This is a genomic window from Parazoarcus sp. PS-13 R2A, from assembly GCF_057621855.1.
Genome location: NZ_JBYEXN010000002.1, coordinates 112,898 through 170,568, shown reverse-complemented (window position 1 = coordinate 170,568; position 57,671 = coordinate 112,898). Strand labels below are relative to the sequence as shown.

Here is a 57,671-nt window from a genome sequence, read left to right as displayed (position 1 = left end):
AACACCCTACGGTACGCTCCGATTGTAAACGATGAGGCAGGGTTGCGCAGAGCGACTGCGCTTCAGGCCCAAAAAGACCCGTTTGCATCGACGCTGGCTGGCACTTTGCAGGGTAGCTTCCTCGGAGGAGGGGCAAGAACTCTCGGTAATGCGCTAAGTGCCCTTGGTCGGAATGAATGCCCTGATCTCAAAGGGATTAAGACGGAGCACTTGATGCGCATGGCGCGGCGCGGCGAGGTCGGAATGAATGCCCTGATCTCAAAGGGATTAAGACCTTGCGCTACGATGTGCTCGCGCAGAACGTCGGTCGGAATGAATGCCCTGATCTCAAAGGGATTAAGACGTCTTCCAAGACAGTTTTAAGATTTGCTGAGAATCAAATTTTAGACACCCAGATCACCTGTAAATCGGTACGCTGATTCGTTCGCCACTATTGCACTCTGACCGCGCCGCCAGCCACCGGCAGGAACAACCAGTGTTCAATGACCTTGCGCCCGGTAGCCATCTCGACGCCGCGCCCATATGCACGAAGTTGGCCAGCGTGCTCTGTGGCCAGATCGTGCCATCTGTTTTCAGCAAGCGGAGCTGACTTATGGTCAATGACGACCCAGCCGTCGTGGGTATTGAGCAACAGGTCGATTCGGCCAAGCACGACCTGTCCATTCTCGAGCACCTGCTGCACCGGATATTCGGCACAGGCATCCACCATGCCCCAGCGTTGCGCGATCCAGTCGAACAAGGCCTGAACCTGATCGAGAACAGCCGTCGCCGTCAGGAAGGCTTCAACCCCCTGCCCTTTTAGGATACGAACCACATCAGATTCGGTGACTTTATGTCTGCGGTCGGCAAAGGCCATGGCAATGCAGGCATGCACGGCGGAGCCTACAGAAGGCATGTCCGCATCACGCTCAAGTGGAATCCGTTGGCCGATGCGAATCTGTTCTGCAACAACTGCATCCACCGGACCCAATGCGGACGGACTCACCATCAGCGGTAGCCGGGCCGGACATTGAGCGGACTCATTGAACCAGTAAATGGGCGCCTCCTGAACACGGGCGTAAGCCGGTTTCTCAGGGGGCTGAATCTCAAGGTATTCTGCAGCGATGGCAGTGCCGTCAGGCAACGCGATGCGCTCAGGCGTCTCGTCGGAAGGTAGTAGCCAAGGGGCGTCGAGGGTATCGAGCCATTCTCCCGTTGGCTTGCGACTTGAGCGCGCAAAGATGAGAAGGTCTCGCGCTCGCGTCATGCTGACGTAGAGCAAGCGCTTATGCTCATCTACGCTGGCCTCACGTACGATGCCTGCTGCCGCCGTGTTGGCAATTTCGTCAGCCAGCGCGAGCTTTTTCTGTTTGCCGAAGGGCCACGGCCAGTAACGTATGAAACGATTGTCCAGGGGCGCATCAACATTGATCGTATCGTTTGACCGGGTTGAGATCGACCATAGGTCGTCCTTGATGTCGGAAGCGAGATCTATCAGCACGACCACCGGCCACTCGAGGCCCTTGGCCGCATGATGCGTGATGATCTTGACTGCCTCTACGGAGGGATCGGAAAGCCTGTCGGCCTTTTCCAAAGCGATTTCGTTCGCCCATTGAAGCAAGCCCGATACCGACGCGGCCTGACCAGTGCGCTCGCAGAGCCGTTCATAGTCAGCAGCAAGGGATTGAAGCGCGTCGAGGTTTGCCAACCGGACACGCGCAAGGGACACATCCTGCTTCCAGCTCACTACCGTCGTCGCAAGCCTGCATTCAGCGATGACGTTCTTTAGCGTCTCTGCCGGCGAAAGGAGCAAGGCCCAGTTGCGCATCTGCGCAAGTTTTTCCAACAATGGGTGTGCGCGGTGACCCTCGATGTCTTCCTCCAGCCAGTGCGCAGGCGATCCACCAGCAGCGAGATATGCGATCCGGTCGGTAACCCAAACCTCAGGCTCAACCCCTGTCGTCATCGAGACAATCTGCGCGCTGGCGACGGTATCGCTTTCGTCATTAAGCCGACGGAGACAGGCCAGCACCAGCGTGGCCTCCGGCGTAGTGAGCAGGCCGGCTTGGGCGGTGGCAGTAGGTACGCCATGCGCCTTCAGACTGCTAGCGACTTCGTCGACGCGTGCGTTGGATCTGGCAAGGACTGCAATATCGCCGTAACGCACTGGTCGCGAAACCTTGTGTGCTTTATCGAAGATTCGACGCCCCGACTCAACAAGACTGCGGATGCCGCTCGCCAGCGCGGCCTGCTCCTGCCCTGCATTGCGTCCCCCGAGCATCCAGTTGGCGACGGCCGGGCCCTCTAGCCCATCAGCAGCGTCCGACCGCTCGGGCCGCAGAACCACTGTATCGAGCGGTAATACATTGGCAAATGCTCGCCCGAACAGGGCGTTGGCAAGCTGTACCAGGTCGGGCCGGGAGCGCCATGATGAGCCAAGAATGTCAGTGGTTCCACCAAGCGAGGGCAGCGCTTCGATGATTGCATCCATCAAGCGAGCATCACTCCCGCGAAAACCGCAGATGGCTTGCTTGATGTCACCGACCCAGTAAACGTCCTTGGCATGGCGGGCAAGCTTGACAAAGAGTGCAAGCTGTATTGGACTGGTGTCCTGAAACTCATCGACAAGCAGGAGATCGAGTTCGTCATCGAGCACCTCGGTCACCGATGAATCGTCCAGCAAATCAAGCAGCAAGGCCTCCTGATCCACAAAATCGAGAGCACCCATCTCGCGTTTGCGCATCTCGTACCCTTCCAGCACGTTCGCGGACAAGCGGAACATTTGCTGCAGATAGTCACGAACATCCTGCTGCAGCGCTTGATGCTCCCCGACTCGCCTGGCAAGCTGACTGACAGTCTCAACCTGTGGCTTCATCGCGGCTGCAGGCCATTCCTTGCCAAGCTTTACCCATTCGCTCCAGCTCAAGGACTGACTGCGCAGTCCAGCCTGCACTGTATTCAGGAGGGTGAGATAGGTTTCCGTAACTTTCGGACCGCCCGCCTCCACCGCTTTGCGAAGGAGTGGCAGTACACGCCCGATTTCGATCTGCAGCAATTGCGAGAGGTCGTCCTGACTCGCCACCGGAAAGTGGCTGAGTAACTCGTCGGCGTTGCGACAGCCAAATCCGGCCAAGGCGTCAGAAGCGATGTTATTGGCACGAGCATGATGCACAATCGTGGCGACAGATTCGTGCCAATCACCCACTGACTCGAAGCCCATGCGCTCGGTTATCTTCAGAAAACCGGCAATGGCAGGCCCATCGAGCACTGCGTCAATTGCCTGCTTCAACAGCGCTTCGCTCTGACGCTCATCAAGCACCTGTTGATCTGCGCCCAGCCCGGCTTCGAAGGCAAACCGGTTCAGCAACTCGCCGCAGACGGCATTCACCGTGCCAATACGAGCCTGCCCGATCGAGTTTGCAAGGGCGAACTCCCCGACCCCAAGCAGATGAGCACGCGTCCGTTCTCGCAACTCGGCGGCTGCCTTACGGGTAAAGGTCGTTGCAATCACACCTTCCGGCCGTACCTGTTTGCGCACAAGTTGATTGTGCAGGATATGAGTCAACCGAGAGGTTTTGCCGCTTCCAGCTCCCGCACTGACGAACTGCAGCTTTTCGGTCATGACTGGTCCTCCCAGCCTGCAAGCGCCAAATAGTCGTTGTATGCAGGATTGAGATATTCAATGTTCATCCCGTCACATGGCGCAACCGAGTCATCTGTTTCCTCAATCCCCTCTAGCGCCACCTCGTACAGCCCTTGACCGAACTGCGCTTGGCGCCACGCCCACGTCAGCAGGAAGCGCTGCCAAAGCTGCGCCGTATTGCCATCGTGGCGCTGAGGCACGATTTCAGCACCGCAGAAGAAGTCTGCGTCTCGGCACAGCAGTCTCCCCCGATCAAGCAGAAAGTACGCCACGGCGGGCCAAGCGCCGCGTTGCTGACGCAGCAACTCCGCATAAAGAGCCAACTGCAGGTGGCTGTTGTTTGCAAGCTTGGCGGGATACTTCTTGTGCCCGCTCCACTTCATGTCGATAACGCCCAGACGCCCCGTGGGCACTTCGACGACCAGATCAGCAAAACCGGTGAGTTCTCCACCGACAAACAGTCCAGCGAGTTCGACCTCGGCCTTTACGGCGCAGGCGGAAGCACTGGCAAGTTGCTCGCGGAGTAAGCACATTGCGCGGCGCAGTCGGGCGCGAAACGCCTCCAAGTCGCTGCGACGCCCAGACATCAGAAGCACTGCCCCCTGCTCGCGCACTGTACGGTCGAGATTTGCTTCGAACCAATGCTCAAATGAAGACAATTTCATCGACAGCGCGTCAGGTTCCATGAAGTAGGACTCGACCACGGCATGAGCGAGATTGCCCAAAAGCAGGAAATCGCCGGTGATCGTCAGGGCCCGTGACGGACGGAGCCGGGCAGGATATTTCAGTAGCCACTGGTATGGATTGAGCAACTGCATCTCGAGACTTGAAAAAGAAGCTTTCGCAGGCGCAGGTACGGCGAGGTCGGCAGGCAAATGCCAGAAGCGTCTCTTTTGTGGCAGCGGCACGCATTGGATCGCCGTCATACCGGGGCCCGGCTCTGACAGTGCGCTCTCGAGCTCGACAATCGGCACACGATCCACGATCGCCTCGATGTGTTGCCACACCGGATGGATCTCGCTACCCGCAGGCGGCAGCACCAGCACCAAACGTTTGTTGGCCGCGAGAATTGGCCGAAGCCATGTATCGGCATCATATTCGAGCTGCAGTGCCGCATCGGGCAGGTTCACCCCATACGCGGCCAACTGAGCGCGCTCAGCCCTGGACCATGGAGATGACCGAGGCAGAGCCGCCGACTTCAACTGCCACCAGATCACCTGCTCGCACTGCTCGATGACGGCCCCTGGCTGGCTGACTGCACGACCCGCGCCAGCCTCTGCAACGTGCAGCGGATTATTGTTTTTCGCCGTACAGCCCTGGGCAACCAGCTTTTGCAGTTGATTCGGCCGGATTATTGATTCACCCTGAGCCTGCAAGCTGGCGAGGGCGGCAGCTAGCTGACGACATTGTTCATAACCTGCCAGCCACGCGTGGCGTGCCGAATCATCTTCAACCGCCGAGCGGCGCTGGAAATCACACTGCAACGCATTCACCTTGGCAATCACAGCGGGTAAGTCGGCGCCATTTTGCGGGTCATAACCCGGTTGCTCTATCCAGAAGTGAATCTCGTTGCGCACGCTCAGGGCGAGGCCCGGCCCTTGCTCCTCATAGAAGGTTTCAATCCGCTGCAAAACATCATCCCAGTCTGGTCCGCAGATACCGGGCATTGCGACGAGTTTTTCCGCAAGTGCCCGTCTCGCGAAGCTCGGCAAGGGAGAGATCGAATGTGTCAGGAATTGCACCAGCACATGGAAATCCAGCGGTGTCCACAACAGAGCAAGTGCGAGCGGCAATACTTGCAAGGCAGGCGTCAAATCACTCGGGTCACACAATCCGTGTCTGGCATGTCCGGCAGACACCAGCATGCTGTCCAGATCGTCTCCAGCGCTTTGAGCGACCAGAAGCGTCTGCGTGCCCGCTAACCTCGCAGCGACCCATGCACCCGCCACCATCGATGTTTCAGCACGCACAACGACGACGGATCCGTCGTCCTCCCACTGCAGGCGAGGGAGCCCATCCGCGCGTTGCCTCGCCTGCAGGGAGTCCTGCAAGCGACCGAGAAAATTATTACCTGTGGCTCTCGGCAGTACGAGGTGATCCAAAGGCAGATACGAAAGCACCCTGCGCCAGCGCATAGGAAATGCATCAAGGGGATCGACCAGTTTCAGACGCTCGATCGGTACGCTGCGGTTCTCAAGTGATGCTTCGATCCGAGCCAGGCGCTGTCCTACCGAATCAGCAACTTTTTCCGCAGCGAGCTCTTCAACTGCAGCCATATCGCGCAAACGGGGCAGCCTGGAGGCTGCCATTGCGCCATTGCAGACATTCCAGCCATTCAAATGCCAGACGTCCCGCCACTCGAGGAGCGTCTCCGCCACCCCGAGTTCGTCAATCGCGAAACTTCGATGGTAGAACCGCGCAGGCCCGTCGCCCAGTTTCAGACAGTGACGATACTGAACCACACGCTCGGTTCGCCCCACACGTTTGCGAAGCAAACCCAGATGGGTTTCAAGCAGCAGGAGAAGCCCTGACGGACCCAGAACCATCTCGCCAAGTGCAGTCATGGTCTGCCAGCCACGCTGACCGTCGAGATACAAGCCAAAGCGGATGATCATGCGGACATCCTCGACTGACCGTCGACGTCGGAGCAATCTGTCTCTGTTGTCGCACAGTCCCATTGCGAACTGAACGTGCTCCGTCGCCGACTCACGACAAATTCGTCGAGACGCGCACCACGACTGCGCATTTCCGCGGCGGTGAGTTCTCGTCCGCGATCTGCACGTTGCAGATTGATATGAAGATGCAGGCAACGGACCCCGCGCTCGTGCAGCTCGGCAGCCAAGCCCAGCGGCAGAATACCGACGACGGTATCTCCACCCGCAAGGTCTTCGGCTCGCAGATGCGGTACAACCCGATGCGGGCGTACGCCTTCGCTATGCAACCAAGCCAGCGCGCCCGGATGGCGGGTAACAGACCACACCCGATTGCCCGCCGCAGGAACATCCACGCCGGACTCAAAAGCAGCGGTGAATTTGTCGGCAAGAATCAGCCTTGCGCCATGCTGAAGCGCGGGACGACTTTCGCAATGCGGCGCGACGAGCCACGCCGCAAAACCTTCGACTGTCAGTTCGGGCAGTGGCATATCGCCGCATGCAAGGGCGAGCGTCTTGAGGCTTTGGGCGCTCAACTCCAGCCGATGATCAACAATCCGCATATCCACCTCCGCATCACGCCGTTCTAAATCGCTTCAAAAACACGAAGCGCCTGCCGCTCTTATGGCCGACGGTCAAACTTTAGATGCAAGGTTTTCCGTGGGGCAGCATGACAAGCTTGTCGCGGATTCATCAGCACGGGCTGCCGTCGTCTCAACGCGTACTCATCAGTGCCCTCACCCCGACGTTTCGCCCAAACAGGTGAGCGCAGATCATGGCCCTCACGAAACGACCGAGCGGCACACCTGCGACGTTCGCCCTGTGCTGCAGCCCGGCTTTGATCGCGCACGGCAGAAAGATCTTCAGTGCGAAGATGTTCTTGCCCATCTCCGGCACCGGATCGTCGAACTCCGGATCGCCCTCCTCGTCTGGATCACACTGCCACGCATCCTCTTCATCAGCGCGGGGGCATTCGCCGTCACCATACAAACCCAAGCCCCTGTCTCGCATCTTCAGCATTTCGTGGACACCGAAGAGATAAGTCGCGAAAAACTCCGTGAGATAAACCGTCATCGACACGCCCATGCGGGCGCAAACCTCCTCCAGGCCAATGCGAGCCTGATCTGGTAGCCAGAGTCGGATCTGGGCATCCTGACGCTGCAATCCGGCGTAGTCACGCGCGTCGATCAATTCGTCGCTGAGTGAATGCGGTTCGCCTTGGCTCTGCCACTGGGCAAGGAGTTCTCGTGGAATACGCACGCGGATCTTTCCTATTTCATCGCATGGACAGCATGCATTGCTGCGACCAGCGGAGGAGTCGTCTTATAACGAGCAACTGAACTGGCTATCCAGAGGCTGACGGCGACGTGCCTCATCAACGCAGGCTGCCAAGCTTGGGTCACGAGCGACAGCCTCTTCGATCGACCATACGACCGCACAGGCTGCTTCCGCAATAGCGGAGGAAACGTCTGTGTTGCGATATCCGCTCACCTGGTCGACCCGCCAAACGCCGGCGGAGTGCTCGTGGGCGACCATCGAGGCGAGGCGTGCATCGGTTCTGCGACAACGGATCGAGAAAGGACGTGCCAGTTCGGTGGCGAACCATTGCCCATATGAGGCAATGCAATGCTCCATGACATTGCCCTCTTCGACAAGGTCGTGCTGATTCAGAATTGCGACGATGCGGTATGGACCGATCTCGACCCTTCGCACGATGGGAAACCAATCCGTGTCGAGAGGGCAGTCCTCGCTTTCGTCGTCATGCGCGTCGGCACAAGCCTTGAGCAGACTCGACCAGCCCGCCTTGAGCAGATTCTGATTGTCATGCAGGTAACTTGCATCGTTGATGAACCAGCGCGCGACCGGAGTGATCTCCTCGGTCATCACATCGGCCGCATTGCCCTGCAACTCCGCTAGCGTGTATCGCTTCCAAGCTGCTTTAAAGAAACGTGGCGGTACGGATTCGATGCGCTTTCCGGGTATATCCCAATCGAGCAGCGCCCGGACAAACCCCGCCTGAGGCGGCAGGTCCGACTCGAGCACCTGTAACAAGGCCAGATAGCTCGCGGCACGCTCAGGCGTCGACAGCGGCTTGTCGTCGCCAAGCCAATCGGGCTTGAGCGGGTCGAACAGAGCATCTCCGTAGTCAAGGTACAGACGCCATGCTCGGCGACCCAGATCGCGCCGACTGAAGGCTTCCTTCAAGGCCGGGAAGTACCGGTCGCCGCTGGCAGGCACGCCCCACCAACGAGCCAGGTCGCAATGCCGCGCAGCCGTGTTCATGTCGAGTTCTCCTTGTCGTGCGCCACGTGCACAAACCTAACAAGCGACCGACAACCGGGCAATCGAAACCGTAGGGGAAAAACACATCGGCATCGCCCGTATCGGGGTGGTACGCGGCCAACGCTCCGCGATTCTTGCGCAATTTTCCCCTGCAAAAGGGTTTGCGATTCCGCGCGGTGCTCACTATCGTGATGCCAGATGACGTGCAGATGATGCCGTTTTCAACGAGCACTCATCGTCAAAAATCAGAACGAGGAAAAATCGCCATGGCTTCACTCAACAAGGTCATTCTCATCGGGCATCTCGGGCGTAACCCGGAGTTTCGGGCAACCGCCCGGGGAGACCCGATCTGCACCCTCAGCATTGCCACATCTGAACACATCAAGGACAAGACCGGAGAGCGGCGCGAGCTGACCGAATGGCACCGGGTGGTGCTCTATCGCCGGCTTGCAGAGGTGGCGCGGGACCACCTGAGGAAAGGCGAATTGGTCTATCTGGAAGGCAGCCTCAAGACACGCAAGTGGCAGGACAAGAACGGCCATGACCGCTACACGACAGAGATCGAGGGACGTGAGATGAAGATGCTGGGTGGGCGTCAGGACGGAGGCATCTCGGCACCTTGGGACATGGAACCTCGCGGTCTGGCGAAGAAACAGAGTCACGACGTTCCCGCACGTCAGATTGACGAAGACGCAGAAGACTTTCCGTTCTGATTTTGGCTTGTCGTACAGCGCCCCAACTTTAGTGGCGGCTACCTCGGCACAGCCTCAACACTCAACTCTTCTGCCAGATAGATCGTCAGCATCGCCCTCGCCTCCTCTTCGGACTTGGCCCGCAGCCAGTCGCCCCAACACTCATCCGGCAGAATCACCACCGAGCGCTTTTCGTCCTCGGGCTTGTGAAAGCGCTGCATGACGGGATCGCCATCTGCGTTGATGGTGAGCATCGACATTGACCACGTCGGCAGCCCGCCTTCCGCCTCACGATGCGCCCAGATCCCCGCGATGCCCATGGGCTTGCCGTCGGCTCTGGCAATTCGCCAGCGGACAGCCTTGCCCGATTCGTAGCACGGCTCAAAGATCTCGCTTGCCGGAACAATGCACAACTGCCCGCGTCGCCACGCGTCTCTGAACGAGGGCTTGTCGCCGACGGTCTCGGATCGAGCGTTGTAGGTGGACCGGACGATCTTGGCGTCTTTCGCCCAGTTTGGCACTAGGCCAAAGGAGGCTGGCACCCACAGCCGCGGTGCGAAGTTGGTGACGATGGGCACGACCGAACCGGGGTACGCCTCTCCGTACTCAAAGTCGGGTGGCGGCAGCGGATAGGCGGTCAGTGCTTCCCGGCTGGCGGGGCGGTAATTGGCACACATGGGCCAAGATTACGCCCACAGCGCGTCACCGTGCCAGTGCTACCGGCAGCGCGCTCCAGTCGGTTGTCCACGCAGGCGACAACTGGTTTCTGCGCATCTGCCAGCGTTGATTCAGCCCGGTAACCAGGGTTTTAATGTCCCCCGCCCCCACCGGGTGTTGATCCGATCCATGACGAGCATCAGCGCCTCTGAACGCTCCGTCGTGTCCGACGCGTCGCCGACGAGGAGGCGCTGAAGTCGGTCACCGCGATGCCCCGCCTGACATGGTTGGGCTACGAGCTCATCCGCCACGCGGTGCGCGGCAAAACGTCGTGGACGTGGCGCCGCCCGAAAACCGACATGCGTGAATGGCATGCCCTGCTGTCCGCCCAGTTGGCCACCCACAAGACCACCGCCGTGGCACAGACGCTGACCATCCTCGCGCGCCAGCCGGGCTTCTCCGGGATACGCAGTCAGACCCTGAGTTTGTTCGCGTTCGCACGCCAGCACGGTTACCGAGCCGAGTTGCCTGAGGTCTTCTTCGTGCAGAAGCAAGTAGCGGGACATAGGGTGCTTGTATGAGAACGGCCTGCATCCACCGTCGTCCGCTTACAGGGCGGATCGGCAAGCAGTCGCGGCCTGCCCCAAACTTACCCGTTGGTCGTCGGCGTCAGCAGCGCTGCCGGGCTGACATCCAAGGCCATCGCGAGACGCTCGACGTTGTCGAGGGAGATGTTGCGCACCTCACGCTCCACGTGCGCCACAAAGGTGCGATGCAAGCCCGCTTCGAATGCGAGCTGCTCCTGCGACCAGCCACGCGCAGCTCGCAGACGTTTGAGGTTCTGGGCGAGCACCTGGCGGGCACTGCCTGTTGTTCCAGTAGCGGGGGCGGTTTCCATCGCACAGATGGTCTGACGTTGACGCGTTTGCGTCAGCTGCGTATAAGTCACAATTCATCAATGTGACTTATACGCGGCACTCAAATGACGGACTTCACACACAGGGCGCAAGCACGGCATGACGCAGCCATCGAGGCAAACCCTTGGCTGGAACCGAAGAAGCTCCAACGACTGACAAGCCGAATCCAGGTCGAGAATGCGAGCCTGAAGACCCGCAGGCAAAAGCTTGTGTTGGTCGCCGACCGCTTCAACGCCGCCCTCGCCCCCTATGTCGCGTGCAAACCGGGCTGCGCTGGCTGCTGCAGCATGACCACGATGATTTACGCTCACGAGGCTGAAGCGATGGCGCAAGCATCCGGTCGAGCAATGGCAAGCGTTCCGGTCAGGCCGTTCAATGTTGCGCTCAATGAGGCCCGGCGGTTTCACGGCATCCCCTGCCCTTTCCTGCATGAGAACCGTTGTTCCATCTACACAGCGAGGCCCCTCATCTGCCGCATCCATCACTCACTGAATGACGACGCATCAGCTTGCGACACCAGCGTCCCGTTCGAGGAGCGCAAACCGGTTGCGAGCTACGATGTGGATCGCATCGAACTCCCGTATCACTGCTTGATGACTGAGAACGGGACCAAGGAAGCTTGGGGAGCGATTCAGGAGTTTTTCCCGGGGTGAAAGGGGGGTGAGGAATTGCCGGTGTGCCAGACTTGGTGATAGCGGACCTCACCCACGCACTTTCAGGCAGTCGGGAAACCGACTGTGTGACGAAGATAACCCGCATTAGCCAACTGCTGCTCCCGACCCAAAGGCGTCAGTCGCCACGGAAGTAAGCTGCCGCTGAACGCCGCCATAAACCGCTCTATGAACAATGCAACTGAAGCTTGCTATTTTGAAGTTGCCAATCTTCATAACTACTATCGTGGCATTCCCATTGAATCTAATGTTGCAGGCAATAAAGCATAAGATTATTATGCAGCTTGCACTCTGTTAGTCATGGAATCAAACTGCGTAATATACTCAACTAAGTAGAGCTATATTTTTGCATTAAACGGCTAGTTATTTTTGTAAAAACTCATGGACGATTTTTATCGCTGCAAGGGCAAGCATAATAAGCGCGTACCTAGCAACTCCACTATCGATAATCTTCCCTTTTGGCCCGAAGCTCCGTGTAACTTCTTTAGCTATTTCACCTGACAAGTCAAACTCGCTAGAATTCTTTTCTGGTTTTCTTATAATTAATCTATACTCCTTCGACGAGCAATCAATCCTGTCAGTTAAAAGTATTTCGTAGGCATCATCCTTTTCGACAATGGACCCCACAAGATCAAAATCATAATTTTCTATTTTGTGTTTGATTGTGATGTTCTTGTTATCGATTGATATATGAGGCATTTTGATACTCCCTGACTAATAATTATGATCCCTAAAATATGGCTGGACAGTATGCCAGCAAACGCAGACGTGATGGAGAAAGCGCTGCGCAGGTATTCGCGCTATTGCGTATCACTTTCCTCATCCGACTAAGGCAGACTGCGGCTACGCGTATTCGCGTTTTTCGGTCTAAGATGCTGAGATGCGTTTGATGTAATCGACCGGAAAATTGGAGCCGTCAAATAGATGGACCTGCCACAAATGGCGAGTTTAGCCCGAACGTCAGTCAAACAAGTCCAGATTCCTGCACAAACGCAACGTACTGGTGCATGGCAGATCTGTAGTTGCAAATCGTTCTTGGCTTTCGATGTCCTTTCATCTGCTCACAAATTCGCTCGACATCAGATTTCGAGCAAAGCAACCGTGGTGTGACGTCTTCATCTAGTATTTTTGAGACAGATCGTAAGTACGAAACGTAAGAGTCTACCGATGATGCGACGCGGTCATTTTTACCAACGCCGCGACTCTTAATGAAACCTCGATACAGCTGCTCATGAGCGATCATGGCTATCACTTTGAGTACATGGATACCGAATTGTGAGGCCCAATGCTTGAAATATCTAGAACAGTGAACATGTCGAGGGTAGAACTTGACTTGAAAGGGGGGAAGACACGGCGCGGCCTCGCCGCTTCGTAGCAATGTGCTGAGGTTAGGGGCTCACTGTCGCAGATTCTGATACACCACCCTATGCATAATGATCACTCACTACAGCGTGAGGCGATGATGGATCATAGAGACACGGAGCCTTGGACAGGCGGTAGCAGCCTTGCAGCTTCGGCAAGCATTCAAGAGGGTGACAGCATTAATACCGTGCCGTCGCTTACCCGGCACGTTGCTCATCAAGCTGATGAAGCACAACTTGATGATGCCGTATGGAATGTGCTGCTGACCAGCACCTGCCGCGATGATTTCCGAACCTATCTCCGCCAGTTTCAGGCGGGCAAGTACCGGTTGGCCGCCATCGAGCGCGCCATTACGCTGGACGACAACCCGAATGACGACGATGCGCACTATCCAGACGTGATCTCACTACTGCGAAGCGAAGCGAGCTCCGGCAACCCAAGTGCGCAGATCCACATCGGCAAGGCGCTGAGCGAAGGCATCGGCGTCGACTGCGATCAAGGGGCGGGAGAACGCTGGTATCGGCTGGCGATCAGCCAGGGCGAGACAAGAGCAAAGATCAACCTCAGCACCTCGATTCTTGCTGCCCAGCACACTGAAACCAAGGAGCGCATTGCCGAAGCACTGCAATTCGCACAGGAGGCTGCGGACAGCGGCGATCAGGAGGGCTTGATCGTGCTTGCCATCGAGAAACTGAGAGGCAACACCGTCACATGCGACATCCCAGGGGCGGTCGAACTGCTGCAGGCGGCCCTTGACGCAGGATGGGGGCGGGCAGGACTGGTACTTGCCAGGATCTTCATGCAGGACCAGCTCGTTGGTTCGAACCCAGCGTTTGCAGATGAATGTGCTCGTAGAGGGCTTGCTGCCGGCTGCGCGGAGGCCGCATTTCAACTTGGAATCGTCGCCGAGCGTAATGCGATGGACGCCACTACGATGGCTGTTGCTAAACACTGGTATGAACTGGGCGCGGCTGCCCTGGAAGTCAATTCGATGCGCCAACTCGGGTTGCTCTATCTGCGTGGAGAACACGTTTCAAAGGATGGCGCCTTGGGGGTGATGTGGCTCAAGCGCGCCGCGGCGCTCGGCGACGTCACCGCCATGCGGGACCTTGGAATTACTTACTATCACGGCGTCGACGTGGTTCCCAACGGGACAGTCGCCTTCGCGTGGTTCAGTCGGGCACTGGCTGCCGGCGATAAACGGTCTGCGGAAAACCTGGGTGACTGTTTTAAACTCGGCATTGGAACTTCGCCTGACCGTGAAGCGGCGATACATCACTACGAGCTCGCTGCGCGCGAAGGCAGCGTCTCCGCCCAGCGCGCTTTGGGCATTGCACTTCTCATGTCGGAGCCGCCGCTCAGGGATCCGGTGCGGGCGGCGCGCTGGCTGCAGCTGGCATGCCTTCAGCGAGATGGCCGCGCAATGGCGATCCTCGGAAAAATGCTGGAGGTCGGCGATGGCGTCCCCATCGATCTGGGCCAGGCCATTAATTGGTATCGCGCCTCCGCAGAAGCTGACGACGCAGTTGGGCAGGAGTCACTGGGCGCCTGCTATCTCCGCGGTACGGGCGTCGAATTCGATCCGGCTTGGGCTGCCCACTGGCTAGGCCTCGCTACTCGGAACGGCAGAAAGCATGCCCCCTTCCTTCTCGGTTCGATGTTTCACCACGGACTAGGGGTCGAGCGAAATCTGGGCGAAGCTGCCAAATGGTTTCGCTTGGCGGCCCAGCGTGGTGACCCCGACGCGCAGCTGGAACTCGGGCGCATTCTCGTTGCTGGGGGAGCCGAAGCAGATTTCACCGAAGCGGAAAAATGGCTGAGTGAAGCACTTCAGGCCGGTTTGGATGATGCGAAGCCCTTGCTCGACAAGTTGCACGATCACCTGCAACCAGGCGACTCGTCGTCGCGCCCGCCATCTGCAGAGAGCAAAGGCGCAGTCATCCGCCAGATTCGCCCGCAACCCGGCTCGGAGTTCGCCGTGGAGCCCAGCGAATGAACCACATCCCCGTCTATTATTCGCCGCGGCAGGTTGCGTACCCGAACGCCTTTTCACCGAGCGCGAGCAAACCCGCCGAAGTGGTCGCAGACTGGCTGAAAACAGGGCTGCCCATCGAAGTGCGCGAACCGGAACCGGCGACACGCGAGACACTCGCGCTCGCCCATACGCGCGAATATGTCGATGCAATCCTGGAGTGCCGCGCACGTAACGGCTTTGGCGAGTCCAGCCATGCTGTGGCCGATTCACTACCATGGACTAGCGGCTCGTTTCTGTCTGCTGCGCGCGAAGCACTCGCAAACCAACGTGTTGCCGCCTCCCCGACGTCGGGATTTCATCATGCAGGGCGAGACCGCGCTTCGGGGTTTTGCACGTTCAACGGTCTGACGGTGGCCGCGTTACAGCTCAAAGCGGAAAACCGTGTGCAGCGTGTGGCGATACTTGATTCCGACTACCATTACGGCGACGGGACTGAGGACATCATCGCAGCGTTGAAAATCGACTGGATTCGCCACGTAACCGGGTATTCAGACGAAGCCAACGTGCCCCGCTACCTTGCGAACCTAGCCGATGTGGTTCGTCGCTTTGCCGACTGCGATCTCCTGCTGTATCAGGCTGGGGCCGACCCTCACGTAGACGACCCGCTGGGGGGCTTCCTCACCACTGAACAACTCGCCCAGCGCGACCGCATCGTATTTTCAATGGCGCGCCGAATCGGCCTCCCGGTAGTGTGAAACCTCGCCGGCGGCTATCAGGATCCGTTCGAAAACGTATTGGAGATTCATCGCAACACGATGGCAGCGGCACGGGACGCCTTTGTCGATGTGCAAGCAGCCAGCACGCCAATAAGATTGCACGAAAAGCAACGCTGAGACCGCCGGCCTTCGAACGAACGATTACGCTCATGGATAAACTTTCCCGCCTCTTCAAGCTTCACCAAGTACTGAGTTCGCACCGTCACCCGGTATCGATGACGGTCTTGCAGCAACGGCTGGAATGTTCTCGTGCCACGGTGGCGCGGGCAATCGAGGAGATGCGGCTCTACTTTGGTGCTCCACTCGAATACGTCCGGGAGGGAAACGGCTATGCCTATGTGGGCGAAACTGATATGCACTTGCCCGGATTCTGGTTATCGGAACGCGAGTTGATGGCCCTGCTCACGCTGGAGCAGATCGTCGCAGAGATCGGGCCGGGCATCCTGGCTGACCAGATCAGCCCGATCACGGCGCGCATTCGTACCCTGCTGACTGCAATGGAGATTGGTGTCGACAAGAGCGTGCGGCGCATCGTGCTGGGTACCATCTTTCAGCGCCCCATAAAGGACAAGCACTTCATGCTTGTTGCGCAATCCACCTTGCGACGCAAGCGCATCGAGTTGCGATACCACAACCGATCAAATGACGAGACGCACAACCGTGTGGTTTCGCCGCAGCGCATGGTTTACTACCGGGACAACTGGTATCTCGAAGCCTGGTGCCACACTCGCGAGGATCTCCGCAAGTTCGCACTCGACCGGATCGTCGACCTAACCGCGCTTGATGCTCCAGCCGTCGAGATCGATGCGCCGACGCTGGCAGCGCGGTTCGAGCAAAGCTATGGCATCTACTCCGGCCCACCGACAGCATGGGCGGTGCTGCGGTTCTCAAAATGGCAGTCAAACTGGACATCTGGAGAGAAATGGCATCCGGCACAGAAATCTCGCACCCTGGGTGACGGCCGTTACGAAATCGAGGTGCCGTATGCAGGTGAAGGTGAGTTGATCATGGACATCCTCTCGCACGTGCCCCACGTCGAAGTCGTTTCGCCACCCGAGTTGCGTCAGGAGGTCAGGCGGCGCCTTGAGGAGGCGCTGAGGCTGTATGCCGAAGGAACGCGGATTTGAGCTCGCCCTCTTTTAATGCGACGCCATTCAGAATATTTTCTGGCGTAGTTCTAATCGTAATTGTGATCTCAGCGGCGATCGAAATCGCTATTTCAGATCCGACGAAATATCAGCTGATCCGGAAAATAGTCAGTACTCAGGTCGGTATTGAGACTGTTTTTCCGGTGGGGGATCGCTCAACGGTCTGGCCAGACTTTCCCTCCCTTCATGGACGAATTCGGGCAGCTCATGATCTCAAGAGGGGTGAGGCGAAGTTCTATATCTATGGGCTTATTAGCCACGTCAGTGGAAAGAGAATGTCTGACGCACTCTATAAATATCAACTGAAGGCAGAGTTCGGTGGGTGTCTAACTGGCACGCCTGGGCATCAAGCGGACATGGCATATAACAATATGATTGAGAGAGTACTGAATATATCGGTATCAGGAATGTAGTGACGTGTAGGATGTATTCTGAAAATTATGTCTGTTGCTATGATGAACTCGATTCTTTAGCACCTCAGGAGAGACCGCGATGGGTCGATTTGCCGGGACCACCAATGAGTTCAAGCGCTACATCGGTCCGCACCTGAGAAACCTAATCCAGCGGATCACCCGCAGGCAGAAGGCGGTCATTGGTGCATGCGAGCACTGTGGCGCAGTTGGAGAGCTGGATGCCGCCCATGTACACGGTCGCAACCGAACCGACATCATCAATCTCCTGCTCGGGACGTCAGCGCCGAATGCACTGGTGGATGTTGACCTCGCAGAGTTCGAGCGCGCATTTAAGGGTGAGCACGACCCCGTGGAGAAGGCGATTCTCGTACTCTGCAGAAGCTGTCATCACAAGTACGATAGAGTAGCCAATGGGTCAGCATCGCCGAAAACGGATCAGGTCCCTGCGACGCAACGGACACCGATTGTTGGTGCGCCATTTGAGGTGCTTCCCATCTCATTGAACCCCTGCGACCCGAACGATTTCAAAGTGAAGTTGCTGAAGCGGCGCAAAGCGATCATTGAGGTGGTTTATCAGGACGGCTCAGTCGAACGCAAGCCGTGGGATGCCTCTCAGTTCAGAGAGTCATCCAATCTGTTCGGAAACCTACGGTCTCGGCCAGAGTTCCGTAAGCGCGCTTGGCAAGAAAGCGGCATCGTGAAGGTGAACGTTCGAATCGTCGAGTAATGTACTTAAGAATTTGAATCTATGGGATGGACGCCTCCACCCGAGGAGGCGTTGATGTGCCAGAGTGGAAGTGCTGATCAACCACTCGAAACGAAGGAGGCGTTCACCATGAAGATTACGACAATTGGAATTGAGTCGCCCAAGGTTCTGTGGACGCCGGTTCGATTAAGATATTCGCTACCTAGGCCTCGGGGTCGATGACGCCTTGAAAATCTCTGAACAGATAGAGATTTGACCCAGCCGCGACCGCTCGTAAAACCCCAGCCAAGCGGAAAGCGGCCGCTTTCCGCTGCAGCGTCGAGAGGAATGTATCAGCCGTAAAGAGAAACAGTAGCTGCAAAATTTCGCCCAACGCGAACAGCTGCAAACCGATCCTGGACCGGTCGGCTGCGTGTCTGCGGACTCAGACAAGTCATTGGCCTCAGCCGTCATTCGTCTCGCGCCCGATGTGCAGCCGCAATACGACGGTTACCTGCCGCTCGACCGCCAATCTGCGCCGAGCGGCCGCTTGGCTACCCTGTGAAAGAGAACTAACGACCCACTGCTGTCGTTCAGCTTTGAGGAAAGCAGTCGCTCAACGCACCGGTTCAACGGCGAGCCGCGCCGCGGATCGTCCGCTGGAACCGGTTGTTATGCGGCACATAGCGACTCCAGCTTCTTGACTACGGCCTCGTATTGCGGCGTGACAAGCCCCACGGCAGGGTGGTAGCGGAACCCGGAGTGGTCGCGGCTGGCGGCCTCAAGAGCACGCTCAGCATGACCGCGAACAGAGCCCGCTTCAGCTGTATCGGCGGCGATGAGGGCCTGCGCGGCATGCCAACGGAAACGATCAACGGGGAACATCAAACGCGATTCGTGTAGGTCAAGCAGCTCGCGTGCGCGCCGGTACTGATCGCGAATGCCACGAGTGGCGACGATGTACGGGAGATCGAGATACGCCTGAGTCTTGAGATTGGGGAACACGGCTTCCCGGGTGAGCGCAGCTTCGTAGGCTGCCAGCGCCTCACCTACGCGGCCAAGGGCGAGAAGCGCCGTTGCTCGGTCGACGTGAGCTTGGGCGTGATCGAAGTCGTCCTGGAGCTCGAAGTAGCGATCGAGGAGCTTCAAAGCGACCTCCGGATGGGAGCGGGCCAGGGTGCATGCCTGGATGCGGAGGTACTGTTCCTTCCTTCGCGCACGACGGAGCTTTTCATCGAACGCCCGTTCAATGATGCCGTCCCATGTCGTGTTTCGGAACCAGTCAGCGCTCACCGTATGGCCGCATAACATTCGACGTGAGGGGCCGCCGTAGCGGCGAACCCGCGAAGGGAACACACAAGCGCAGCTTGTGGGCGGTCCCTCTCGACGAAATTGTTAGACATAGAAGCGCTCCAGAAGAGAGGAGCATGCGTTTGCGCTTACTTCACGTGCCCACTTTGTTGCGGAATCGAGTTCTGGCTGATGCTTTGCAAGAGCCTCCGGGGACCAGTGAATACGTGACTTGCCAATTGGCAAGTGATCCGTTTCAGATGCAATAGCGACAAATACCTGAAAGTCTGGGTCGTCATCGGCTACGGCGGCTTCATGGTGCAACGAAGACAGCAGACGTGCCCCTTCAAGAAAACAAACCTCTCCAATAGACATTGCCTGTACAAGCTCGCCAATGCGCTTGCGTACAGAAGCAACATATTTATCGTTTGTGACGACCGTACTCATGGATGTCTAACGTGCTAGCTCAGCCGACGGCAAAAAGCGCATCTTTTTGATGGTCGGCTGGAGCGCCGGGTTATGCCGTATACCTGAGCGGATGAGCTAGACGGGAACATAGAAACCCCAGACTCCGTTGGAGAGCTCCCCTGCCGCAAACCTGACCCGTTTCCCAGAACTTTCAATTTCGTACACCCATGCTTGGTGTCGCTCGTGGTGATGGCTTGGATGCGGAACAATGATTGGCTCCTGGCTGATGCTCTGCCACTTTAGCTTCCATGGTTTGAGGCCATGCAAGGACACGCTGTCGCCTTCAACGCCAACATGTACTGGCTTCCAACCGGGAGTGAACGTATTTAGCGGCATAACGTCCGCTGCAGCAAAAGGTTACCCTTTGACGGCCACATAGGGCGCCTCCCCTGACCAGAACCTGTTGAGTCCTCGCCACCGGCGCTGCGATTCCGGGCCGAGGAACGGAAAGAATGCGTCGGGGCTTGTCGTCGAGTGGCTCCAAACATTCTGAATTCCTTCGAGCACGCCGATGGTGGCGAACTCTCGAACCCAGGGCGTTCCCTCGGTGTGCAACCTTTCGATAGCAGTTCCGACAGAATTGAATGCCTCGGTCGCTCCAGCTTGAAAGCGCTCCAGCAGATGTGCGGCGAGTTCTCCCGCCGCCGGGTACAAGATGTCGTGTCCAAAAGCTTCGACGTGCCGCATCCACTGGTCCTCGAATGAGGGACAGGCGTCTAGGAGGACTTGCATGGCTTCGCTCTGGTCGATCATCGGAAGATAAGGCTAACGTTATAAATCACCGGACGGCAAATGTTCAGCTTTGTCCAACGCCTGCCCACCGACCTGGGTCGGACCTTCATCGCCGCGAGGCAGGGGCAGGCGTCGAACAAAGCTGAACAGAAACTTCGCGAAACACACAATAACAATGCAGGACAAGCAGCAGTCGCCGGCTTTGCGAGGCGATGCGACCAATCTGGCAGACATCTTATAAGCATACCGCCTCGCCCGGACGACCGCTATCCGGATTGGGTGACCAGTGACCGCTTGTGGCCGATATCGGCCGCTCACAGTGTCATTAACTCCGTATCGAGATGCCCCCAAACCTCCCCACCCTCAATGACCCTTATAAATCGCCCTGCACAGAACCCATCAGGGAATAGTGTCGTGTCATCACCCATACGATGGGCGCTCGCTTGCCCTACGCGGCTTTGTCCGGACGCGAGTTCCGCTGGTGCGTTTAGCAGATAGGCGTCGTCCCGCAGTGCAATCAGCACCTCCTCAAGCGACACCTTGAGAAACCCATCGAAGCGCTCGTGATCGCACTCGATTGAGGTGTCGACGATCCACCCGTGAATCAATGGCGCCACGACCATTTCTTCCAAGCCAAGTCTGGTTGCAAGCTCAGATGCTGCTTCTAGCTCCCGCTCGACGGCAGCGACCTTTAGTCGCAGTTGCTTGCCAGCCTTTCGCAGCGTTGTCGTCTCGTGCAACCACGCATCGCGCTGTGATCTGCGCAGATAGCTGGACTTGACTTCCATGACAATCACGACGCCGTCACGGGAACAAATCAGGTCTACTTCGCCCGCATCAACATTACCGGCAGTTGGCGGATGCCAGTTCGCCGCAACCCTGAAACCCTTGTCGCTCAACAACTGTCCGAGTCGTTCCTCGATTCGTCCCGTTTCTGCTCGTGCCTCTGCCCTGCGCGCACCAAGACGACGCAGATTGTTGATCGCCGCGGTGCTGTTGTTCTGCATACCCACGATCCAAGGCAACTGAACCAGTACTTGGCCCTGCTTGATGAAGGGGCGCTCAAATAGCTCCGGCTTAAGGAGCGCCTCGCCACTTCGAAGGCGCTTTCCAGCGGCGACCCAGTCGCTTGTCCAAAAATCAAGGATCGCCCCGGCCATCTGCGGATTACCCCTTGGGGCTTCCGCAGTCACGGTCCAGCCTACGATATTGGCGATCTTCGCTGCCCGGTCTGACCATGTGAGCGGGAAGCGAATCTGAAGCCCCTCAACCAAGCCATTGAAGGCTAACTGGTTGAGAGCCTGAAGCCAATTCCCGGTTTCTCCGAGATGACCAATGAAGGCCGCGAGAAAATCACGCTTAAAGAAGGCTGAGGTCAGTTCAAGGGACAGCAAGGCCTGAAATAAATCGACCCGAGCGCCAGATTCGGCAGTCACCCATGCCTCAAGTCCATACACCTCTGTGAGTCGTAAGCGGGTTCGAATTGCGTGGATATAGGCAAGCTGATTGGCTTCATGGTTTTCAGGGCGTCCCATCCGCCTTTCAGCCAGGCCAGACACAACAAACTCATCCAGCGCACGATGAAACCAGTACTGATGGAGGAGTTCGAGCTTTGCTCCGTCCCGCCACCATGCAGCCCGGCGGTTGGCGTCGACCTCATCGATTTCCAGATGACCGCCTCGCCGGACAAACCTGATGCTGTCGTCGTAGCTGAATGCATCTGCCGAGCGTGAAACGAAGCTGTTCAACTCCACTTGATCCAATAGCAAGCACTCAAATGCTCCGCGCAGATCATGCCTTGCCGCTTTTGGCGAGCGCGACGGGAAGATGAACGGTATCAAGTGCTCGGAGACCGAGGCTTCAATACGCTCGTCGGTCATCGTCAGCGCCCACTCGGGAGCCGTTTCGAGCTTCCAGCACAACAGGTCGTTTATCGCGTCCCAAGTTTCCTGCGTGGAGATGTCCTCGTCAGTCCCCGTACCGACCAACAACCGCGGCACCATGTGCTCGAACGCGTACAAGCTCGCGTAGATCAACATGTCGAACGGTAGAATTTCGTCCAACACACGCTTACCCAATTCAACTGCCTTGAGCCGTTGTTTGTAGGCGAGATCAAAGATGTCGAGGATTCGGCACAGTTCGGCGATAGCCGGTGACGAAGGCGCCACCCCATCGAGTTCTTTGCGTCGCGCCGAATGCTGACGTAGCACAAGGCCAGAATAGCGAACGGCATTACAGACAGCGTCGGGGACCGATACCGCGAGCCGAGCGATCAGTGCGAAGTTGGCTACCCGCTCTTGCGCGAAGTAACGTGCCAATGCCAACGTGAAGACACTGGACCTCCACGATTCGGCCGGTATCGCATCAACGAGGTGGCTGCTCCAGAATGCTTGATGCCGATCAGCGGTCGTAAGTCGCGTTTTCTTGCTCGGCGACCGAGGCTTGCCATCAAGATAGTCTTCAACAACCGCGAGCGCTGCGAGTTCCGGCGCCAGCCCTTGCTCGCACAAGCGCGCATAGCGGTTGTCATACACGCTGGTTGCGTCTTGCCGATTTTTCATGGTCTTCGTCATATCAAGCGCTTGCTTGCACCGTCGATTTTCGCATTGGCAACTTGCCACGACACTTTGGATAGTTGCTACAGCCCCAGAATCGGCCCCGTGCGCTTTCGCGTGCGACCATCTTGACGCCGCAACTGGGGCAGGTCGGCGTCGTCCAATCACCCTCTGTCGCAAACGCAAGTAGCTGCTGACGACTCGCCTCAGGTAGCCGTACAAGCATCGCCAGAAAGAGCTTGCCGTCGAGTAGCGTTATCCGATTTTCGGTGGCAAAGGTGCGGGCCTCGTCAGTGAAGCCGTTCGGCGCCATAAAGAACGCCTTCTCAACTTTCTCGTGCGCCATCACGCCTCGCAGTTCTCGCACGGCTTTGACGCCAACGGCCTCCTTCCATGCCTTGCATTGCACGACTGCGGTGCAGCGGGTCAAATCAGTAGCGTCCTGAAAGAGCCGAATGTCGACACCCCCATCCGGCCCAAGTCGCGTTGTATCGGCGCGGATCCCCTTGACGCGATAGAACTCGCAGCACAGATCCTCGAAACGCTTCCATTCAACTCGGTCGATGACTTCCAGCGACCACACCGTCGGCTTCGCATCCGGTGATGGCGCACTGGGTGATGACCTGACCCGAGCAAGTAATGCTTTATCCCGAGCGGTCAATGGCGGGCTGCTGACGGAACGTGGTTCAACACGTTGCACCGATGCAGCGGTCTTTTTTTCAGACTCGGTCGACGGCGAAGCACGCTGCACCTGAAAGCGAATGAGCGAAATACCCGCGAACACCAATGCCATCCCCCAGGACAGCGTTGTCAGCAAATCCATCAACGGAACGAATACTGACTTCCCACCTAGAAAGGCGGGGATCACGATAACAGCAAAGATAACGCACACGATCGCAGCACAACCTGAAAGCCTCCAGTCAGAGGTCATTGCAAGCTCTATCAATCCGGGGGCGCGACGGGATCTACGGGAACGATGGCTCATGGTCGAATTATGCCCAAGTCAAGTTTGTAAGACAGAGGAATTACTTGTCATCAGAACGGCGATCAGCTGTGCCGACAGAGATAGTCGTCACTGGCAGCAGCCTCGATTTCAGTCAGTGACTTCAGAAATCGGTCCAATTGCGAATGGCAGTCAGGTCCTCGAACCTGTCGCGTTTCTGCGATCCCGAAGTAGACGCAAGCCAACCCTGCGGTGCGAGCAAAATCTGACAGGGCTGCGTCGTATTCACTCGTAAGACCTGTTGGACGGCTGCGGCCAAAGGTCACCAGGCATGTTTCGTGACCGTGCGGATGCCTGCGGAGGAACGCGGTCACACCGAGCAGCTCGTATCGCTGTGGTTCTGGATAAGACTGCGCAACGAAGGCCAGCCGCTTTACGGGATCCTCCGGGATTAGACCAAGAGCGGGATGAAACACCAGCGGCCCCCAATCTCCGCTGGACTGAACATCTTCAATGTTGGCAGAAACCTGCGTGCCCCCGGTGTCCATTCGGGGGGAAAGCCCGCGCTCAGCGGCAGCCATGGCGTACTGCTTTGCCAATGCTGCACTCTCCGCTCGCAGTCTCTGCCTCACGGCCGCTTCATCGGGGTGATAGGCCCATCGCCGAACCCCTGCATCGTTTTTCAATGCTTGCTCGAGGGCTACCAATGTCCATCCGCCCCGCCGATATATCCCTGACAGGTCAAACTCGAGTGTCGATACATCATGAAGCTCAAGTCGTCCGCGCTTCAAATCATCAATCTCGTGCGTCACGGCCACTTCGCACCATACCTGTTCGCTATCCGCATGCAGGACAACATCAGGACGTACCCGTCCGCGCCCCCAATAGCTTGCGCCACCGTGATCATCAGGCAACTCGCTGGACGCGATCGACACGACCCGCCCAGGTATAGAAGCTTGGCGACCAGCCTCTTCGACCAGAAGAGCCGGGAGCTCAATGGTTTGCCAGCCTGCAATAATCTGACGAGCAGCGGCATGCAGCGCACTCTCAACGCCCCCTTCACATACACCCGTCACCCGATCGGCTGCGTAGTGGGCAAAGTGATGTCGATTCTTCCTGCCCTTTTTGGCCTGTAGCGTGGCTCCGCAGTGGGCGCAGACACAGTCACATGCCAAACCTCTTGCGACCGTCGTGATATCAACCATGCGACCCGTCCTGCGAGATAGGGCAAAATCCAGTCCTTCGTCATTTTTCATTTGGATGCTCCATGCGTGTAGAAGACGCACCCATGCTCGACGTCGAGCACCAAACAATCGAGGGAAGACTGCGGGAAGAGTCTGGAAAGACTTCGGAAAACACTGAATCTAAAATGCTTTCTTCCCATGCGGTGCTACTTGCGCAAGCAGCCGAGGTGGGCGCGCAGGCTGCATCAGGAAGCCGCGAAAGTGGCTGGAAAGGCGACTGGCTGGTGCTGCTGCAGGCCCTTTGCCAACTGACTGCAAAGCAAGCTGAAGCGGGAGACCCATCCCCGTCGTTTACGGCCGAGCGACTTCGGGAAGAGATCGCAGAAATACTCAGCGGGCCGGAGGCTCAGTGGTGGACGGGTGACACCGACAACGCGAGAAAGAAATTTACCAACGCCTGGAAGGCACTTGAGAGCGATCTTGCACGTCTTGACCGTAACCTTCGCGGCCGCGCGATCAAGAGTGGAGTACCCGGACAGATCGCATTGAAGCCTCCCGCCCGGCTCGGCACCACCAATGCCATGGGCTACGGCTTAACCGCACTGCCGCTCGAACTGCCGGCGGCACCACCCGCCCCAGCACCCTTGCCGTCGGCGTCCGGTGAGAGAGTGGCCATGTCGACACGACTCGAGATCTCGTATCAAGAGGAAATGGAGGTCTATCCAGTTCCCGGACTGAAGCGACCGCTGAGAATTTCCCTCCCGGGCTGGCGCGGCGCACTCATCGCGACGCCTCTCATCGGAGCCCTCGCCATCGGTGGTCTTCTCGCGTGGTTCCTACTGACAATATGGCTATCAAACGAACCTCCGCGCGTCATCTTTAAATGGACCGTCATCACAACGCTCGTTGCAGGAATGGTGGCGTGGTTGTGCCATCCCTTCTACGCACTCATCAATGACAGAATTGTTCGTGCCCCCACGCTGCTTGAGACCACGCTCCCCTTAGGGCACGTACTCGTGCTGCGCCGAGAGAGCGAGGACCGCGTGCTTCGAATGGTGCGCTACACAGCCCAATGCCCAATCTGCGACGGAGAAGTCACGATTGAAAAGGGCAGGAGACAACACCGCGGACGACTGGTCGGAGAATGCAACCGCAATCCAGTGGAGCACACGTTCTCCTTCGACTTCATAACAGGTAAGGGGTGGCAGCTGTAGCAGGAAGAGTCAGCGCGCAGCCTCAACACTCAACGCATCTGCCGGATAGATCGTCAGCATCGCCCTCGCATCCTCCTCAGACTTGGCTCGCAGCCAATCGCCCCAGCGCTCATCCGGCAGAATCACCACCGAGCGCTTTTCGTCCTCGGGCTTGTGAAAGCGCTGCATGACGGGATCGCCATCCGCGTTGATGGTGAGCATCGACATTGACCACGTCGGAAGCCCAACGGCTTCCTCACGGCGAGCCCAGATCCCGGCGATGCCCATGGGCTTGCCATCGGCTCTGGCAATTCGCCAACGGACAGCCTTGCCCGATTCGTAACACGGTTCAAAGATCTCGCTTGCCGGAACGATGCACAGTTGTCCGCGTCGCCACGCGTCTCTGAACGAGGGCTTGTCGCCAACGGTCTCGGATCGGGCGTTGTAGGTGGACCGGACGATCTTGGCATCTTTCGCCCAGTTTGGCACCAGGCCAAAGGAGGCCGGCACCCACAGCCGCGCTGCGAAGTTGGTGACGATGGGCACGACCGAGCCGGGGTACGCCTCTCCGTACTCGAAGTCGGGTGGCGGCAGCGGATAAGCGGTCAGTGCTTCCGGGCTGGCGGGGCGGTAATTGGCACACATGGGCCAACATTACGCCCACAGCGCGTCACCGTGCCAGTGCCACCGGCAGCGCGTTCCAGTCCGTTGTCCATGCGGGCGACAACTGGTTTCTGCGCATCTGCCAGCGTTGATCCAGCCCGGTGACCAGGGGTTTTAAAGTCCCCCGCCCCCACCGGGTGTTGATCTGATCCATGACCAGCATCAGCGCCTCTGAACGCTCCGTCGTGTCCGACGCGGCAAAGAGGCTGCCCTGAATGCTGTGTTTTGGCCGCAGTTCGGAGAGCATCACGCCGGCTTTCTGATAGTCAAAGCCCGGCCGGTAGATCTCGGTCAGGATCAGGAGTGCCCAGCGGGTGAGCACCCGCGTGTCTGCACTGGGCTCAGGCAGCGGAATCGTGACCGCACGGTGATACTGCGGCTCCTTTGGTTTGAAGGGGTTGGTGCGGATAAAGACCTGCACCGCGCCGGCAACTGAGTGCTGGGCCCGAAGTTTTTCGGCGGCTTTGCTCATGTAGCTCGCGACCGCCTCCTTCAACTCGGGCAGTTCATGGACATACTGACCAAACGAGCGGCTGCTCATGATCTGCTGCTTCGCAGGCACCATCTCCTCCAGCGCGAGGCACGACGTCCCGCGTAGCTCGCGCACGGTGCGTTCAAGCACCACCGAGAACCGGGCGCGAATCGTTTCCGTATTGGCGGACCGAAGATCCTGAACCGTGAGGATTCGCATCTCTTCCAGCCGAGCCGTATTCTTGCGGCCGACACCCCACACCTCGGCAACAGGAATGCGGGCGAAAAGCGCTGCAAGCTCGCACTCGGTCATTACGGTGAAATCACATACCCCGGAAGCGCCCGCGAGATTCTTCTTCGCACAGTGATTGGCGAGCTTTGCCAGTGTTTTGGTGGGGCCGATGCCAACGCATACCGCCAGTCCAAGCCAGTCGTGGATGCGGCGACGGATCTCCTGACCATACACAGCGAGTCCCCCTTCGCGCAGCCCGCTGTAACCCGTGAGGTCGAGGAAGGACTCGTCGATCGAATAGACCTCAAGGCTGGAAGCGAACTGGCCAAGGACCTCGACGACGCGGTTGCTCATGTCGGCGTAGAGCGCATAGTTCGATGAGTACGCGATGATGCCCTCCTTCATCGCAAGCTCGCGCAGCTGGTGCCAGGGCGCCCCCATCGGCACCCCAATCGCCTTCGCCTCAGCCGAGCGCGCGACCACGCAACCATCGTTGTTCGAGAGCACGACAATCGGCTTTCCGGCGAGCGTCGGGTCAAACAGCTTCTCGCAGCTGGCGTAGAAGTTGTTGCAATCGACGAGCGCGAAGACCGGCTGCTCGATTCCACCGAAACCCACGGGCGTACTCACAGCATCCGCTTGAACTTGCCGACAACCACACCCCAGACGACAACCTCCATCTCCTGTGTCACGTCGATCGGCGGATAGGCAGGGTTCTCTGCAATCAGCGCGACGCGTTTGCCGCGTTTGTGGAGCCGCTTCACCAGGCGCTCACCATTCACGAAGGCCACAACGATGTGACCGTGCTGCGCCTCGACACTTTTATCGACCACAAGGATGTCACCATCGAAGATCTCCGCCCCCTGCATCGAATCCCCTTGGACCGGGAAAAAGAAGGTCGAAACGGCGTTACGGATGAGGTAGGTGTTGATGTCCAGACGCGACGCTTCATAGTCGGCGGCCGGCGACGGAAAACCTGCGGAAACTTTGACCGGATCGAGCGGAAGTTCGAGTACGGGCGCGTTCGGCAGCGGTACAAAAACACCGGGGCCGAGGCTGACCGGTGCGTCAAGCATGCGCGGGTTCCTCAGCGCGAATGGGCTGCTCGGCCTCATCTTGCGGTTCGGTCAGCAGCACCATCGAGCACTCGGGACACACGAAGCTGAGATGTCCATCGATGGTGGCTTGCTCAAGCTCGTCGCTACCAAGTGGAGTGTGGCAGGACGGACAGACGATACGGATCATGATGCGCTCCTTCTAATGCTGTATTTTTGTACAGCATCAGAAGTAAAGCAACCGGAACTCGGTAAAACTTGAGGTAACGGGCGCAGCGGCGATCAGATGAGACTTGTCCGCACGACGACTGGGCAGCTGACGGATTATCGGCCTATGCGGTCGTCCACTTTGCGCTGGCTGAGCGGCGGCAATCCTAGCTAAGCCGGCCGCACGTCCCTCAGCGAGGTCGAACAGCAGCTCCTCGAACCTGCGAACTCACCGTTTCGACCCGAAGCGGAAGTAGCGAATCTCGCCGCCTACGACAGCAATGCAGCGTTTGCGGACTGCGTGTAGAATTTTCTGGCGGGCCGGTCCCGGCACGTTACGCATTAGAGGGCTCAGACTCAAGCTATTCCAAATGACTGCTTTTGGCCGGGCGCGTTTTTGACGTTTGTTCGACTCTCAGGTGCGAAAATCCAGCATTGACTATCGCAGCGCGGCTCGGAGATACTCCACGTGGAGTCGTTGAAGTTCCTATCCGTCACGGCCACAGAGGACGACAATATTCTGCAATATGCCTCGGCACTCGAAGGGGCTTGCTCGTGACCGGCCCTCTCGAAATTGCCGCCAACCTGATCACCGCGGTGTCGATCCTGCTTGCTGGACGCAACAGCATTAACACGTGGTGGACCGGCATCATCGGATGCATCCTGTTCGGGTTATTGTTCTACGACGCCAATCTCTATGCCGATGTGGCCTTGCAGGTGTTTTTTCTGGTCACCAGCGCCACCGGTTGGTGGGCATGGCTGCACGGTAATCGCGGCAACCCGCTCCCGATCACTCACAGCGAACCCCGCTTGCTGCTGCTCGTTGTTCCAGCAGGCGCGCTGGTCACGGCCGCCTACGGCGCTCTTCTATTCCATTTCACCGATGCCTATGCGCCCTACGTCGACTCAGCCGTGCTGGTGTTCAGCGTCATCGCGCAGTTGATGCTGATGCGACGCAAGCTGGAAACCTGGATGTTCTGGCTGCTGGTCAATACCATTTCGGTGCCGCTCTTCGCCAGCCGCGAGCTTTACCTCACGGCCTTCCTGTACTCGGTGTATTGGGTCAATGCACTGGTGTCCTGGTTCGTTTGGAGCAAGTGCATGGCCGGTGCCAAGCAATCGCTCGCGAGCGTGCCGGTCCGCGGATGAATTCGCCGTTAAAATCCGGCTTGCTAAGCGACCCGAAACGGTTCCGATGCGGGCTCGTCGTCGGCAAGTTCTCGCCCCTGCATCGGGGCCACCAGTTCCTGATCGAACGTGCGCTGGCTGATTGTGACGAAGTACTGATCATTAGCTACACCGTGCCGGAGTTTTCGCGTTGCGAGGCTGCCGCACGGGAGCGTTGGCTGGCCAGCCTTTACCCGCAAACGCGGCGGCTGGTCATTGATCCGGCTGGCTTGGCCGATTTGTGCGTGCGCAGGGGTTTGGCGTTGCGAGACGTTCCGCATAACGACGCCGGCGACGAAGCGCACCGCCTATTCTGTGCCTGGCTTTGTCACGACGTGCTTAACGAACACCCTGACGCGGTATTCACCAGTGAAGACTACGGCGACGGGTTTGCTGCCGTCTTGAGTTGGTACTTCACGACGGCGACCGGGCGAGCGCAGACGGTTCGCCACGTCTGCGTCGACCGTGCCCGGGGTACCGTACCAGTTTCCGGAAGGGCGATGCGCGTAATGCCGGACGAGCATCACCGGTTTCTTTCGCCGATCGTGAATGCCGATTTCGTCGAACGGATTTGCCTTCTGGGTGGTGAATCGACTGGCAAGTCGGTGCTAGCCGAAGCTCTCGCAGCGGAGTTCAAGACGTCGTGGGTTCCCGAATACGGCCGCGAGCGATGGCTGGAAAAGGAAGGCCGGCTTGACTTCACCGACATGCTAGAGATTGGCCGCCGGCAGGTCGTTACCGAAGATGAGTTGGCCGGCACAGCGCGGCGCTGGCTGTTCTGCGATACCTCACCGCTGACCACCGCTCTTTACAGCAGCGACCTGTTTGGTCGGGTCGATGCAGAACTGCAACGACTGACCGATCGTGCCTACGACCGGATCTGGCTCTGCGCCCCGGATTTTCCGTTCGTTCAGGACGGCACCCGGCGCGACCCGGCCTTCCGCACCCGCCAACACGACTGGTATCTGGCCGAGCTGTCGAGACGTCGCCTGCCATTCTGGATCCTTTCGGGTAATCACCAGGACCGGCTTGGTCAGGCGAAGAAGCTCCTACTCAATGCTGCCGCACCAGAGGCCGACCTTTAACCCTGTAGGGGTGGTGTGGCCGGACTCCACATTCTGGATCTGGCCAGCACCCCTCCCTGCACGCCCTCTCCCTCCGCTTGCGGATCGTACGGCATTGACGTACGTTTCATGAGTGAGAACAGTTGCAGAAACCGCTATCTTCCAACGCTATGCCAGCGAAGTCAGGTCGGAAGTCGAGCGCATTGAGTTCATTAACTGGATTGCCGCCAATCCAGAAGCCGGCGACGTCATCCGGGGCAGTGGAGCCTACTCAAAACCCGGGGCGATTCAGCTCAGGGTCGAGCAGCGACGGACGCGTCCTCGGATTCGTCGCCGCAAAGCTGCCGTTGAAGGTTCGCTTCCCGAAAGCATTCACTGGCCAATGAGTCGTCTCTGCCCTGAAGAGACAGTCGTTTCCGCCGCGTTGCTGCGGCAGTTCATTAAGTAATGCTGCCGTCACGGGCGACTGCTCGATGTACGACCCGCACTTCTACTCCATGACGATTCCGCAGGACGTGCGCAAGTTCGCCGCTCAGCAGGGCATAGCGGCCGAGGCGCTCGCGCGCGCCGTCCACAATTTGCGAAAAATCGCCGGCCCGCCGGCCCGGCTCATTTAGGACCGGGCGGCTCCTTCATGAGCCGCAGCGCGATGCGCAAACCGAGCCAGAGATTAGCCAGCGCGAAGGTGGCGAGCACCAGCATGATCGCAAGGGGAAATTCGCGATTCTGCAGGAGCCAGGAGATCGCGGTGGAAAGCAGGTTGAGCGACACTAGCAGCCAGAACTGCGGGCTTTTCGGTTGGAAGAGTCGCGAGAGCTTCAAGCGGGCACTCCTTGCAGTGGCGAGCATGTCACGCCCGCCCACGCCCCATCAACTCTCGCTCTGCTGCATCCGCACGCTTTCGCTCGTCCTTCATCGCTGCCTTAAGTTCAGCGATTTCCGCACTCTGGCGCTCGAACGCCGATTGGAGCGCCTTCAGCTCGGCACGAACTGCAGCAAGGTCGCGTTCGGCAACACTTGCCTCATTGCGGAAATGTTTGACTTCAGCCTGGGCAGCCTCAAGCTCGGCTTCGAGCCGCGGCAGCACCTCAAGCTTCATTTCTGCGCGTGAAAGCGCCCTCCGTGCCACTTCGTGAGCATCGATTTCACGTGCAAGTGCGGCCTCCGCCTTGTTGACGATCGCGGTTGCGCGATCTTCTGCGGACTGCACGCGCTCAACTGCGTCTGCTTTCACCTGCAGGGCATGGGCTTTCATCTGCTCGATCTGACCTGCCTGCTGCTGGACTTGTGAACGCATGACTTCTAACTCTGCAACAAGTTCGGCTGCACGTTGTTCGGCTGCACGACCAGCTTCTGCGATCAGGTCTGCATCATCCTGCATCTCGGACAGTCTGACTTCGGCGTCGCGGGCGGCTTCAGCCGCGGCGGTTTTCACCTGTTCGGCGATAAGGGCCGCGATTCGTGGATCGATGGCCACTTGAGTCGCATGCATGGCGGGACGCCCCTCCCGCCACTTTTTTAGTAGCGGCGAAATCGAGTTCGGACTGCCACCAAGCAATGCGACGATTTTTCGCACGCTCGGCGTATCTCCTCGCCCCTCAATCTCTTCCGCAGCAGATGACACGGTCTCAAACGTGATGCGAGCGGCTGTCATGGCAGTCCTCCGGGAGTTTGATAACAGTTTAATTGATATCGTTACAAAATAACGTGATCTTTATTACGTTACGTAGCGAAGTCATTCACTGCTTACCAGGGGTGCTAATCACACTTCCGAAGGCCTGCCGCTTCATCGAGCTCCACAGTCAATGCCGGGCAGCGATCCTGCATCGCCCTCCCCCCAAGGCTCGCCCGTTCCGACCTCCGGCAGCAGTGGTGATTGCGCACGACCACAAGATCGACGTTATTGCCCGCAGGGGGCCATTGCACTTGTGAGGCACGGTGACATCGCGGGCGGTTCAGCGAATGACTACGCCGGCAAACCTGCAACCGCCACTCATACACGGACCACTGGGAATCGATTTGAAGGGGGCACGTTGCGATATGCACCAGTGCCTGTCGCAGGGCAGCGGATTAGGCTCATCGACACCGCCTCCATCGGGATTTCTGAGGCGCGTTCTCGCTGCAGATCCCCGCCAGGACCCAAGCTCGATTTGGCAACTGAGTGTAATGGCGTTCGTTCCGACACGAAAGCGTGACTTGCTCAGATCCTAAGCAACTCGCCTGGCTCACATCCAAGAGTGCGCGCTAGTTTCAGGATGTTGAGAACGGCAATGTTGCGTTTGCCGCGCTCGACCCCACCGAGATAGCTCCGTGCCAACCCGCTCTCAAGCGCGAGTTTTTCTTGCGACCAACCGCGTGCCTTTCTGATCTCCGTAAGGCGACGACCGAGATTGTGAAGATCTTCCTGCTGCTCTGGGGTGAGTGTTGACTTCATCCCGAGATACTAAGAATCCGACCTTTTTGCGGCCACGCTCTATGAGTGACATTCTATTATTCCATGACGTATATTTCAGTGTTTTCAAGGAGGTCCAGAAATGCCTTCATCTAATCCCCTCAGCCATCTTGATGACTCGGATCTACTCGAGTTGATGAGCCGCTATTACGCTGGAGAACGGGTCGCTACGCTGCTGCAGGAATTCAGTATTCAGTGCCCGGCCAGCCTGCTTTCGAGCTACTTCCCGCCCGAACCAACTCACGACACTTGCAGGCACTGCGGCGGCCCGATGGTAAGACCGCGACGTTCAAAGTCCTGGGGACGCGCTTCCGAGCTGATCTGCACCAAATGCGCCCACTCTGAGACTGCGCAGTGCAGATGCATCCACTGCCATGACGCCCGTTCTCGAGCCGCTGAAACGGAGTTGCAGCACCAGCAGTCGAAAGTTGTGCAGTTCTGTACGGAACGCTGGTCGTATCATGAAATCTACGTCGAGCCGCGTCAGCTTGCCGCCATTGATGCACTGGGGCTGATGAGTCTAGTGCGTTGCGGAGGATGGCTTGACGAGTGCAGCCTCGGACCAGTAGGAGCCTCTAGCATCCGACTCACTCCTGCAAAACCAGATTTCGACGAAGTTCTCGTCAGTCGACTGATCACCGCAGGCCTTGTGTCTCCCGACGCGCAATCGCCACTGCCGTCGTTCGCAGAAGAGGATGGAAAAATTGTGGGCTGGTATCCCGCGAGGGTACAGTGGCAATTACGGATGCCAGCCCCGGTCGAGTTTCTGAGCCAGCTTGAAGAGTTGGTCGCATCGTCGGCATGGCCTCAGGACTGGCATGTCGAATGCCGGGAAATGTGGCACGAACTGGCAGTAGCGGAGTGCTGGGAGTTCTGCGAATACACTCTCAGCACTCGGAATCTACCGATGCCCGGGGTTACCTCACTGACTAGCTTGCTCGAGAACTTGTTGCGCGACTTCTCGGTATCTCAGTGCTACCAACTCATCTGGACCAGCGCAAGCCGGACAACCGATTACCGAGTACGCAAAGGCATCACCGCCCATCACGCGGCCAACTATTTTGTTGGAGCGTGTCAGCGCCATGCAGACCGTGCGCGCGCGGAAGGATGGTCCATTAAGGGGCTTCGTCGGAATTATCAGATCGAGCGCTCACAAGCCAGTCACGTACTTCATGATGTGTTTCTGAAGCATGGGGAAGACGGATTTTTTTGCTGCCCGAACTCTAACTTTGGCACACACCTACGCCCCGGACTGTCAGGTACGTTTTGATGTTGCCTTTGCGGGCCTCAGAGCAGACCGACAGAGCAAGTGAGCTCAAAGCCAGTCTAGTTCTATTTTGTATCGTTCTGGGACCCTAACGATACAAAATAAGTGCGTTAAAACATAGCAAAAAAACGGCGCCTCACCGAAGGATCGGTGAGGCGCCGGGTAGTAACGCCTAGCTCAGCCGCGCAGGCAGTGAAGCCGCCCCTTCACTGGAACGTCCTGCTGGCGAAACAGCGAGCTCGTCGAGCACTTTCACCCTCCACGGAGAACCTGCACGCACCTTGGAGCGGTCGGGCGCGTAGCGAAGTTCGAAGCGCATTTCACGGCCAGCATCATCAACAGTCCCAGTCAAACTCGCCAGCGCGAGGGCCGCGCCAACGGCGAAACGAATCTTGAAGATGGAGCAATAACGTCCGCGTTTCCCTTCAAAGACGATTTCAGGAAAAAGGCGCGCAAGAACAACTCGAATTCGTTGCGGTGGCAGGTCGACAGTAAACAGGGAGTCAAGCACACGGGTGACATCAACCAGTTCGAGCTGCGCTTCGATGGCGCTCTTATCGACAGTCGCCAAACCCGCCAGCAGCGTGTCGACGCGCAAACGCTGATTTCGGACACGCTCACGCGCCTCTGCGTATCTTGCCGTGAGCAGTGAATCGTCCTCATCAGCCGACGCCAGCATATGCGACAGTCGTTCCTGGCCGCGCTCAAGCCGCGCCAATTCCTTTTTTGCTTCCTGCAATTCAAGCTCGACACCCCCTGACAGCCGCTCGCGAAGCGACGCCTTGAAAGCGTCGACAAACGATGCGGTGAGGAAATAGCGTGCGGCCTCAACCAAGAGCATCTGCACACCGACCGCTGCAACCGTCGAGGTCAGACGCTCGTCCTGACTGGCCGCGGCTTTTGCGACGGTGCAGTTTGCACAGTAAAGCGACCGGCAACTCGACTGCGCGCTCAGCACCAGCGTACTTTGACAATAGCCACACGTCACCAACCCTGCCAGCGCATGCTTTCCTCCGCCGTACCCTGATCGGGTGGCATGCTTGGCATTGCATTGCGACCAGAGCTCCTCGCTCACCAACTGAAGCTCAGGGCGCGGAAACATTTGCGCTTCGAGCGTGCGCCCGGATTTCGCAGCTCTCGAACGCAACGTTGTAGAGTCATTCCAGACAAAGACACCTTTGTAGATTGGATTCGACAACAAGTTCTGAACCGCAGCAGGTCGCCAGAAGCCCCCATCTGACTTGAGTGCTCGACGCCTCGTCGGAACGCCGCGGTCATTCAAGAATCTGGCTATTGAGTGCATTGACTCCCCGCACGCACGCCGTTCAAAAATCTCGCGCACGACTGCAGCCTCACTTTCGACGATAGTCCACCGGGACCCGATACGATTACCCTGCTGGTCAAACTCGCGCTTCAACTCGTAGCCATAGGCCGGCGTAGCAATCATGTAACCGCGCTCCAGTTGACCCAGCATGCCACGCACCACGCGATGGCGCGTGTCGCGCCCGGCTTGCTGACTAACAACACCTTCGAGACCAAGTTGCAGTTGCCAATTTGGGCGCGTCGTATCCACCCCGTTGGACGTCAGCATGCGCACTTTTAGGTTGGTCTCCAGACGCCTGAATAACTGTGCTTGCGTGAGACCGTCACGCGACAGGCGTGAAAACTCATCAACCAACAAAACGGTGAACCTGTGACTGTCCCACGCTTCCAGAAGCTGCTTGAACCCCTCCCGCTTTTCATCACCCTCGGCACGACCGGTAATCGCAGCATCGCTAAACACGAGAACATCGTTCATGTTCAAAGAATGCTGCTTGCCGAGTTCCTGGCAGCGGCGAATCTGGTCTTCAATTGAAGTCTCGCGCTGCTTCTCGTCAGAGTAACGCGCATAAATTGCACAACGTTCCGTCACTTAAAACCCTCCTCATTACTTTGCTTCGAGTCGCGGAGTTGCTGAGCCGCAATTTCGGCAAGCAGCACTGCGAAATCCCGCAACTCGATTGGCAAGTTCTGCTCATGAGGGCGGTTACTCCGTATAGCGACGAGCGGCGGGGATACGGATGTCTTTTTTGACTTTTTTTCCATTGCGTTTGTCCTTGAGGTCTTTCAGCACACGGGGTGACTGATCGCGCTCACCCAGCGGTAATCTGGCAAAGGGATTCAAGTGCGCGCACTGCGTCCTTCCACACGCGCACGGAAGTCGATGACATTCGGCGGCAGCAAGTCGATTTCTACCCCAGGTCCGCTCCGCTCCGTTCGAGAGTCATATGCGAGCGGCGGCTGCGACACCTCACTCATGGTTGATGTCGATGACCTTGGCGCCCGCGAGCCCCCAATCCCAGCGGATTGCCCATCAAGCGACTCGACAGTCACCACCGTCCGGCGTCGCCCCCGGTGCACATACCTGCTCGTTGTGCCCAAAGCCAGCTCATCCATCTTGTCCGCAAGATTGCCGGCACACAGATGCGTGTAACGCTGCAGCATCCGCATGTCTCGGTGACCCGATATCGCCTGCAGTTCGATGAGCTGAAACCGACCGGATTCAGCCAAACGACTGATCGCTTCGTGGCGCAGGTCGTGAAAATGGAAGTCCTTAACGCCACTCTTTGGAATCACGCGGTTGAAGAAGGCTTTCTTGAGCGCGTTTGGTGTGAGTGCGAGCAACGGGCGCGGATCGTCGCATGCCTCATCGCCCTGAGCCGCAATCAGCGCCTTGACGACCTCGATGGCTCGCCGTGAGAGCGGCACACGCCGGTTACGTCCGTTTTTCGTATCACGCGCGAGCGCGCAGCGGCGCTCGAAACACACATCTGCCGCTGTCAACTTCAACAGTTCGCCCCGGCGCATCCCAGTCTCAAGCGCCAAGATGATCGCAGGCTCGACAAAGGGGTTCTCGTCTGCGCGTGCCGCATCAAGAAGTGCGGCCTCCTCGGTCGGAAGCAGACGCCGATCGCGCTCGTTGAAATACTTCGGCCGGCGGAGTCCCTTGAACGGGCTCTCGACAGGCGCAATTTTCCAGACGTCGTCTGCGTAGCGCAGCGCTTGTGAGATGACGTCGAGCTCACGGTCGACGGTCGCGGGCGCGACTTCTGTAAGCCGGTCGCTGATGAAGTCTTGCAGGTCTTCGGTCACCAGCGCCGCGAGCTTCTTGTCGACGAACGCTTCGTCACGAAGAAGACGCCGGATGCGCGTACGCTCAATGTCCGCACCTTTGTGAGTTGGGACAACCTCTTCAAGGTAGCGCTCAAGCAGTTCGCGCAGCGTCGTCCTTGCCGCGATCGCATAGTCGCGCACGATGCTGACCGACAGGTTTGCCTCGACCTGGTGGCGTGCCTGCTCGGCCTCTTCGAACGAATCAAACGTAATGCACTGTAACGGCACGCCCTTGCGACGGATGCGCAGTTGAAACGCTGTTTCAAGTTGCGTGACACGCGCCTTGATGCCGCCTGCACTCAATTGTTCGACGTAGGCCTTGGCCGCCGCCTGCTGCGAAAAACGCCGGTTAAGGCTAGCGTTCGAGCGAACGGTGACGACAAAGGGTGACCGATTACAGATGCTGCTTGAAGAAACACGCGATAACATGCCGTACTCCACGTTGGGAGTACCGTATAGGCAAGATGCAGGGGGATGGCGCGAAAAAGTTTCGCGGCGGAGACTTTGCGTCAAATTTTGACGCAAAAATGGAGCAAACCCTTCCGGATTTTGCTCCATTTTGCCGCAGTTCAAATCATAAGCCTATGATTCGACGGGAATTTTTGGTCGGGGAAAGAGGATTCGAACCTCCGGCCCCTGCGTCCCGAACGCAGTGCTCTACCAGGCTGAGCTATTCCCCGACACTGATTTACAACTTTGCTTCGTGCTCTGCGAAGCCAGAAACTATATCAGTAATTTCTCGCAACTGCAAAGTCCGATAATTGTAGCAACGCATCCTTGAAAATGGAAGGGGGAAGTGTCGAAATAGCGTCGATTGCGCGATTTGCTTCTTCCCGCGCATAGCGCCGGGCCTCGTCCAGGGCCTGGGTGCTCTGAATGGCCTCGAGTACGGCCGCAAAATCGTCGCGTCCGCCGTTCTCGATTGCGCCTCGTACCAGTGCGGCCTGCTCGGGCGTACCGTGCTGCATGACGTGAATCAGCGGCAGGGTGGGCTTGCCTTCGGCGAGGTCGTCGCCGAGGTGCTTGCCGGTTTCCGCTTCGTCAGCGGAGTAGTCGAGCACGTCGTCGATGATCTGGAAAGCCGTGCCGAGATGCATGCCGAAGGCTGCGAGACGGGTCTCGGTGGCTTCATCCGCACCGGCGAGGATGCCGCCAAGCCGGGCGGCCGCTTCGAACAGCTTGGCCGTCTTGTAGCGGATGACGCGCAGGTAGTCGTCGATTTCGACGTCGGCATCATGGCAGTTGAGCAACTGCAGCACTTCCCCTTCGGCGATGACGTTGGTTGCATCCGACAACACGTCCATTACCCGCATGTTGTTGACGCTCACCATCATCTGAAAGGCGCGCGAGTAGAGGAAGTCGCCCACCAGAACCGAGGCGGCGTTGCCGAACAGGGCGTTGGCGGTCTTGTTGCCACGCCGGAGTTCGGATTCGTCGACCACGTCATCGTGCAGCAGGGTGGCGGTATGGATGAACTCCACCACCGCAGCCAGCTCGTGATGATGCGTGCCGCGGTAGCCCATCGCGCCGGCCGCAAACAGGACGAGCGCGGGGCGCAGGCGCTTGCCACCGCTGTGAATAATGTATTCCGCGACCTGCCGGATCAGAACCACATCGGAGTGAAGTCGCTGTCGGATGACGGCATCCACCGCCTGCATATCGGCGGCAATAGGTGCAAATAGCTGCTGGGCGGACAAGACTGGATGCTCGCGGAAAAAACGGGATGGTAGGTGGCTGCTGCAAGGCGCGTCAAGGAAGACTGCGGATTGATCGGTCGAGAAACGAGCCTCTGTTAGGCAGGAAACATATCTAAGGCACGCACCCGGTCGGGGAAATCGGTGATTACGGTCTCAACCCCCATGCGCAGCAAGGCTTTCGCGCGCTCGGCGTCATTTTCGGTGTACACCGCAAGATGATAGCCACTGTCACGGATCGTCCGGGCCTGTGCTGCATCGAGCGCGCTTGCACAGACATGAATCGCGTGCACGCCCAGGGCTGCTGCGCGGCTTGCCCAGTCCGCGGGCAAATCCTCGACCAGCAGACCGTAGATCGCGCCAGGCAGGATCTCCATTGCCGCGGCCAGGGACGCATCTTCAAACGAGGAGATGACCAGCCCCGGCACGCCATTGGCCCGCCCCCGGATAAGATAGTCGGCGACAACGCGCCCGGTCTGATGCTCGAAACCGGCTGCGGGCTTGATCTCCAGATTCACCGCCAGACCAAGGGCCGCACAGCGCGCGAGCGCCTCGTCCAGCGTCGGCAGCCGTTCAGCGGCAAAGCGCGCATCAAACCAGCTGCCGGCATCAAGCTGGCGCAGTTGCGCCAGTGTGTGACGACTCACCTCACCGTGCCCGCTTGTCGTTCGCTCCAGCGTTTCGTCGTGAATCAGCAGCGGAAAGCCGTCTGCGCTGAGCATGACATCGAACTCGACGCCTCGACAGCCATGCTTCACCGCAACCTCAAGCCCGGCCAGCGTGTTCTCCGGCGCAAGCGCGCCGCCGCAGCGATGCGCCAGCACCTGAGGCAGAGGCCACAGCTGCACTTGGATCAGCTCCCGGCAGCGCGCACCACGGCGTTGTCGAGTGCTTCCTTGGCCGCCTTGCGGTCGGCCCAGACGCCTGCCAGCTCTTCGTCGATGATGCGCCTCACCTTCTCGCGCCCCACGACCGGTTGAGCGGCCGAGTCACCCGTCACCGGCTTGTTGGTGAGCTGGCCGACCGCCACCTTGATGTTCTCAAGATCGGTTCCGAGCAGTTCGCTGCGTGAAGCCAGCAGGCCCGCACGATTCAGCGGCAGATAGCCCGTTTCGCGCTGCCAGACGACCTGGTTTTCGGGCTGCAGCCAGAAGCTGACGAACTTCGCGACACCCTTGTACTCAGCCGCTTTCTTGCCTGCCGCAACCCACATGGCCGGACCGTCGGCGAGCGTGTTCTGCGGCGCACCCGGAAAATCGTCGTAGTACGGCAGCTGCGCCACACCGACATCGATCGTGCCCTTGCTGCGGAATCCGGCCCAGCTGTTGGACGGGGCCGCGATGACCGCGCATTCGCCACTGGCAAAATGCTGCCCGGCTTCGTTGCCACGCTCGAACACCTGCAGGTAACGCGCCCGGTGCCAACTCGCCATCATGGCGACGTGCTTGACCTGGAACATGCCGTTGAACGACGGAGCAGACACTTTTCCGCGCATCGCTGCAACCGGTTCGTTGTGCCACGCGCTGAGGTTCTCCACCATCACCCGGCCCGGCTCAGCCACCGTATAGGGGCAGGTATGTCCGGCATCGGCGAGGCGGCCGAGGACAGTCTGAAGATCGAACCACGTTGCCACGCTGGTGGTTTCCGGATTCATCCCGGCACGCCGCAGTGCATCGCGGTTCAGGAACAGCACCGGCGTCGACAGGCCGATCGGAAGGGCCAGCAGCTGGCCTTTGGAATCCACCGGGGTGCGCGTCATCATTGCGGGCGGGCGCAGCGTCTGCAGCGCGCTGCCGGTTTCCTTCATCACCGCGTGCAAGGGCTTGAAGCGGGGTTTGCCGGCCAGGAAACGCTCTTCATCGTCGCCCTCGAGAATCATCAGGTGCGGCGCATTGGCAGACTTCCAGTCCTGCTCGGACAGCACCACCTGGTATTCCTTGCTCTGCGCGTTGAAGCGCTCGACCAACGCCTTCAGGGATGCCGCACCTTCCTCGGGAAGACGCTGAAAGAGCTCGATCTGCTGCACTTCAGCAGGCTTGGCGGGCGCTGCCGCAACCGCATGACTGGCGACCGCAAGCACGGACCAGGCGCCAATGCCGAGTGCGCGACGAAAACCGAATCGGGAAACGAATGAATGCATGGGATATCTTGATCTCAGGACTGGAACGAGCCGTGTTCGGAATAACGCACAAGGCGTGCGATAAGTTTCAAATTATAGACGGCGTGCGTGAGAAGATCGTGAAGGGCTCACCTGCGCTCACATCTTGATACATGCTTCAAGATTTCGGCTGCGCTGCCGTTAGCTCCAATAACGTCAATCGATTCGAACAGACCATGCGCAAGAAGATTCGGTTTCTGATCCTGCTGGCCCTGATTCCGCTGACAACGGGATGCGACCAGCTGGTCGAACTGCTTGAGCTTCCCAACCCGGCGAAGGAGGCCGCGCTGGCAGAAGCGGAAGGCCAGGCCATCGGCAGCGCCTGTCGTCATGCCGGTCGCTCGCTGGAGGATTGCTACCTCCTCAACCCCTCGGCACAGAAGGCAGCCGTGTTCGCAGGCTGGCGGTCGATGAACGACTACATGATGGAAAACAAGCTGGAGGTTGTGCCCTCGCAGCTGCAGGCCAAGCCGACAGCGACCGACCCCGCTGCCCCGGCACCGGCAGGCGCGCCCGCTTCGGCGCCTCCGGCCAAGGCAGGCGCTCACTGAGGAGCGGGCACAACGCGCGCTCAGGGCGCGGGATTGGTGTAGCGCAGGTGAATGCGCTCGATCGCCTCAAGCAGCTCCGGGGTAAGCGGTTTCGACCAGGCATCCAGATTCTCCGCCAGCTGCGCTGAAGTACTGGCGCCGATGATGGTGCTCGCCACGCAGCTGCGGTGATACACGAAGGACAGGGCAAGCTCGGTCGGCGCCAGGCCATGCTCGCGCGCAAGCTCGGCATAAGCCGCCACCGCGGGTTGAACGTTCGGCTTGGTATAGCGCTGCCCGAAGGACTCGAACTCATTCAGACGGCCCGCTGCAGCCGGGTTTGCAAGATACTTGCCGGTCAGGTGCCCGAACGCGAGCGGGGAATACGCCAGCAGGCCGACCTGTTCGCGATGACAGACCTCGGCCAGGCCATACTCGAACACCCTGGTCAGCAGGCTGTACGCGTTCTGCGTCGACACCACGCGCGGCAGCCCGGCTTCGGCAGCGATGCGCGCAAACTCCATTACCCCCCACGGATGCTCGTTGGACAATCCGACGTGGCGGACCTTGCCCTCGTCCACCAGTTCGGCCAGCGCTTCGAGCTGAGCACGGATCGGCGTGCACTCACGCTCCTTGGCGGGGTCGTACTGCCACTGCCCGAACAGCGGCTGATTGCGTTCCGGCCAGTGCAGCTGATACAGGTCGATGTAGTCCGTCCGCAGGCGCCGCAGACTGCCCTCGACCGCCTCGCGAATATTGGCACGGTCGAGCGCCAGCGGCCCGCCACGAATCCAGCCCAGACTGCGTGCCGGCCCCGCCACCTTGGTGGCAAGCACGACTTTTTCGCGCACCTGCCGGCTCAACCAGTTACCGACGATGGTTTCGCTCGCGCCACAGGTTTCAGCGCGCGCCGGCACCGCGTACATCTCGGCGGTATCGATGAAGTTGAGACCGCGCTCAAACGCCATGTCGAGCTGATCATGCGCGTCGGCCTCAGGCGTCTGCTGCCCGAACGTCATCGTCCCGAGGCACACCGCGGACACCCGCGGCCCCTGCCCGCCCAGCACCCGATAGATCATCCCGCCGTCGCTCATCCGCATTTCTCCTGTTGATTCAAGCCGTCACGACATATCATGCGACCCTTCGCATCACCATGATACTTCAGCGCTCCGGCGCCACCTGCCCATGTCCGACCATACCCCGCCCGCCAGTATCGCCATCTCCGGCCTGCTCGCCTATTGCCGCCCCGGCTTCGAGAAAGAGCTGGCATCCGAACTGGACGACATCGCCGCCGACGCCGGCATGATCGGCTTCGTCCGCACCCAGCCCAACTCGGGCTATGCGGCCTTCGAAGCCTTCGAGCCCGTCCCTGTCTCCACCCTGGGCGAGCACGCCGACTGGCGCAAGCCGGTGTTCGCCCGTCAGCTGCTGCCGTGGTTCGCGAAGGTAGACGACCTGCCCGAACGCGACCGCGCCACGCCCATCGTTGCCGCAGTGCATGCTTCGGGACAGCGCTTTTCCGGCGTCGTGCTCGAAACCCCGGACAACGACGAAGCCAAGCAGCAATCCGGCTTCTGCCGCCGCTTTGCCGAGCCCCTCACGCGTGCGCTCGAAAAGGCCGGACGTCTGCGCACCAGCAAGACCGGTCTGCCCTTGCTGCATGTCGTTTTCACCAGCCCGACCACGGCCTGGCTTGCCTCCGGCCTGCCCGGCATGTGCGCGCCGTGGCCGATGGGCATCCCGCGCCTGCGCATGCCCTCCAACGCGCCCAGCCGCTCCACGCTCAAGCTCGCCGAAGCCTTTATGACCCTGCTCTCGGACGAGGAGCGCGAGAACAACATCCGCGCCGGTCAGCGCGCGGTGGACCTTGGCGCAGCGCCCGGCGGCTGGACCTGGCAACTCGCCAATCGCGGCCTGCGGGTGATTGCCGTCGACAACGGCCCGATGAAGGACTCGGTGATGGCGACCGAGATGGTCGAGCACCTCAAGGCCGACGGCTTCACCTGGCGCCCGCAGCGCGCGGTGGACTGGATGGTGTGCGACATGGTCGAGCAACCGAGCCGGATTGCGTCGTTGATGGCCGACTGGGTGGCGACCGGACGCTGCCGCCACACCATCTTCAACCTCAAGCTGCCGATGAAGCGCCGCCTCGAAGCCGTGGAGCAGTGCCGCATCCTGATTCAGAAACGGCTCGCCAGCGTCGGTCCCTACGATCTGCGCATCAAGCAGCTGTATCACGACCGCGAAGAGGTCACCGCGTACCTGACGCTCAAGCGCTGAGTCCGCTCCAGCACCCTGCGCACAGCCGGTTGTGCCGGCTGAGCGCGGGATCGCGCGCATTCGCTCACATTCGCGCGACCGTGCTCTCCCCGAGACCGGCACGACACTCCCGCACATGCACTTGCGCCGGAAGCACTTGTCACAAAACGCTTTTCGGCCTGTGTGTATAATCCTTTCTTTTTTCCGTATCCAGCCCGCCCGCCGGCACCCGCACTCGTCAAGGGCGCATTCCCGGCGCATGCTCATCCTGACACCCACAGTGGTCACATGATTGCGCGGCAGTTGGCCCAACCAGAAAGGCGCTCATGAGTTTTGCCGACCTCGGCCTCATCCCGGAACTCCTGCAAGCCGTAGCAGAATCCGGCTACACCGAACCCACCCCGATCCAGAGCCAGGCAATCCCCATCGTGCTTGCCGGCAAAGACATTCTGGGCGGTGCCCAGACCGGCACCGGCAAGACCGCAGGCTTTACCCTGCCCCTGCTGCAACGCCTTGCCCGCCACGCCAGCACCAGCACCTCCCCCGCCCGTCACCAGACACGCGCGCTGATTCTCGCGCCGACCCGCGAACTGGCGATGCAGGTGTATGAGTCGGTCAAGACCTACAGCAAGCACATCCCGTTGCGCTCGACCTGCATTTACGGTGGCGTCGACATGAAGGCCCAGGTCGCCGAACTGCGCCGCGGCATCGAAATCGTCATCGCCACACCGGGGCGCCTGCTCGACCACGTCCAGCAAAAGACCATCCAGCTCAACCAGGTCGAAATGCTCGTGCTCGACGAAGCCGACCGCATGCTCGACATGGGCTTCATCCCCGACATCAAGCGCATTCTTGAGCTGCTACCGGCGAGCCGTCAGAGCCTGCTGTTCTCGGCCACCTTCTCCGACGAGATCAAGAAGCTCGCCGACCAGATGCTGAAGGACCCGCAGCTGATCGAAGTCGCGCGCCGCAACATGGTGTCGGAAACCATCACGCACGTCGTGCACCCGGTTTCCGCTGGCATGAAGCGCAACCTGCTCGCGCACCTGCTGCGCCATCAGCCCGACACCCAGGCACTGGTCTTTGTTGCCACCAAGATCGTATGCGGCCGCCTCGCCCACTTCCTGGAGCGCAGCGGCATCTCCGCCGATGCCATCCACGGTGACAAGGGGCAGCAACAGCGCACCGAAACCCTGGAGGCGTTCAAGGCCGGCAAGCTGCGCGTCCTCGTCGCCACCGACGTTGCCGCACGCGGCATCGACATCGACGAACTGCCCAACGTCATCAACTTCGAGTTGCCGCACACCGCCGAAGACTACGTCCACCGTATCGGCCGCACCGGCCGTGCCGGCCACAAGGGCAACGCGGTGTCGCTGGTATGCTCCGAAGAAAAGCACTACCTCGCCGACATCCAGAAGCTGATCAAGCTCGAGATCCCGCAGGAAATCGTGCCCGGCTTCGACCCCGATCCCGATTTCTTCGAAGCCGGCAGCCGTCACCGTGGCCGACGCAGCGGCGGTGCCAGCGCAAGCGCATCGATGCCGCAGGAAGCACGGCAGAAAGCACCGGCAGCGCCCCGTGCGGCACCTGCCGCAGGCGAGTCGCGCGGCGGACGCAATGGCGGCTCAGCAGGCGGCGGCAATCGCGGCCGGCAGAAGTCTACGGTTGCGCCCGACGGCTTCGATTTCAGCAAACCCTACGAACCCGCCCGCGCCCCCGAAGTGGCAGCGGACGTCGCAGCGGCCGCCGAAAAAGCCGCCCCGCGCCGCCCGCAGCGTCCGATCGCGGTACTGCTGGGCGGGCTGGGGCGGAAATAGGCCCGCGTCGCCCGGCTATTCGACCGATTTGGCGGCAGCACTTCAAGTATCCTGAACCCGTGCCGATAACAGGCAAGGACACTTGGACATGCTGTCGCCAATGAAGCACGCTGGTCCCGCAAGGGACAACAACAATCCTGATGAGCCCTTCGTCCCCGACCTCTCGGAAGGGGCAGAAACCGGCGTGTATCTGGCCCTGCTCGAGCTCATCGACGAAGGCCTGATCATTACCGGCGACGAGCGCATCATCGACGCCAACAGCGCAGCGTGCCGACTGCTTGAGCGCGACTACCGGCAGATCGCCGGTCGCCTCCTGACCGAACTCTTCGTCGACGAGCAGGCTTTTCTCGAGGCGCGCGCCCGGGTGCTGATTCAGGGCGAAATGCGCGGCACCCTGCAGATCGCCCTCCCCGATGGCAGCCCACGCACTTTCCGCTTTGTTGCTGCAGCCCGCCTGCGACCGGGCATCCATGCCCTGATCCTGAGCCCTGAACACCCGACAGACACCCAAACCGGGCCATCAGACACCGCACCTGCGGCCCGGGCAGACAGCGTCTGGCCCCGCCTGGCCGCCGCGCTTGCGCAAGCGGTCATCGTGATCGACGACCGCAACCGCATCAGTGCCGCCAACGCCGCTGCGCTCGACACCCTTGGCATGACCCGCAGCGAGCTGATTGGTCACAACGCCGACCGCTGCCTCGACATTCACTGGCCCGCGCCTGGCGCCCCCCCGGTCGCCCGCATCAGCCCGCGCAGCAACCCTCAGGCACTCGACGCCCGCGTCCTTGCCGGCCCGCGCGACGGCTGGCACCTGTTGCTGCTGCCGCCGCCCCGCATGAACATCACGGGCGGCACCGTGTCCGCCGACTCCAGGCCGCCCCGCGGCCTTCAGCACCCCAGAATCGAAAGCACACGGCTCGACCTGCACTTTCAGCCCCTGGTCAATGTCCGCAGCGGCGCAATTCATGCAGGCGAGGCCTTGCTGCGCTGGCACCACCCCCGCCTCGGGCTGATTCCGTTTCGCGACTTCGCCGGCGCCGCACGTGATGATGGCCGCCTGCCCGAACTGGGCGGCTGGGCGCTGCGGGCCGCCTGCCGTGCGGCAAACTCGTGGCCGCTCACACAGGGACGCGCACCCACGGTGACCGTCAACATCGCGATCGAACAGATCATGCATGGCGCCCTCGTGCAGCAGGTCATCACCGCACTGAGCGAAAGCGGGATCGCGCCGAAGCGCCTGGAGCTCGATCTCGACGAAGCGGTGCTGGCAGTACCGGACGACAACATCTCGGCCACCCTGAGCTCACTCGCCAGCCTCGGCGTGCGCCTTGCGATAGACGACTTCGGTCACGGCCTGAACTCCATGCCGCGTCTCAGACGCTACCCCATCCAGGCCTTGAAACTTGCGCCGGAACTGGTGAGCGGCGTGGGCAAGGACGACGACAGCAACGCCCTGGTCGAGGCCATCGTGTGCATGGCCGCACCGCTGGGCCTCAAGGTTCTCGCTCGCGGCGTGGAGAACGAGGCGCAACAGTCCTTCCTCCTCGCGCTCGGCTGCGAACTGCAGCAGGGACCGCTGTTTGGCGCACCGATGGCCGACGTGGAGTTCGCCCGTTTTCTATCGGGTCAGCTTTTTTGTTAGGATCGCTGCGGGTCCGGGCTTGAAACTTCACTTCCATGCAACAGGCAGACAAATCCACGATGCTCGACAAGGCACGCTATATCGTCGTTGAAGGGCCGATCGGCGCGGGCAAGACCTCGCTTGCCATCCGCCTGGCGGAGCATCTGCAGGCCAACACCCTGTTCGAGCAGCCCGAAGCCAACCCCTTCCTGGCGCGCTTCTACCAGAATGCCGAGCGCTGGGCGATGTCGACCCAGCTGTCATTCCTGTTCCAGCGCATCGACCAGCTCGCCGCGCTGCCCCAGGACGACGCCGAAGCCCCGCGCATCGTCTCCGACTTCCTGCTCGAGAAAGACCCCCTCTTTGCCAGCCTGAACCTCACCGACGAAGAGCGTGCGCTGTATCAGCGCGTGTTCGACGCGATGAAACCGGCCGCACCGCCCAAGCCGGATCTGGTGATCTACCTGCAGGCACGCGCGGATACCCTGGTCGAGCGCATCCGCAAGCGCGGCATGGAGGCCGAGCGGCGCATCACCGAAGCCTACCTCGAACGCGTGGCCGACCATTACGCGCGCTTCTTCTACCAGTACGAAGACGCGCCCTTGTTCGTCGTCGATGCTGGCATACTCAATCCGGTTGATAACGAGGCTGACTTCGAACTGCTGGTCGACCGCCTGCGCAACATGCGCAGTTACCGTGAGTTTTTCGCCTACGCGGGCTGAACGGACGCACCGCACGTTCAATTCCTGCTTGTGCATTGCACCAGTTTGGTGAAAACTGCGCCCTCCTTTCAGGAGCGAACGATGAGCTACCTCCAGGACAACAAACCGATCACCCTGTTCGAGCTGGGCAAGATGCGCGCCGAAGGCCGCAAAATCGCCATGCTCACCTGTTATGACGCGAGCTTCGCCACCCTGGTGGAGCGTTGTGGCGTGGACGTGGTGCTGGTTGGGGACTCCCTCGGCAACGTGCTCCAGGGCCAGAAGTCCACGCTCCCGGTCACCATGGAGCACATGGTGTATCACACCGAATGCGTCGCACGCGGATGCAACCGCCCGTTCATCGTCGCCGACATGCCCTTTGGCAGTTACCACGAGAGCCCGGCACAGGCCATGCGCAATGCCGCACGGCTGATGGCCGCCGGCGCGCAGATGGTCAAGCTCGAAGGCGGCGAGTTCATGGCCGAAACCGTGCATTTCCTGGTCGAACGCGGCGTACCGGTCTGCGCTCACATCGGCCTGACCCCGCAATCGGTCCATCAGCTGGGTGGTTACCGGGTTCAGGGCCGCAATGAAGCCGGCGCCGAACGCCTCAAGGCCGACGCACTCGCGCTCGAGGATGCCGGTGCAGGCCTGATGGTCATGGAAATGGTGCCGGCAACGGTGGCCACCGAGATCACCTCCATTCTCAAGTCGATGGCCACCATCGGCATTGGTGCCGGCCCGTCATGCGATGGCCAGGTCCTCGTGCTGCATGACCTGCTCGGTGTCTATCCCGGCAAGACGGCCCGCTTCGTGCGCAACTTCATGAACGGTGCAGGCAGCATCGACGAGGCCGTCACCGGCTACGTCGCTGCAGTCAAGGATGGCAGCTTCCCCGCAGCAGAGCATTGCTACTGAAGCACTCCGCCCGCGGACATCAAGAGGTTAACAACATGCAGATTCACACCACGATCGAGTCGCTGCGCGCGGCGCGCGCCAAAGCCGGCCGTGTCGCCCTTGTACCCACCATGGGCAACCTGCACGAGGGACACATCGCGCTGATGCGTCAGGCCGGCACACGAGCCGACTGCGTGATCGCCAGCATCTTCGTCAATCGACTGCAGTTCGGCCCCAGCGAGGACTTCGACAAGTACCCGCGCACGCTCGAGTCCGACTGCGAAAAGCTGGAGGCTGCAGGGGTCAGGCACCTGTTCGCGCCCGACGAAAAGGTGATGTATCCGCAGGTGCAGCACTATCACGTTGATCCCGCGCCGGCCCAGGTCTCGATTCTCGACGGAGAATTCCGTCCGGGCCACTTCCGCGGCGTCGCCACCGTGGTGCTGAAGCTGCTCAATATCGTGCAGCCCGACGTGGCGCTGTTCGGCAAGAAGGACTACCAGCAGCTGATGGTGCTGTCCAACATGGTGCGCGAACTGGCGCTGCCGGTCGAGGTCGTGCCCGGTGAGACGGTGCGTGCAGACGACGGCCTCGCGCTGTCTTCGCGCAATGCTTACCTGACGGCAGAGCAGCGTGCCGAGGCGCCTGCCCTTCACCGGCTGCTGACACGCATCAGCGCCGCGGTGCGCAGCGGCGACCACGACTTCCTGAAGCTCGAAACAGAGGCGATGAGCGAGCTCGCAGCACGTGGCTGGAAGCCCGACTACGTTGCCATTCGCCACCGCGCAGACCTTCAGCCACCGGTACATGCCGACGACCCGCTGGTCGTGCTTGCGGCAGCCAGGCTGGGGGTGACCCGACTGATCGACAACCTCGAGATCTGAGCTGCGGTGTCGCATCAGGGTTCGCCCTGCCTTGCAAGCTTGCGCGTAACATCTCAAGCTATGACGAATTAGAAAGAATCGCCCATGAAGGCGAGTAGCTGTACGGACCCAAAGGAGGAAACCCGGAGATGACGACTACCGTAGGACAGATTCTTGCCCAGAAGGGCAACAAGGCCATGGCAGTGCTACCCGAAAGCTCCGTGCTCGACGCTTTGCGGATCATGGCGGAACACGATATCGGCGCAGTACTCGTTGTCGAGGGCGAGCGCCTTGTGGGCATCTTCACCGAGCGCGACTACGCACGCAAGGTCGTGCTCAAGGGGCTGGTGTCGCGCGATGTAAAAATCCGCGAGCTGATGACGGCCAACCCGCGCACGGTCACGCCGTCGTGCACGGTCGATGAGGTCATGCAGACCATGACGGAAAACCGCTTTCGGCACCTGCCGGTTGTCGAAGACGGCAAGATTTCCGGCATCGTGACCATCGGCGACATGGTGAAGTGCATCGTCAGCCAGCAACAGGCCACCATTGAGCAGTTGTCGAACTACATCGCCGGCGACCTGGCGACCTGAACCTCTTCTGGCGGAGGCCCCCCAAGAGGGGCTCATCCGCCAGCAGACAGGCCCGCAGGCTCAGCTCAGGGCCTTGCCCACGACCTCCGCCACATCCGGCGACAGCCCTTCCGAGGCCAGCACGCGCTCAAGCTGCGGCCGGATGCTGGCCTGCAGCTCGGGGGTGTAACGCCGCCAGTTTTCCAGCGCCCGTGCCATCCGCGAAGCCACCTGCGGATTGGTCGCATTGAGCGCAATGACCTGATCGGCCCAGAACACGTGCCCGCTGCCGTCCGCGGCGTGGAACTCCCCCGCGTTGGCACGGAAGAAGGTGCCGAGCAAGGCATAGACCTTGTTCGGATTCGACAGGCTGAAAGCCGGATCGGCCATCAGCGCGCGCACCCGGTCCACGGTCGGTTCTGCCGCATCGCTCCAGCGCCACGTCCCAGCCTGCAGGGCAAACCACTTGTCGAGCACCAGCGGGTCCTTGAGATAGCGCTGATGGAAGGCCTGCAGCGCGGTCTCGCGTGCAGCACCTGACACCTGCGCGAGCGCAGCCAGGGCGCCGAAACGCTCGGTCATGTTGGTGGCGGCATCGAAACGTGCCTGTGCCAGCGCCAGGCCCTCAGCATCGCCCGCGGCGGCCAGATAGCGCAGGGCGAGATTGGCCAGCGCACGGCGACCGGCGTCAGCCGGGTGGTAGCGATATTCGCCGGGCACCTGCATTGCCGCGAACAGTGCTCTCCACTCACCCGCCAGAACCGAGCCCAGGTGGCGCGTGAGCCCCACCAGCGCAGCACGCAAGGCCTGCGGATCGGCAACGCTCATGCGCTCGAGCAGGAAGCCTTCGGCCGGCATGGCCAGCGCTTGGGCACGGAAGGCCGGATCGAGCGCCGTGTCTTCGAGCAGCGTGCGGAAAGCCGCGACGAAGGCCTCGGGCACGGCCTGCATGGCACCGCCGGCTGAGGCCAGGATGATGCGCTCGCTGTAACGCTGCGCGGCATCCCAGCGATTGAAGGGATCGCTGTCGTGAGCCATGCGGAAGGCCAGCCGTGCATCGTCTTCTTCCAGCTCCAGAATCACTGGCGCCGAGAAGCCCCGCAGCAGCGAGGGCACGGGCTCGGCCGCGAGGCCGATGAAACGGAAGTGCTGCTCGGCCGAGTTCAGCGCCAGCACCCGCGTCGTTGCACCCGGCTGAGCCTCACCCTCCAGCTGCAGTGCGCAGTCACGCCCGTCCGGTCCGATCAGGCCGAGCGCCACCGGAATCACCAGCGGCTGCTTCTCGGCCTCGCCCGGGGTCGGCGGCGTATGCTGACTCAGGCTCAGCGTGTAGCTGCCGCTGGCCGCATCCCACGCACCAGCGGCCCGCAGGCGTGGCGTGCCAGACTGGCTGTACCAGTGCATGAACTGGTCGAGATCGCGGCCATTGGCCTCGGCCATCGCATCGACGAAATCGTCGCAGGTCACGGCGCAGCCGTCGTGATAGCTGAAGTACAGATCCATGCCGTTGCGGAAACCCTCGGGCCCGAGCAGGGTGTGCAGCATGCGGATCACTTCCGCCCCCTTCTCGTACACCGTGGCGGTGTAGAAGTTGTTGATTTCCTGATAGCTGTCGGGGCGGATCGGGTGCGCCATCGGCCCGCCGTCTTCCGGGAACTGTGCCGCACGCAGCACCCGGACATCGTCGATGCGCTTCACCGCCCGCGCCGAGGCCGCGCCTTCGGGGCCGGCTGCGCGGGCGAGCATGTCGGCCGAGAACTGCTGGTCGCGGAACACGGTGAGGCCTTCCTTGAGCGTGAGCTGGAACCAGTCGCGGCAGGTCACGCGGTTACCCGTCCAGTTATGGAAGTACTCATGCGCCACCACACTCTCGACGTTCTCGTAGTCGATGTCGGTTGCGGTGTCCGGCTTGGCCAGCACGAACTTGGTGTTGAAGATGTTGAGGCCCTTGTTCTCCATCGCCCCCATGTTGAAATCGGCCACTGCAACGATCATGAAGCGGTCGAGATCAAGCTCGAGGCCGAAGGTGGTCTCGTCCCAGCGCATCGAGTGGATGAGCGAATCCATCGCATGCTCGCAACGGTCGAGGTTGCCTTCCTCCACCCACACCTGGAGCAGCACCTTGCGTCCGGACGCGGTTTCCACCTCACGCTTGAGCGCGACCAGCTTTGCCGCCACCAGCGCAAACAGATAAGACGGTTTGAGGAAGGGATCTTCCCACTTCGCGTAGTGACGCCCTTCGGGCAGATCGCCCTGTTCAAGCAGGTTGCCGTTCGACAACAGGACCGGGCAGGCTTCACGGTCGGCATCGAGGGTGACGGTAAAGCGCGCCATCACATCCGGACGATCGGGGAAGCAGGTGATGCGGCGGAAGCCCTCCGCCTCGCACTGGGTGAAGAAACCGCCATTCGACAGGTAGAGCCCGGAGAGCGTGGTATTGGCTTTTGGATTGACCCGGGTGACCACTTCGAGCGTCACCGATTGCTCGGGGCCGGCCACGTCGATTTCGAGCAGGCTGCCATTCTCACGCAAGGCGCCGGCCGCCGGCTCCACACCGTCGATGCTCAGCGAGATGCGCTCCAGCGCCTCGCCCCACAGGCGGATCGGCCCTGCGGCAGCTGCCGCAGGGTTGCGCACGCAAACCATGCGATTGGTGACGATCGTGGCCGTGGGCTCGAGCCGGAAATGGAGGTCGATGCGCTCGACGCTCCAGGCCAGCGGCTGGTAATCGACCCGTTGAATGGTGGGGGCTTGTTCGGTTCTCATTCTGACTCCGGCTTTGGCAGCGACTTGCGGCGAAACCGGAAGTGTAAGGCGCCCGGGGCCACATGCCCAACCACAAGACGAACGTGCGTACTGAGGCAGGGTCGAATCGCCGGTACCGCCTGCACAGGCGAGCCCGGCTGCAGGCGTGCGTCTCCGGACTCAGTCTCCGGCGTCGGTCGCTGGAGTCAGTCGCTGGAGTCAGTCGCCGGCGTCAGCGGAACACGCGGTCGGTCACCATGACGTCGCCGTTGGACTGGGCGAGAATGTGTTTGGTCACGCTTCCCAGCAGCAACTCTTCCAGCAGCCCCAGGCCGCGCTTGCCGATCACGATCAGGTCGCAGTCCTGCTCCTGTTCCTGCGCCAGAATCGTGGCCGCAGGATCCCCGTGCAGCACGATGCGACGAACCCCTGCGTCCCCAAGCCCCGCGGCCGCCACGAGGGCATTCATCTTCTCCACGGCCTCGCGCTTGGCGGTGACCCGCAAGGCTGCCAGCGCGTCGCTCTCGACGCCGGCGTAACGCAGCTTGCCTTCGAAAGGCACTTCGAAGGCGTGCAGCAGAATCAGGTCCGCCTTTGGCGCCACTGAGCGGGCGAAACGCAGCGCATCTGCGGAGCGCGGGGAGAAATCGACCGGAACCAGCACGCGCTGATAGTTCTCATGCGGCATCTGCTTCACCACCAGCACGGCCCGTGTGGTCTTGCTCAGAATGCGCTCGGTCGTCGTCCCGAGCAGCCACTCGCGCACCACACTCGACCCGCGCGCGCCCAGCACCAGCAGATCCGCATCGATCACTTCCGCGTACATGCTCAGTTCCGACAGTACCGCACCGGTGGCCAGATGCATGTCGACCTTGGCGCCGAAGCGCTGGCCGATATCGTCGACCAGTTCGCGGACTTCGCCGCGCACCTCGTCGAGCAGACGCGCCGCCACGTCACCAGTACCGACATCGACCAGATGCCGCAAGGCATTGAGCCCGCCGCCATTCACCACATGCGCAATCGACAGCCGCGCGCCGACGTCGGTTGCCACCATTGCAGCCCGCTCCGCAGCGTGCCGCGCAAAGGCGGAAAGATCACTTGCCGCAAGCAGCGTACGAATCGGTTGCATGGATCACCCTCCCTCATCTCATCCGGAATCGCTGCCGACCCCGGTCCGTTATCGAATTGCGCCCCGCGCGGGCTTCACCGGCTCAGAGCCTGCGCAACAGGACTTTCTCTGCCTCGACCAACAGCAGCACAAGCACGCCGAACAGCAGGATTCTGACCCACTCATCCATCCCCAGCGCCTCGGTACCAAAAAGGACCTGCATCGCCGGCAGGTAAGTGAACAGCGCCTGGCAAATCAGCAGCAAGGCAATGGCATACAGCACGTAGCGATTACCGAAGAATCCCTCGCGATTGAGGATGGATCCGTAAAAGCTGCGCACATTGAACAGATAGAACACTTCGCCGATCAGGATCGCATTGACGGTCACCGTTCGTGCCGCCTCCAGCCCGGCACCACGGTTCAGCTCCCACAGGAACAGCCCCATCCCGCCCGCGACCAGCAATACGCCAACGAACACGATACGCCATACCAGGAAGCGGGTCAGCAGGGGTTCCATCGGATTGCGCGGCGGGCGCTGCATGATGTCGCGCTCGGGCGCCTCGAAGGCGAGCGCAAGCGAGAGCGTCACCGCCGTAATCATGTTGACCCACAGGATCTGCGCCGGCGTGATCGGCATTGTCAGTCCGAACAGCACGGCAGCGAGCACCATCGCGCCCTGGCCGATATTGGTGGGCAGGATGAACACGATGGCCTTCTTGAGGTTGTCGTATACCCGCCGCCCCTCCTCCACCGCCGCGGCCACCGACGCAAAGTTATCATCGGCAAGGACCATCTCGGCCGCCTCCTTGGCCGCCTCCGTGCCCTTGCGCCCCATTGCCACACCCACGTCGGCGCGCTTGAGCGCGGGCGCATCGTTGACGCCGTCCCCGGTCATCGAGACCACCTCGCCCTGCGCCTGCAGTGCCTTCACCAGCCGCAACTTGTGCTCGGGGCTGGCGCGGGCAAAGATATCGACGTCGCCAACCACGCCTGCAAGCTGCGCATCGTCGAGCGCTTCGATTTCGGCCCCGGTGATGGCCCGTTGCGCCGACGCCAGACCGAGCTGCTGACCGATCGCGCGTGCGGTGACAGCATGATCCCCGGTGATCATCTTCACGCGGATACCGGCCGACAGGCAATGCGCGACTGCCTGCACCGCCTCTTCGCGCGGCGGGTCGGTCAGGCCAAGGATTGCGAGCAGGGTGAAACCACCGGGCTCAACATCGTCGAAGTCGAGCGCAGTCCGACGCTCCGTGTCATGGCGTTCAGCGATTGCCAGCAGGCGCATGCCCTGGGCCGCAGCCCGCTCCATGCCGGCATGCCAGTACTCGGGCTGCAAGGGGGCGTCGAGTTCGCCTTCGCGCTGCGTTGAACACAATGACAGCACGCGCTCTGGCGCCCCCTTGAGCAGGATCAGTCCGCCGCCACGATGATCGTGGTGCAGGGTCGCCATGAAGCGGTGCTCGGACTCGAAGGGGATCGCATCGACCCGCGGCATGGCCTCGTTCTCGAACGCCGCATCAAGACCGGCCTTGGCGGCGAGCGTCAGCAGGGCCCCCTCGGTCGGATCGCCAACCAGACTCCACACCTCGCCATCCAGCGCCAGCGTGGCGTCATTGCACAGCAACGACGCGCGGCCAATACGCTGCAACGCCGGAGACGCAAGCGCGTCGATCTCCTCGGCACCGCGGCTGAAGCCGCCGTGGGGCGCATAGCCCGCCCCGGAAACGGCCAGCGCCCCGTCCGCGATCAGCACCTGCTGCACAGTCATCTCGTTGCGCGTCAGGGTGCCGGTCTTGTCGGTGCAGATTACCGTGACCGAGCCCAGGGCCTCGACCGCGGGCAGGCGCCGGATGATGGCATTGCGCCGAGCCATCGCCTGCACACCAATTGCCAGCGTGATCGTCATGATTGCCGGCAGTCCTTCCGGGATTGCCGCGACGGCAAGGCCGACCGCCGCAAGAAACATCTCCCCCGACGGATAACCCCGCACCAGAACACCAAAGGCGTAGGTGACGCTTGCGATGGCCAGGATGGCCCACGTCAGCACACGCCCGAAGCCGGCCAGCTGCCGCAGCAGCGGCGTGCTGAGCGACTCCACCTCGTTGAGCATCGCGCTGATGCGGCCGATCTCGGTTCGGCTCGCGGTCTCCACCACCAGCCCGACCGCCTGGCCGTAGATCACCAGCGTACCGGAATAGGCCATGCACGCGCGATCACCGAGCGCGGCGTCCGCAGTCACCGCCTCGGTGCGTTTCTCGACCGCCAGCGACTCGCCGGTCAGCGCAGCCTCCTCAATCCGCAGGCTGCGTACCTCAAGCAGGCGCAGGTCGGCCGGCACCTTGTCACCCGACACCAGAAAGACGATGTCTCCCGGGACCAGTGTGTCTGCCATCACTTCCTGCCGGTGCCCGTCGCGCAGCACCTGAGCATGCAGCGAGAGCATGTTGCGAATCGCATCCAGCGCGCGCTCGGCCTTGCCCTCCTGAATGAAACCGATGATGGCATTGATCACCACCACGCCGAAGATCACCCCGGCGTCGACCGCATGCCCCAGCGTCGCGGTAACGACGCCGGCTGCAAGCAACACATAGATCAGCACATTGTGGAACTGGAGCAGAAAACGCAGCCACGGACCGCGTCGCTGCGGTGGTGGCAGTGCATTCGGCCCGAAGCGGGACCGGCGCACTTCAAGTTCGGCAGCGCTCAGACCGGTGCGCCGGCACGCTTTCAGTCGCTCAATTGCATCGGAGGCCGA

The 57,671-nt window shown here is 60.2% G+C and carries 51 protein-coding genes, 1 tRNA gene and 1 pseudogene (1 of these 53 cut by a window edge); 21 read left to right on the top strand and 32 right to left on the bottom strand.

Translation table 11 applies throughout. The features are described from left to right. Nucleotides 1-430 precede the first annotated feature (430 nt). The 5 genes from AC22G6_RS02735 to AC22G6_RS02715 all read right to left on the bottom strand — a co-directional run bounded on the left by AC22G6_RS02735 (nt 431) and on the right by AC22G6_RS02715 (nt 8,556). Nucleotides 431-3,601 carry a UvrD-helicase domain-containing protein gene (locus tag AC22G6_RS02735; protein ID WP_487365511.1) on the bottom strand — a complete coding sequence of 1,057 codons (3,171 nt, stop codon included), beginning with the start codon at nt 3,599-3,601 and terminating at the stop codon, nt 431-433. Continuing rightward, nucleotides 3,598-6,237 (bottom strand): PD-(D/E)XK nuclease family protein, encoded by a 2,640-nt coding sequence (locus AC22G6_RS02730; RefSeq protein ID WP_487365510.1) that lies wholly within the window; start codon nt 6,235-6,237, stop codon nt 3,598-3,600. Before AC22G6_RS02730 ends, AC22G6_RS02735 begins: the two co-directional genes overlap by 4 nt. Beyond that, a complete protein-coding gene (gene csx16, locus AC22G6_RS02725) occupies nt 6,234-6,764 on the bottom strand; it encodes a CRISPR-associated protein Csx16 (protein WP_487365676.1) in 531 nt (176 codons plus the stop codon). Before csx16 ends, AC22G6_RS02730 begins: the two co-directional genes overlap by 4 nt. Before the next feature lie 223 nt (nt 6,765-6,987). After that, nucleotides 6,988-7,464: a hypothetical protein gene (locus AC22G6_RS02720; protein ID WP_487365509.1), complete on the bottom strand. Its 477-nt coding sequence runs from the start codon at nt 7,462-7,464 to the stop codon at nt 6,988-6,990. Nucleotides 7,465-7,596: 132 nt separating this feature from the next. Next, nucleotides 7,597-8,556 (bottom strand): PcfJ domain-containing protein, encoded by a 960-nt coding sequence (locus AC22G6_RS02715; protein WP_487365508.1) that lies wholly within the window; start codon nt 8,554-8,556, stop codon nt 7,597-7,599. A 266-nt stretch (nt 8,557-8,822) separates the two neighbouring features. Between AC22G6_RS02715 and ssb the strand changes: the two genes are divergently transcribed. Continuing rightward, on the top strand, nt 8,823-9,269 hold the full coding sequence (gene ssb, locus AC22G6_RS02710) for a single-stranded DNA-binding protein (RefSeq protein ID WP_487365507.1): 447 nt from the start codon (nt 8,823-8,825) through the stop codon (nt 9,267-9,269). Nucleotides 9,270-9,307: 38 nt separating this feature from the next. Here the strand turns inward: ssb and AC22G6_RS02705 are convergent, their stop codons facing one another. Continuing rightward, nucleotides 9,308-9,925, bottom strand: a complete 618-nt coding sequence (locus tag AC22G6_RS02705; RefSeq protein WP_487365506.1) for an SOS response-associated peptidase — start codon at nt 9,923-9,925, stop codon at nt 9,308-9,310. A gap of 25 nt (nt 9,926-9,950) precedes the next feature. After that, nucleotides 9,951-10,105, bottom strand: a pseudogene (locus tag AC22G6_RS02700) (DUF4113 domain-containing protein). Between the two features lie 69 nt (nt 10,106-10,174). On the opposite strand from AC22G6_RS02700, the gene AC22G6_RS02695 reads away from it, so the two are divergent. Further along, complete coding sequence (locus AC22G6_RS02695) at nt 10,175-10,486, top strand: hypothetical protein (protein ID WP_487365681.1); 312 nt, start codon at nt 10,175-10,177, stop codon at nt 10,484-10,486. 68 nt (nt 10,487-10,554) lie between these two features. Here AC22G6_RS02695 and AC22G6_RS02690 read toward each other — a convergent pair whose 3' ends face one another. Then, a complete protein-coding gene (locus AC22G6_RS02690; RefSeq protein WP_487365505.1) occupies nt 10,555-10,803 on the bottom strand; it encodes a helix-turn-helix domain-containing protein in 249 nt (82 codons plus the stop codon). 84 nt (nt 10,804-10,887) lie between these two features. Between AC22G6_RS02690 and AC22G6_RS02685 the strand changes: the two genes are divergently transcribed. After that, nucleotides 10,888-11,475 carry a YkgJ family cysteine cluster protein gene (locus AC22G6_RS02685; protein ID WP_487365504.1) on the top strand — a complete coding sequence of 196 codons (588 nt, stop codon included), beginning with the start codon at nt 10,888-10,890 and terminating at the stop codon, nt 11,473-11,475. A gap of 381 nt (nt 11,476-11,856) precedes the next feature. On the opposite strand, the gene AC22G6_RS02680 is transcribed toward AC22G6_RS02685, so the two are convergent. Beyond that, entirely contained in the window at nt 11,857-12,192 is a 336-nt protein-coding gene (locus AC22G6_RS02680; protein ID WP_487365503.1) for a hypothetical protein, read from the bottom strand. 763 nt (nt 12,193-12,955) lie between these two features. On the opposite strand from AC22G6_RS02680, the gene AC22G6_RS02675 reads away from it, so the two are divergent. The 4 genes from AC22G6_RS02675 (at nt 12,956) to AC22G6_RS02660 (ending at nt 17,894) form a co-directional block, all read left to right on the top strand. Then, the gene (locus AC22G6_RS02675; RefSeq protein ID WP_487365502.1) at nt 12,956-14,851 is read left to right on the top strand and encodes a tetratricopeptide repeat protein; all 1,896 of its coding nucleotides are present in this window, start codon (nt 12,956-12,958) and stop codon (nt 14,849-14,851) included. Then, nucleotides 14,848-15,585 (top strand): arginase family protein, encoded by a 738-nt coding sequence (locus AC22G6_RS02670; protein ID WP_487365501.1) that lies wholly within the window; start codon nt 14,848-14,850, stop codon nt 15,583-15,585. Before AC22G6_RS02675 ends, AC22G6_RS02670 begins: the two co-directional genes overlap by 4 nt. Nucleotides 15,586-15,755: 170 nt before the next feature. Then, entirely contained in the window at nt 15,756-16,733 is a 978-nt protein-coding gene (locus tag AC22G6_RS02665) for a helix-turn-helix transcriptional regulator (protein WP_487365500.1), read from the top strand. Nucleotides 16,734-17,246: 513 nt separating this feature from the next. Continuing rightward, on the top strand, nt 17,247-17,894 hold the full coding sequence (locus AC22G6_RS02660; RefSeq protein ID WP_487365499.1) for a hypothetical protein: 648 nt from the start codon (nt 17,247-17,249) through the stop codon (nt 17,892-17,894). 630 nt (nt 17,895-18,524) lie between these two features. Here the strand turns inward: AC22G6_RS02660 and AC22G6_RS02655 are convergent. From AC22G6_RS02655 to AC22G6_RS02630, 6 genes are all read right to left on the bottom strand, one after another. Then, a complete protein-coding gene (locus AC22G6_RS02655; protein WP_487365498.1) occupies nt 18,525-19,145 on the bottom strand; it encodes a hypothetical protein in 621 nt (206 codons plus the stop codon). Nucleotides 19,146-19,247: 102 nt separating this feature from the next. Further along, on the bottom strand, nt 19,248-19,589 hold the full coding sequence (locus tag AC22G6_RS02650) for a hypothetical protein (protein ID WP_487365497.1): 342 nt from the start codon (nt 19,587-19,589) through the stop codon (nt 19,248-19,250). A gap of 378 nt (nt 19,590-19,967) precedes the next feature. Beyond that, nucleotides 19,968-20,363 carry a DUF7674 family protein gene (locus AC22G6_RS02645; RefSeq protein ID WP_487365496.1) on the bottom strand — a complete coding sequence of 132 codons (396 nt, stop codon included), beginning with the start codon at nt 20,361-20,363 and terminating at the stop codon, nt 19,968-19,970. A 293-nt stretch (nt 20,364-20,656) separates the two neighbouring features. Beyond that, entirely contained in the window at nt 20,657-22,915 is a 2,259-nt protein-coding gene (locus AC22G6_RS02640; RefSeq protein WP_487365495.1) for a hypothetical protein, read from the bottom strand. A gap of 1 nt (nt 22,916) precedes the next feature. Then, nucleotides 22,917-23,828 carry a restriction endonuclease gene (locus AC22G6_RS02635; RefSeq protein ID WP_487365494.1) on the bottom strand — a complete coding sequence of 304 codons (912 nt, stop codon included), beginning with the start codon at nt 23,826-23,828 and terminating at the stop codon, nt 22,917-22,919. Nucleotides 23,829-23,944: 116 nt separating this feature from the next. Further along, entirely contained in the window at nt 23,945-25,096 is a 1,152-nt protein-coding gene (locus tag AC22G6_RS02630) for a hypothetical protein (protein ID WP_487365493.1), read from the bottom strand. A gap of 32 nt (nt 25,097-25,128) precedes the next feature. Between AC22G6_RS02630 and AC22G6_RS02625 the strand changes: the two genes are divergently transcribed. Continuing rightward, a complete protein-coding gene (locus tag AC22G6_RS02625) occupies nt 25,129-26,238 on the top strand; it encodes a hypothetical protein (RefSeq protein WP_487365492.1) in 1,110 nt (369 codons plus the stop codon). 9 nt (nt 26,239-26,247) lie between these two features. Here the strand turns inward: AC22G6_RS02625 and AC22G6_RS02620 are convergent, their stop codons facing one another. The 4 genes from AC22G6_RS02620 to AC22G6_RS02605 are packed head-to-tail and all read right to left on the bottom strand — an operon-like array spanning nt 26,248 to nt 28,828. Further along, complete coding sequence (locus AC22G6_RS02620; RefSeq protein WP_487365491.1) at nt 26,248-26,862, bottom strand: SOS response-associated peptidase; 615 nt, start codon at nt 26,860-26,862, stop codon at nt 26,248-26,250. Nucleotides 26,863-26,887: 25 nt separating this feature from the next. Next, nucleotides 26,888-28,213, bottom strand: a complete 1,326-nt coding sequence (locus AC22G6_RS02615) for a Y-family DNA polymerase (RefSeq protein ID WP_487365490.1) — start codon at nt 28,211-28,213, stop codon at nt 26,888-26,890. After that, nucleotides 28,210-28,659, bottom strand: a complete 450-nt coding sequence (locus AC22G6_RS02610) for a LexA family protein (protein ID WP_487365489.1) — start codon at nt 28,657-28,659, stop codon at nt 28,210-28,212. Before AC22G6_RS02610 ends, AC22G6_RS02615 begins: the two co-directional genes overlap by 4 nt. Beyond that, nucleotides 28,652-28,828, bottom strand: a complete 177-nt coding sequence (locus AC22G6_RS02605; protein ID WP_487365488.1) for a hypothetical protein — start codon at nt 28,826-28,828, stop codon at nt 28,652-28,654. The genes AC22G6_RS02610 and AC22G6_RS02605 overlap by 8 nt, the downstream gene beginning before the upstream one ends. 572 nt (nt 28,829-29,400) lie before the next feature. On the opposite strand from AC22G6_RS02605, the gene pnuC reads away from it, so the two are divergent. The 4 genes from pnuC (at nt 29,401) to AC22G6_RS02585 (ending at nt 31,693) form a co-directional block, all read left to right on the top strand. Beyond that, nucleotides 29,401-29,994, top strand: a complete 594-nt coding sequence (gene pnuC, locus AC22G6_RS02600) for a nicotinamide riboside transporter PnuC (protein WP_487365675.1) — start codon at nt 29,401-29,403, stop codon at nt 29,992-29,994. Then, the gene (locus tag AC22G6_RS02595) at nt 29,991-31,097 is read left to right on the top strand and encodes an AAA family ATPase (RefSeq protein ID WP_487365487.1); all 1,107 of its coding nucleotides are present in this window, start codon (nt 29,991-29,993) and stop codon (nt 31,095-31,097) included. Before pnuC ends, AC22G6_RS02595 begins: the two co-directional genes overlap by 4 nt. Nucleotides 31,098-31,209: 112 nt before the next feature. Beyond that, on the top strand, nt 31,210-31,524 hold the full coding sequence (locus AC22G6_RS02590) for a hypothetical protein (protein ID WP_487365486.1): 315 nt from the start codon (nt 31,210-31,212) through the stop codon (nt 31,522-31,524). A gap of 25 nt (nt 31,525-31,549) precedes the next feature. Further along, on the top strand, nt 31,550-31,693 hold the full coding sequence (locus tag AC22G6_RS02585) for a hypothetical protein (protein ID WP_487365485.1): 144 nt from the start codon (nt 31,550-31,552) through the stop codon (nt 31,691-31,693). Here AC22G6_RS02585 and AC22G6_RS02580 read toward each other — a convergent pair. The 3 genes from AC22G6_RS02580 to AC22G6_RS02570 form a co-directional block, all read right to left on the bottom strand. Then, a complete protein-coding gene (locus AC22G6_RS02580) occupies nt 31,686-31,898 on the bottom strand; it encodes a hypothetical protein (protein ID WP_487365484.1) in 213 nt (70 codons plus the stop codon). The two genes, AC22G6_RS02585 and AC22G6_RS02580, sit on opposite strands and share 8 nt — an antisense overlap. Nucleotides 31,899-31,926: 28 nt before the next feature. Then, complete coding sequence (locus AC22G6_RS02575; protein ID WP_487365483.1) at nt 31,927-32,730, bottom strand: DNA-binding protein; 804 nt, start codon at nt 32,728-32,730, stop codon at nt 31,927-31,929. Between the two features lie 546 nt (nt 32,731-33,276). Further along, entirely contained in the window at nt 33,277-33,510 is a 234-nt protein-coding gene (locus tag AC22G6_RS02570) for a helix-turn-helix domain-containing protein (RefSeq protein WP_487365482.1), read from the bottom strand. A 154-nt stretch (nt 33,511-33,664) separates the two neighbouring features. On the opposite strand from AC22G6_RS02570, the gene AC22G6_RS02565 reads away from it, so the two are divergent. Continuing rightward, entirely contained in the window at nt 33,665-34,798 is a 1,134-nt protein-coding gene (locus AC22G6_RS02565; RefSeq protein WP_487365481.1) for a hypothetical protein, read from the top strand. A gap of 169 nt (nt 34,799-34,967) precedes the next feature. Here the strand turns inward: AC22G6_RS02565 and AC22G6_RS02560 are convergent, their stop codons facing one another. The 6 genes from AC22G6_RS02560 to AC22G6_RS02535 form a co-directional block, all read right to left on the bottom strand. Beyond that, a complete protein-coding gene (locus tag AC22G6_RS02560) occupies nt 34,968-36,707 on the bottom strand; it encodes a recombinase family protein (protein WP_487365480.1) in 1,740 nt (579 codons plus the stop codon). A 248-nt stretch (nt 36,708-36,955) separates the two neighbouring features. Continuing rightward, complete coding sequence (locus AC22G6_RS02555; protein WP_487365479.1) at nt 36,956-38,377, bottom strand: site-specific integrase; 1,422 nt, start codon at nt 38,375-38,377, stop codon at nt 36,956-36,958. Between the two features lie 174 nt (nt 38,378-38,551). Further along, nucleotides 38,552-38,628 (bottom strand) — tRNA-Pro (locus AC22G6_RS02550). A gap of 48 nt (nt 38,629-38,676) precedes the next feature. Continuing rightward, nucleotides 38,677-39,645: an octaprenyl diphosphate synthase gene (gene ispB, locus AC22G6_RS02545; protein WP_487365478.1), complete on the bottom strand. Its 969-nt coding sequence runs from the start codon at nt 39,643-39,645 to the stop codon at nt 38,677-38,679. Nucleotides 39,646-39,740: 95 nt separating this feature from the next. Next, a complete protein-coding gene (ugpQ, locus tag AC22G6_RS02540; protein ID WP_487365477.1) occupies nt 39,741-40,490 on the bottom strand; it encodes a glycerophosphodiester phosphodiesterase in 750 nt (249 codons plus the stop codon). Between the two features lie 5 nt (nt 40,491-40,495). Next, entirely contained in the window at nt 40,496-41,782 is a 1,287-nt protein-coding gene (locus tag AC22G6_RS02535) for an extracellular solute-binding protein (RefSeq protein ID WP_487365476.1), read from the bottom strand. A gap of 194 nt (nt 41,783-41,976) precedes the next feature. Between AC22G6_RS02535 and AC22G6_RS02530 the strand changes: the two genes are divergently transcribed. Continuing rightward, the gene (locus tag AC22G6_RS02530) at nt 41,977-42,351 is read left to right on the top strand and encodes a hypothetical protein (protein ID WP_487365475.1); all 375 of its coding nucleotides are present in this window, start codon (nt 41,977-41,979) and stop codon (nt 42,349-42,351) included. 20 nt (nt 42,352-42,371) lie between these two features. Here the strand turns inward: AC22G6_RS02530 and AC22G6_RS02525 are convergent, their stop codons facing one another. Continuing rightward, nucleotides 42,372-43,409 (bottom strand): aldo/keto reductase, encoded by a 1,038-nt coding sequence (locus tag AC22G6_RS02525; protein WP_487365674.1) that lies wholly within the window; start codon nt 43,407-43,409, stop codon nt 42,372-42,374. Nucleotides 43,410-43,515: 106 nt separating this feature from the next. Between AC22G6_RS02525 and rlmM the strand changes: the two genes are divergently transcribed. The 7 genes from rlmM to AC22G6_RS02490 all read left to right on the top strand — a co-directional run bounded on the left by rlmM (nt 43,516) and on the right by AC22G6_RS02490 (nt 51,081). Further along, complete coding sequence (rlmM, locus tag AC22G6_RS02520; protein ID WP_487365474.1) at nt 43,516-44,610, top strand: 23S rRNA (cytidine(2498)-2'-O)-methyltransferase RlmM; 1,095 nt, start codon at nt 43,516-43,518, stop codon at nt 44,608-44,610. Nucleotides 44,611-44,915: 305 nt separating this feature from the next. Then, nucleotides 44,916-46,406 (top strand): DEAD/DEAH box helicase, encoded by a 1,491-nt coding sequence (locus AC22G6_RS02515; protein ID WP_487365473.1) that lies wholly within the window; start codon nt 44,916-44,918, stop codon nt 46,404-46,406. A gap of 88 nt (nt 46,407-46,494) precedes the next feature. Further along, nucleotides 46,495-48,048, top strand: coding sequence for an EAL domain-containing protein (locus AC22G6_RS02510; protein ID WP_487365472.1), 1,554 nt, complete (start codon nt 46,495-46,497; stop codon nt 48,046-48,048). A 59-nt stretch (nt 48,049-48,107) separates the two neighbouring features. Beyond that, a complete protein-coding gene (locus AC22G6_RS02505; protein WP_108951322.1) occupies nt 48,108-48,749 on the top strand; it encodes a deoxynucleoside kinase in 642 nt (213 codons plus the stop codon). An 81-nt stretch (nt 48,750-48,830) separates the two neighbouring features. Further along, on the top strand, nt 48,831-49,646 hold the full coding sequence (gene panB, locus AC22G6_RS02500) for a 3-methyl-2-oxobutanoate hydroxymethyltransferase (RefSeq protein ID WP_487365471.1): 816 nt from the start codon (nt 48,831-48,833) through the stop codon (nt 49,644-49,646). Between the two features lie 35 nt (nt 49,647-49,681). Continuing rightward, on the top strand, nt 49,682-50,509 hold the full coding sequence (panC, locus tag AC22G6_RS02495) for a pantoate--beta-alanine ligase (protein ID WP_487365470.1): 828 nt from the start codon (nt 49,682-49,684) through the stop codon (nt 50,507-50,509). 128 nt (nt 50,510-50,637) lie between these two features. After that, on the top strand, nt 50,638-51,081 hold the full coding sequence (locus tag AC22G6_RS02490) for a CBS domain-containing protein (protein WP_108949162.1): 444 nt from the start codon (nt 50,638-50,640) through the stop codon (nt 51,079-51,081). Nucleotides 51,082-51,141: 60 nt separating this feature from the next. On the opposite strand, the gene pepN is transcribed toward AC22G6_RS02490, so the two are convergent. The 3 genes from pepN to AC22G6_RS02475 all read right to left on the bottom strand — a co-directional run. Then, on the bottom strand, nt 51,142-53,826 hold the full coding sequence (gene pepN, locus AC22G6_RS02485) for an aminopeptidase N (protein ID WP_487365469.1): 2,685 nt from the start codon (nt 53,824-53,826) through the stop codon (nt 51,142-51,144). A 211-nt stretch (nt 53,827-54,037) separates the two neighbouring features. Next, nucleotides 54,038-54,934: a universal stress protein gene (locus tag AC22G6_RS02480; protein ID WP_487365468.1), complete on the bottom strand. Its 897-nt coding sequence runs from the start codon at nt 54,932-54,934 to the stop codon at nt 54,038-54,040. Nucleotides 54,935-55,016: 82 nt separating this feature from the next. Continuing rightward, nucleotides 55,017-57,671, bottom strand: the 3' portion of a protein-coding gene (locus tag AC22G6_RS02475) for a cation-transporting P-type ATPase (protein ID WP_487365467.1). It continues 57 nt past the right edge of the window; the window shows 2,655 of its 2,712 coding nt (coding positions 58-2,712); its start codon lies off the right edge, out of view — the gene reads right to left on this strand; it ends in the stop codon at nt 55,017-55,019.

Bases quoted from the DNA above. Each gene is read 5' to 3' on its own strand.
- AC22G6_RS02735 (WP_487365511.1), bottom strand. From the start codon at position 3,601: ATGACCGAAAAGCTGCAGTTCGTCAGTGCGGGAGCTGGAAGCGGCAAA.
- AC22G6_RS02730 (WP_487365510.1), bottom strand. From the start codon at position 6,237: ATGATCATCCGCTTTGGCTTGTATCTCGACGGTCAGCGTGGCTGGCAG.
- csx16 (WP_487365676.1), bottom strand. From the start codon at position 6,764: ATGCCACTGCCCGAACTGACAGTCGAAGGTTTTGCGGCGTGGCTCGTC.
- AC22G6_RS02715 (WP_487365508.1), bottom strand. From the start codon at position 8,556: ATGAACACGGCTGCGCGGCATTGCGACCTGGCTCGTTGGTGGGGCGTG.
- ssb (WP_487365507.1), top strand. From the start codon at position 8,823: ATGGCTTCACTCAACAAGGTCATTCTCATCGGGCATCTCGGGCGTAAC.
- AC22G6_RS02705 (WP_487365506.1), bottom strand. From the start codon at position 9,925: ATGTGTGCCAATTACCGCCCCGCCAGCCGGGAAGCACTGACCGCCTAT.
- AC22G6_RS02695 (WP_487365681.1), top strand. From the start codon at position 10,175: ATGCCCCGCCTGACATGGTTGGGCTACGAGCTCATCCGCCACGCGGTG.
- AC22G6_RS02690 (WP_487365505.1), bottom strand. From the start codon at position 10,803: ATGGAAACCGCCCCCGCTACTGGAACAACAGGCAGTGCCCGCCAGGTG.
- AC22G6_RS02685 (WP_487365504.1), top strand. From the start codon at position 10,888: ATGACGGACTTCACACACAGGGCGCAAGCACGGCATGACGCAGCCATC.
- AC22G6_RS02680 (WP_487365503.1), bottom strand. From the start codon at position 12,192: ATGCCTCATATATCAATCGATAACAAGAACATCACAATCAAACACAAA.
- AC22G6_RS02675 (WP_487365502.1), top strand. From the start codon at position 12,956: ATGGATCATAGAGACACGGAGCCTTGGACAGGCGGTAGCAGCCTTGCA.
- AC22G6_RS02670 (WP_487365501.1), top strand. From the start codon at position 14,848: ATGAACCACATCCCCGTCTATTATTCGCCGCGGCAGGTTGCGTACCCG.
- AC22G6_RS02665 (WP_487365500.1), top strand. From the start codon at position 15,756: ATGGATAAACTTTCCCGCCTCTTCAAGCTTCACCAAGTACTGAGTTCG.
- AC22G6_RS02660 (WP_487365499.1), top strand. From the start codon at position 17,247: ATGGGTCGATTTGCCGGGACCACCAATGAGTTCAAGCGCTACATCGGT.
- AC22G6_RS02650 (WP_487365497.1), bottom strand. From the start codon at position 19,589: ATGAGTACGGTCGTCACAAACGATAAATATGTTGCTTCTGTACGCAAG.
- AC22G6_RS02645 (WP_487365496.1), bottom strand. From the start codon at position 20,363: ATGATCGACCAGAGCGAAGCCATGCAAGTCCTCCTAGACGCCTGTCCC.
- AC22G6_RS02640 (WP_487365495.1), bottom strand. From the start codon at position 22,915: ATGACGAAGACCATGAAAAATCGGCAAGACGCAACCAGCGTGTATGAC.
- AC22G6_RS02635 (WP_487365494.1), bottom strand. From the start codon at position 23,828: ATGACCTCTGACTGGAGGCTTTCAGGTTGTGCTGCGATCGTGTGCGTT.
- AC22G6_RS02630 (WP_487365493.1), bottom strand. From the start codon at position 25,096: ATGAAAAATGACGAAGGACTGGATTTTGCCCTATCTCGCAGGACGGGT.
- AC22G6_RS02625 (WP_487365492.1), top strand. From the start codon at position 25,129: ATGCTCGACGTCGAGCACCAAACAATCGAGGGAAGACTGCGGGAAGAG.
- AC22G6_RS02620 (WP_487365491.1), bottom strand. From the start codon at position 26,862: ATGTGTGCCAATTACCGCCCCGCCAGCCCGGAAGCACTGACCGCTTAT.
- AC22G6_RS02610 (WP_487365489.1), bottom strand. From the start codon at position 28,659: ATGCTTGACGCACCGGTCAGCCTCGGCCCCGGTGTTTTTGTACCGCTG.
- AC22G6_RS02605 (WP_487365488.1), bottom strand. From the start codon at position 28,828: ATGATCCGTATCGTCTGTCCGTCCTGCCACACTCCACTTGGTAGCGAC.
- AC22G6_RS02595 (WP_487365487.1), top strand. From the start codon at position 29,991: ATGAATTCGCCGTTAAAATCCGGCTTGCTAAGCGACCCGAAACGGTTC.
- AC22G6_RS02585 (WP_487365485.1), top strand. From the start codon at position 31,550: ATGTACGACCCGCACTTCTACTCCATGACGATTCCGCAGGACGTGCGC.
- AC22G6_RS02575 (WP_487365483.1), bottom strand. From the start codon at position 32,730: ATGACAGCCGCTCGCATCACGTTTGAGACCGTGTCATCTGCTGCGGAA.
- AC22G6_RS02570 (WP_487365482.1), bottom strand. From the start codon at position 33,510: ATGAAGTCAACACTCACCCCAGAGCAGCAGGAAGATCTTCACAATCTC.
- AC22G6_RS02565 (WP_487365481.1), top strand. From the start codon at position 33,665: ATGAGCCGCTATTACGCTGGAGAACGGGTCGCTACGCTGCTGCAGGAA.
- AC22G6_RS02555 (WP_487365479.1), bottom strand. From the start codon at position 38,377: ATGTTATCGCGTGTTTCTTCAAGCAGCATCTGTAATCGGTCACCCTTT.
- AC22G6_RS02535 (WP_487365476.1), bottom strand. From the start codon at position 41,782: ATGCATTCATTCGTTTCCCGATTCGGTTTTCGTCGCGCACTCGGCATT.
- AC22G6_RS02530 (WP_487365475.1), top strand. From the start codon at position 41,977: ATGCGCAAGAAGATTCGGTTTCTGATCCTGCTGGCCCTGATTCCGCTG.
- AC22G6_RS02525 (WP_487365674.1), bottom strand. From the start codon at position 43,409: ATGATCTATCGGGTGCTGGGCGGGCAGGGGCCGCGGGTGTCCGCGGTG.
- rlmM (WP_487365474.1), top strand. From the start codon at position 43,516: ATGTCCGACCATACCCCGCCCGCCAGTATCGCCATCTCCGGCCTGCTC.
- AC22G6_RS02515 (WP_487365473.1), top strand. From the start codon at position 44,916: ATGAGTTTTGCCGACCTCGGCCTCATCCCGGAACTCCTGCAAGCCGTA.
- AC22G6_RS02510 (WP_487365472.1), top strand. From the start codon at position 46,495: ATGCTGTCGCCAATGAAGCACGCTGGTCCCGCAAGGGACAACAACAAT.
- AC22G6_RS02505 (WP_108951322.1), top strand. From the start codon at position 48,108: ATGCTCGACAAGGCACGCTATATCGTCGTTGAAGGGCCGATCGGCGCG.
- panB (WP_487365471.1), top strand. From the start codon at position 48,831: ATGAGCTACCTCCAGGACAACAAACCGATCACCCTGTTCGAGCTGGGC.
- panC (WP_487365470.1), top strand. From the start codon at position 49,682: ATGCAGATTCACACCACGATCGAGTCGCTGCGCGCGGCGCGCGCCAAA.
- AC22G6_RS02490 (WP_108949162.1), top strand. From the start codon at position 50,638: ATGACGACTACCGTAGGACAGATTCTTGCCCAGAAGGGCAACAAGGCC.
- pepN (WP_487365469.1), bottom strand. From the start codon at position 53,826: ATGAGAACCGAACAAGCCCCCACCATTCAACGGGTCGATTACCAGCCG.
- AC22G6_RS02480 (WP_487365468.1), bottom strand. From the start codon at position 54,934: ATGCAACCGATTCGTACGCTGCTTGCGGCAAGTGATCTTTCCGCCTTT.